This window comes from Brevibacillus sp. HB1.4B (assembly GCF_013284285.1).
GTDB classification, from domain to species: domain Bacteria; phylum Bacillota; class Bacilli; order Brevibacillales; family Brevibacillaceae; genus Brevibacillus; species Brevibacillus porteri.
The window spans coordinates 1-57,671 of sequence record NZ_JABSUT010000001.1 but is presented as its reverse complement, the minus strand read 5'-3'; the positions used below and the strand labels follow the sequence as shown (position 1 = coordinate 57,671).

The 57,671-nt window shown below is 46.7% G+C and carries 63 protein-coding genes and 2 other annotated features (1 of these 65 running past the window's edge); of the genes, 17 read left to right on the top strand and 46 right to left on the bottom strand.

The annotated features are described in order from the left end of the window. A protein-coding gene (locus HP398_RS00315) for a helix-turn-helix transcriptional regulator (protein WP_069844596.1) crosses the window boundary here: on the bottom strand, positions 1-246 show its start. 714 nt of this gene lie to the left of the window's left edge; only the first 246 of its 960 coding nucleotides appear in the window; its start codon is at positions 244-246; its stop codon lies beyond the left edge, outside the window. A gap of 143 nt (positions 247-389) precedes the next feature. Between HP398_RS00315 and modA the strand changes: the two genes are divergently transcribed. From modA to HP398_RS00300, 3 genes are read left to right on the top strand one after another with little or no spacing between them, the layout of a single operon-like run. Further along, a complete protein-coding gene (modA, locus tag HP398_RS00310; RefSeq protein ID WP_106833414.1) occupies positions 390-1,187 on the top strand; it encodes a molybdate ABC transporter substrate-binding protein in 798 nt (265 codons plus the stop codon). 35 nt (positions 1,188-1,222) lie between these two features. Continuing rightward, positions 1,223-1,909: a molybdate ABC transporter permease subunit gene (modB, locus tag HP398_RS00305; protein WP_017247962.1), complete on the top strand. Its 687-nt coding sequence runs from the start codon at positions 1,223-1,225 to the stop codon at positions 1,907-1,909. A gap of 16 nt (positions 1,910-1,925) precedes the next feature. Beyond that, positions 1,926-2,591 carry an ABC transporter ATP-binding protein gene (locus HP398_RS00300; RefSeq protein WP_173621535.1) on the top strand — a complete coding sequence of 222 codons (666 nt, stop codon included), beginning with the start codon at positions 1,926-1,928 and terminating at the stop codon, positions 2,589-2,591. A gap of 28 nt (positions 2,592-2,619) precedes the next feature. On the opposite strand, the gene HP398_RS00295 is transcribed toward HP398_RS00300, so the two are convergent. Then, complete coding sequence (locus HP398_RS00295; protein WP_017247960.1) at positions 2,620-3,384, bottom strand: LamB/YcsF family protein; 765 nt, start codon at positions 3,382-3,384, stop codon at positions 2,620-2,622. A 144-nt stretch (positions 3,385-3,528) separates the two neighbouring features. Further along, positions 3,529-3,873 (bottom strand): YlbG family protein, encoded by a 345-nt coding sequence (locus tag HP398_RS00290; RefSeq protein ID WP_007725782.1) that lies wholly within the window; start codon positions 3,871-3,873, stop codon positions 3,529-3,531. Positions 3,874-3,949: 76 nt separating this feature from the next. On the opposite strand from HP398_RS00290, the gene HP398_RS00285 reads away from it, so the two are divergent. Then, entirely contained in the window at positions 3,950-4,279 is a 330-nt protein-coding gene (locus HP398_RS00285) for a hypothetical protein (protein WP_017247959.1), read from the top strand. Position 4,280: 1 nt separating this feature from the next. Here the strand turns inward: HP398_RS00285 and HP398_RS00280 are convergent, their stop codons facing one another. Then, a complete protein-coding gene (locus HP398_RS00280; RefSeq protein WP_017247958.1) occupies positions 4,281-4,736 on the bottom strand; it encodes a YlbF/YmcA family competence regulator in 456 nt (151 codons plus the stop codon). A gap of 70 nt (positions 4,737-4,806) precedes the next feature. After that, a complete protein-coding gene (locus tag HP398_RS00275; protein ID WP_173621943.1) occupies positions 4,807-6,702 on the bottom strand; it encodes a hypothetical protein in 1,896 nt (631 codons plus the stop codon). 61 nt (positions 6,703-6,763) lie between these two features. On the opposite strand from HP398_RS00275, the gene HP398_RS00270 reads away from it, so the two are divergent. Beyond that, positions 6,764-7,204 (top strand): protease complex subunit PrcB family protein, encoded by a 441-nt coding sequence (locus HP398_RS00270; RefSeq protein WP_017247956.1) that lies wholly within the window; start codon positions 6,764-6,766, stop codon positions 7,202-7,204. Between the two features lie 89 nt (positions 7,205-7,293). Here HP398_RS00270 and HP398_RS00265 read toward each other — a convergent pair whose 3' ends face one another. Then, a complete protein-coding gene (locus HP398_RS00265) occupies positions 7,294-7,713 on the bottom strand; it encodes a thioredoxin domain-containing protein (protein ID WP_017247955.1) in 420 nt (139 codons plus the stop codon). A gap of 164 nt (positions 7,714-7,877) precedes the next feature. Between HP398_RS00265 and HP398_RS00260 the strand changes: the two genes are divergently transcribed. Next, positions 7,878-9,545, top strand: a complete 1,668-nt coding sequence (locus HP398_RS00260; protein WP_173621534.1) for a ribonuclease J — start codon at positions 7,878-7,880, stop codon at positions 9,543-9,545. A 94-nt stretch (positions 9,546-9,639) separates the two neighbouring features. Here HP398_RS00260 and HP398_RS00255 read toward each other — a convergent pair whose 3' ends face one another. The 22 genes from HP398_RS00255 to HP398_RS00150 form a co-directional block, all read right to left on the bottom strand. Further along, entirely contained in the window at positions 9,640-10,209 is a 570-nt protein-coding gene (locus HP398_RS00255) for a manganese catalase family protein (protein ID WP_017247953.1), read from the bottom strand. Between the two features lie 21 nt (positions 10,210-10,230). Continuing rightward, a complete protein-coding gene (locus HP398_RS00250) occupies positions 10,231-10,503 on the bottom strand; it encodes a spore coat protein CotJB (RefSeq protein ID WP_173621533.1) in 273 nt (90 codons plus the stop codon). Further along, positions 10,500-10,727, bottom strand: a complete 228-nt coding sequence (locus HP398_RS00245; protein ID WP_017247951.1) for a spore coat associated protein CotJA — start codon at positions 10,725-10,727, stop codon at positions 10,500-10,502. Before HP398_RS00245 ends, HP398_RS00250 begins: the two co-directional genes overlap by 4 nt. Beyond that, positions 10,658-10,858, bottom strand: coding sequence for a hypothetical protein (locus HP398_RS00240; RefSeq protein ID WP_173621513.1), 201 nt, complete (start codon positions 10,856-10,858; stop codon positions 10,658-10,660). The genes HP398_RS00245 and HP398_RS00240 overlap by 70 nt, the downstream gene beginning before the upstream one ends. Beyond that, on the bottom strand, positions 10,859-11,242 hold the full coding sequence (locus HP398_RS00235; protein ID WP_017247950.1) for a rhodanese-like domain-containing protein: 384 nt from the start codon (positions 11,240-11,242) through the stop codon (positions 10,859-10,861). Positions 11,243-11,280: 38 nt separating this feature from the next. Then, positions 11,281-12,030: a cytochrome c biogenesis CcdA family protein gene (locus HP398_RS00230; RefSeq protein WP_173621532.1), complete on the bottom strand. Its 750-nt coding sequence runs from the start codon at positions 12,028-12,030 to the stop codon at positions 11,281-11,283. A gap of 101 nt (positions 12,031-12,131) precedes the next feature. Further along, positions 12,132-13,004 carry a cupredoxin domain-containing protein gene (locus HP398_RS00225; protein WP_173621942.1) on the bottom strand — a complete coding sequence of 291 codons (873 nt, stop codon included), beginning with the start codon at positions 13,002-13,004 and terminating at the stop codon, positions 12,132-12,134. 122 nt (positions 13,005-13,126) lie between these two features. Next, positions 13,127-14,173 carry an ABC transporter ATP-binding protein gene (locus HP398_RS00220; RefSeq protein ID WP_173621531.1) on the bottom strand — a complete coding sequence of 349 codons (1,047 nt, stop codon included), beginning with the start codon at positions 14,171-14,173 and terminating at the stop codon, positions 13,127-13,129. A gap of 3 nt (positions 14,174-14,176) precedes the next feature. Continuing rightward, the gene (locus HP398_RS00215; protein WP_173621530.1) at positions 14,177-15,133 is read right to left on the bottom strand and encodes an ABC transporter ATP-binding protein; all 957 of its coding nucleotides are present in this window, start codon (positions 15,131-15,133) and stop codon (positions 14,177-14,179) included. Between the two features lie 6 nt (positions 15,134-15,139). Beyond that, positions 15,140-15,994: an ABC transporter permease gene (locus tag HP398_RS00210; protein ID WP_017247947.1), complete on the bottom strand. Its 855-nt coding sequence runs from the start codon at positions 15,992-15,994 to the stop codon at positions 15,140-15,142. Next, entirely contained in the window at positions 15,987-16,964 is a 978-nt protein-coding gene (locus tag HP398_RS00205) for an ABC transporter permease (protein WP_173621529.1), read from the bottom strand. The genes HP398_RS00210 and HP398_RS00205 overlap by 8 nt, the downstream gene beginning before the upstream one ends. A 93-nt stretch (positions 16,965-17,057) precedes the next feature. After that, positions 17,058-18,833: an ABC transporter substrate-binding protein gene (locus HP398_RS00200; RefSeq protein ID WP_173621528.1), complete on the bottom strand. Its 1,776-nt coding sequence runs from the start codon at positions 18,831-18,833 to the stop codon at positions 17,058-17,060. 14 nt (positions 18,834-18,847) lie between these two features. After that, positions 18,848-19,594 (bottom strand): PIG-L deacetylase family protein, encoded by a 747-nt coding sequence (locus HP398_RS00195; protein WP_017247944.1) that lies wholly within the window; start codon positions 19,592-19,594, stop codon positions 18,848-18,850. A gap of 128 nt (positions 19,595-19,722) precedes the next feature. Then, positions 19,723-20,046: a metal-sensitive transcriptional regulator gene (locus HP398_RS00190; RefSeq protein WP_017247943.1), complete on the bottom strand. Its 324-nt coding sequence runs from the start codon at positions 20,044-20,046 to the stop codon at positions 19,723-19,725. Between the two features lie 91 nt (positions 20,047-20,137). Continuing rightward, positions 20,138-20,764 carry an NAD(P)/FAD-dependent oxidoreductase gene (locus HP398_RS00185; RefSeq protein WP_173621527.1) on the bottom strand — a complete coding sequence of 209 codons (627 nt, stop codon included), beginning with the start codon at positions 20,762-20,764 and terminating at the stop codon, positions 20,138-20,140. A 102-nt stretch (positions 20,765-20,866) separates the two neighbouring features. Then, the gene (gene copZ, locus HP398_RS00180; protein ID WP_017247941.1) at positions 20,867-21,070 is read right to left on the bottom strand and encodes a copper chaperone CopZ; all 204 of its coding nucleotides are present in this window, start codon (positions 21,068-21,070) and stop codon (positions 20,867-20,869) included. 141 nt (positions 21,071-21,211) lie between these two features. Next, a complete protein-coding gene (locus HP398_RS00175) occupies positions 21,212-23,662 on the bottom strand; it encodes a bifunctional diguanylate cyclase/phosphodiesterase (protein ID WP_173621526.1) in 2,451 nt (816 codons plus the stop codon). A gap of 43 nt (positions 23,663-23,705) precedes the next feature. Then, entirely contained in the window at positions 23,706-26,153 is a 2,448-nt protein-coding gene (locus HP398_RS00170) for an EAL domain-containing protein (protein ID WP_173621525.1), read from the bottom strand. Between the two features lie 24 nt (positions 26,154-26,177). Then, positions 26,178-27,887: a methyl-accepting chemotaxis protein gene (locus tag HP398_RS00165; RefSeq protein ID WP_254475764.1), complete on the bottom strand. Its 1,710-nt coding sequence runs from the start codon at positions 27,885-27,887 to the stop codon at positions 26,178-26,180. Between the two features lie 221 nt (positions 27,888-28,108). Next, on the bottom strand, positions 28,109-28,819 hold the full coding sequence (locus HP398_RS00160) for a thermonuclease family protein (RefSeq protein ID WP_173621524.1): 711 nt from the start codon (positions 28,817-28,819) through the stop codon (positions 28,109-28,111). A gap of 381 nt (positions 28,820-29,200) precedes the next feature. After that, a complete protein-coding gene (locus tag HP398_RS00155) occupies positions 29,201-30,238 on the bottom strand; it encodes a MerR family transcriptional regulator (protein ID WP_173621523.1) in 1,038 nt (345 codons plus the stop codon). 114 nt (positions 30,239-30,352) lie between these two features. Next, positions 30,353-30,793, bottom strand: coding sequence for a CBS domain-containing protein (locus HP398_RS00150; RefSeq protein WP_017247935.1), 441 nt, complete (start codon positions 30,791-30,793; stop codon positions 30,353-30,355). 151 nt (positions 30,794-30,944) lie between these two features. Here HP398_RS00150 and HP398_RS00145 point away from each other — a divergent pair, with 151 nt between their 5' ends. Together HP398_RS00145 and ftsW are read left to right on the top strand one after the other, a co-directional pair. Then, the gene (locus HP398_RS00145) at positions 30,945-31,289 is read left to right on the top strand and encodes a YugN family protein (protein WP_017247934.1); all 345 of its coding nucleotides are present in this window, start codon (positions 30,945-30,947) and stop codon (positions 31,287-31,289) included. A gap of 67 nt (positions 31,290-31,356) precedes the next feature. Further along, entirely contained in the window at positions 31,357-32,526 is a 1,170-nt protein-coding gene (gene ftsW / locus HP398_RS00140; protein ID WP_017247933.1) for a putative lipid II flippase FtsW, read from the top strand. Between the two features lie 46 nt (positions 32,527-32,572). On the opposite strand, the gene HP398_RS00135 is transcribed toward ftsW, so the two are convergent. Next, a complete protein-coding gene (locus HP398_RS00135; protein WP_017247932.1) occupies positions 32,573-32,914 on the bottom strand; it encodes an Asp23/Gls24 family envelope stress response protein in 342 nt (113 codons plus the stop codon). 76 nt (positions 32,915-32,990) lie between these two features. Continuing rightward, entirely contained in the window at positions 32,991-34,619 is a 1,629-nt protein-coding gene (locus HP398_RS00130; protein ID WP_017247931.1) for a thiamine pyrophosphate-binding protein, read from the bottom strand. A gap of 150 nt (positions 34,620-34,769) precedes the next feature. On the opposite strand from HP398_RS00130, the gene sleB reads away from it, so the two are divergent. Continuing rightward, a complete protein-coding gene (sleB, locus tag HP398_RS00125) occupies positions 34,770-35,537 on the top strand; it encodes a spore cortex-lytic enzyme (protein ID WP_017247930.1) in 768 nt (255 codons plus the stop codon). Positions 35,538-35,598: 61 nt separating this feature from the next. Here the strand turns inward: sleB and HP398_RS00120 are convergent, their stop codons facing one another. Then, the gene (locus HP398_RS00120) at positions 35,599-35,859 is read right to left on the bottom strand and encodes a hypothetical protein (protein WP_017247929.1); all 261 of its coding nucleotides are present in this window, start codon (positions 35,857-35,859) and stop codon (positions 35,599-35,601) included. A 102-nt stretch (positions 35,860-35,961) separates the two neighbouring features. On the opposite strand from HP398_RS00120, the gene cax reads away from it, so the two are divergent. After that, positions 35,962-37,005 carry a calcium/proton exchanger gene (gene cax / locus HP398_RS00115; RefSeq protein WP_026043017.1) on the top strand — a complete coding sequence of 348 codons (1,044 nt, stop codon included), beginning with the start codon at positions 35,962-35,964 and terminating at the stop codon, positions 37,003-37,005. Between the two features lie 56 nt (positions 37,006-37,061). Here cax and HP398_RS00110 read toward each other — a convergent pair whose 3' ends face one another. The 5 genes from HP398_RS00110 to HP398_RS00090 all read right to left on the bottom strand — a co-directional run bounded on the left by HP398_RS00110 (position 37,062) and on the right by HP398_RS00090 (position 43,307). Next, positions 37,062-38,396, bottom strand: a complete 1,335-nt coding sequence (locus tag HP398_RS00110; RefSeq protein WP_017247926.1) for a sodium-dependent transporter — start codon at positions 38,394-38,396, stop codon at positions 37,062-37,064. A 63-nt stretch (positions 38,397-38,459) separates the two neighbouring features. Beyond that, positions 38,460-38,697: a binding site (T-box leader), on the bottom strand. 49 nt (positions 38,698-38,746) lie between these two features. Then, positions 38,747-38,986 (bottom strand) — a binding site (T-box leader). A gap of 108 nt (positions 38,987-39,094) precedes the next feature. Continuing rightward, the gene (locus tag HP398_RS00105; protein ID WP_007725848.1) at positions 39,095-39,376 is read right to left on the bottom strand and encodes an Fpa/YlaN family protein; all 282 of its coding nucleotides are present in this window, start codon (positions 39,374-39,376) and stop codon (positions 39,095-39,097) included. A 93-nt stretch (positions 39,377-39,469) separates the two neighbouring features. After that, positions 39,470-40,402, bottom strand: coding sequence for a glutaminase A (gene glsA, locus HP398_RS00100; RefSeq protein WP_017247925.1), 933 nt, complete (start codon positions 40,400-40,402; stop codon positions 39,470-39,472). A 78-nt stretch (positions 40,403-40,480) separates the two neighbouring features. Then, positions 40,481-41,650: a MalY/PatB family protein gene (locus tag HP398_RS00095; RefSeq protein ID WP_017247924.1), complete on the bottom strand. Its 1,170-nt coding sequence runs from the start codon at positions 41,648-41,650 to the stop codon at positions 40,481-40,483. A gap of 130 nt (positions 41,651-41,780) precedes the next feature. After that, positions 41,781-43,307: an AbgT family transporter gene (locus HP398_RS00090; RefSeq protein ID WP_017247923.1), complete on the bottom strand. Its 1,527-nt coding sequence runs from the start codon at positions 43,305-43,307 to the stop codon at positions 41,781-41,783. A 406-nt stretch (positions 43,308-43,713) separates the two neighbouring features. Here HP398_RS00090 and HP398_RS00085 point away from each other — a divergent pair, with 406 nt between their 5' ends. After that, positions 43,714-44,223: a molybdopterin-binding protein gene (locus tag HP398_RS00085; RefSeq protein WP_173621522.1), complete on the top strand. Its 510-nt coding sequence runs from the start codon at positions 43,714-43,716 to the stop codon at positions 44,221-44,223. A gap of 106 nt (positions 44,224-44,329) precedes the next feature. On the opposite strand, the gene sda is transcribed toward HP398_RS00085, so the two are convergent. Both sda and HP398_RS00075 read right to left on the bottom strand, forming a co-directional pair. Further along, the gene (gene sda, locus HP398_RS00080) at positions 44,330-44,467 is read right to left on the bottom strand and encodes a sporulation histidine kinase inhibitor Sda (RefSeq protein WP_007725857.1); all 138 of its coding nucleotides are present in this window, start codon (positions 44,465-44,467) and stop codon (positions 44,330-44,332) included. Between the two features lie 276 nt (positions 44,468-44,743). Then, complete coding sequence (locus HP398_RS00075; protein ID WP_017247921.1) at positions 44,744-45,955, bottom strand: ornithine--oxo-acid transaminase; 1,212 nt, start codon at positions 45,953-45,955, stop codon at positions 44,744-44,746. A gap of 196 nt (positions 45,956-46,151) precedes the next feature. On the opposite strand from HP398_RS00075, the gene HP398_RS00070 reads away from it, so the two are divergent. Then, entirely contained in the window at positions 46,152-47,570 is a 1,419-nt protein-coding gene (locus tag HP398_RS00070; protein WP_017247920.1) for a sigma-54 interaction domain-containing protein, read from the top strand. Between the two features lie 553 nt (positions 47,571-48,123). Then, entirely contained in the window at positions 48,124-49,512 is a 1,389-nt protein-coding gene (locus tag HP398_RS00065; protein ID WP_173621521.1) for an amino acid permease, read from the top strand. Between the two features lie 283 nt (positions 49,513-49,795). On the opposite strand, the gene HP398_RS00060 is transcribed toward HP398_RS00065, so the two are convergent. Then, entirely contained in the window at positions 49,796-51,013 is a 1,218-nt protein-coding gene (locus HP398_RS00060) for an MDR family MFS transporter (protein ID WP_173621520.1), read from the bottom strand. Positions 51,014-51,147: 134 nt separating this feature from the next. Here HP398_RS00060 and HP398_RS00055 point away from each other — a divergent pair, with 134 nt between their 5' ends. Further along, positions 51,148-52,029 (top strand): LysR family transcriptional regulator, encoded by an 882-nt coding sequence (locus HP398_RS00055; protein WP_017247917.1) that lies wholly within the window; start codon positions 51,148-51,150, stop codon positions 52,027-52,029. Positions 52,030-52,037: 8 nt separating this feature from the next. On the opposite strand, the gene HP398_RS00050 is transcribed toward HP398_RS00055, so the two are convergent. Continuing rightward, the gene (locus HP398_RS00050; RefSeq protein WP_173621519.1) at positions 52,038-52,706 is read right to left on the bottom strand and encodes a phosphatase PAP2 family protein; all 669 of its coding nucleotides are present in this window, start codon (positions 52,704-52,706) and stop codon (positions 52,038-52,040) included. Continuing rightward, on the bottom strand, positions 52,703-53,155 hold the full coding sequence (locus HP398_RS00045) for a YaiI/YqxD family protein (RefSeq protein WP_017247915.1): 453 nt from the start codon (positions 53,153-53,155) through the stop codon (positions 52,703-52,705). Before HP398_RS00045 ends, HP398_RS00050 begins: the two co-directional genes overlap by 4 nt. Positions 53,156-53,224: 69 nt before the next feature. Here HP398_RS00045 and HP398_RS00040 point away from each other — a divergent pair, with 69 nt between their 5' ends. Next, positions 53,225-53,551 carry a hypothetical protein gene (locus HP398_RS00040; protein WP_017247914.1) on the top strand — a complete coding sequence of 109 codons (327 nt, stop codon included), beginning with the start codon at positions 53,225-53,227 and terminating at the stop codon, positions 53,549-53,551. Between the two features lie 74 nt (positions 53,552-53,625). Here HP398_RS00040 and HP398_RS00035 read toward each other — a convergent pair whose 3' ends face one another. After that, positions 53,626-54,540: a S8 family peptidase gene (locus tag HP398_RS00035; RefSeq protein ID WP_173621518.1), complete on the bottom strand. Its 915-nt coding sequence runs from the start codon at positions 54,538-54,540 to the stop codon at positions 53,626-53,628. A 187-nt stretch (positions 54,541-54,727) separates the two neighbouring features. Between HP398_RS00035 and HP398_RS00030 the strand changes: the two genes are divergently transcribed. Beyond that, complete coding sequence (locus HP398_RS00030) at positions 54,728-55,000, top strand: stage VI sporulation protein F (RefSeq protein ID WP_017247912.1); 273 nt, start codon at positions 54,728-54,730, stop codon at positions 54,998-55,000. A gap of 112 nt (positions 55,001-55,112) precedes the next feature. Here the strand turns inward: HP398_RS00030 and HP398_RS00025 are convergent, their stop codons facing one another. The 4 genes from HP398_RS00025 to rnz form a co-directional block, all read right to left on the bottom strand. Next, complete coding sequence (locus HP398_RS00025; RefSeq protein WP_100169674.1) at positions 55,113-55,202, bottom strand: YjcZ family sporulation protein; 90 nt, start codon at positions 55,200-55,202, stop codon at positions 55,113-55,115. Between the two features lie 128 nt (positions 55,203-55,330). Next, positions 55,331-55,987, bottom strand: a complete 657-nt coding sequence (locus HP398_RS00020; protein WP_017247911.1) for a YczE/YyaS/YitT family protein — start codon at positions 55,985-55,987, stop codon at positions 55,331-55,333. A 27-nt stretch (positions 55,988-56,014) separates the two neighbouring features. Then, positions 56,015-56,239 (bottom strand): hypothetical protein, encoded by a 225-nt coding sequence (locus HP398_RS00015; protein WP_173621517.1) that lies wholly within the window; start codon positions 56,237-56,239, stop codon positions 56,015-56,017. Positions 56,240-56,282: 43 nt separating this feature from the next. After that, positions 56,283-57,239, bottom strand: coding sequence for a ribonuclease Z (rnz, locus tag HP398_RS00010; RefSeq protein WP_173621516.1), 957 nt, complete (start codon positions 57,237-57,239; stop codon positions 56,283-56,285). A gap of 126 nt (positions 57,240-57,365) precedes the next feature. On the opposite strand from rnz, the gene HP398_RS00005 reads away from it, so the two are divergent. Further along, a partial coding sequence (locus tag HP398_RS00005; protein ID WP_173621515.1) for an ABC transporter substrate-binding protein occupies positions 57,366-57,671 on the top strand: 306 nt, incomplete at its 3' end.

The window sequence follows — 57,671 nt, the reverse complement described above, 5'->3', positions numbered from 1 at the left end:
AGTCTGCTCATGTCGTGACGTCTGCTGAGCTTGTCCTGTCTGTGGGATGCTGACGGCTGAGGCTTGTCTGTATTCTCCCTTTGCCTTCGCCTTGTACGCTTCCAGATCGCTTTCGTCTACGCGCATTTGCCTCCCGACTCGATAAGCGGGCAGCTCTCCTTTTTTAATCAGATCGTAGACCGTCAGCTTAGAAATACGTAGAATTTTTGCTATCTCTTCGGTGGTATAAGAATTTTGTTGACTCATGTCCCGCCTCCGTTATCTCCTTTGCTCTATTTTCAAACAACTGTCGTAAAATCGCAATTGATTATTCATTACGAATCCATATAATCTAGTTATGTCCAGTTATAATTAATTATAACTAAATATAATTATGGAGGTCTTTTTTTATGAAGAAGCACTGGTTAGCCTTATTGACGGCATTTTGCTTGATGCTCACTGCTTGCTCGACAACACAAACAGCCCCACAAGCAAGTGAGCCAGCAAAAACCGAAGCAGCAAAGATAGAATTGATGATTTCTGCTGCTGCTAGCTTGACGGATGCCTTGAATGAGTTGAAAACGCAATATGAAACAGAACACCCGGGAACGACCCTCACCTTTAACTTCGGTGGCTCGGGAAAACTCGCCACACAAATTACGCAAGGCGCTCCGTCTGACGTATTCTTGTCGGCTAGTAAAAAAGACATGGACGGTCTAGAGGAACAGCAGCTGATCGCCAAAGACACTCGCCAAGACTTCACGAAAAACTCGCTTGTTCTCATCGCAGGTAACACAAGTGCTGTCGCAGTCTCTTCTTTTGAAGAGCTGAGCAACGCAACGATCAAGCACATTGCCGTCGGTGAGCCTGAGACAGTCCCTGCTGGACGATATGCGAAAGAAACATTGGATACGCTGAAAATGTGGGATTCTCTTTCGGCACAAATGGTATTTGGCAGCGATGTTCGCCAAGTCTTGACCTTCGTAGAATCCGGTAACGCAGAAGTCGGTATTGTCTATTCCAGTGATGCCGCCGCTTCGAAAAATGTAAAGGTATTGGCAACAGCCAAGCCTGAATGGCACAAACCGATCGTTTATCCAGGTGCGGTCGTCAGCGCATCGAAGAACCCAGATGCAGCAAAAGCTTTTCTTGCCTACTTGACAAGCGACAAAGGAAAAGCGATCTTACAGAAGTATGGGTTTCAATAAATAAACCAACCGAATCGAAATTGGAGGTGGCAAGCGTGATCGAAACGAATCTTACTCCTTTGATGCTTTCCCTTAAAGTAGCTGCGCTCTCCACCTCCTTTGTATTTGTCCTTGGGATGGTTTTTGCAAGGTGGATGACACAAAAGGATTTTTGGGGGAAGAATGTGCTGGAGTCCTTCTTTTTGCTTCCGCTTGTTCTCCCTCCCACTGTTGTTGGCTTCGGCTTGTTGATGCTTTTCGGAAAAAACGGCTTTCTCGGCCAGCTACTGCATGAATGGTTCAATATTACCGTCGTCTTTACGCTGACAGGAGCCGTCATTGCCTCGATTGTCGTTTCCTTTCCATTGATGTATCAGAGTGCAGTCGCTGCCTTTACAGGAGTAGATCAACGTTTAGAGAATGCAGCACGCACGATGGGCGCTTCCGAATGGCGATTATTCTGGACCGTTACCTTTCCGTTGGCTTGGCCTGGCCTGTTGGCTGGGTTTGTTCTTTCTTTTGCCCGTGGTTTAGGGGAGTTTGGTGCTACGCTGATGCTCGCAGGCTACATCCCTGGGAAAACCGATACGATTCCCGTCGCCATTTATTTTGCTGTTGAGGCTGGTCAAATGGATAAGGCATTGTTTTGGGTCATCATTATTGTTTCCTTAGGTATGGGTACGACTCTCTGGCTGAATTGGTGGAGTCGTCGAAACGTGCGCAGGTACGCCAATCAAAAGTAAGGCAGGTGAATGGTACATGCTCTTTGTCAACATACAGAAGCGTTTGCCTGATTTTATTTTGGATGTGTCCTTTTCGGTGCAGAAGGAAATTGTCGTGCTGTTCGGACCATCCGGCTCTGGCAAAACAACGATATTGAACAGTATTGCAGGTCTGGTTCATCCCGATACCGGCGTGATCCAATTAAACGAGAAAGTCTTTTATCGCGAAGGACAGAAGCCCCTTCCCGTACAAAAACGCAACATCGGGTATTTATTTCAAGATTATGCGCTGTTCCCTCACATGACAGTCGAGCAAAATGTTCGATACGGCTTGAAAAAAGAGCATGAGCTAAATTTGGCTCCATTGTTGTCCACAGTGGGAATCGATCATCTGCTGCAAAAATATCCTCACCAATTATCCGGAGGACAAAAACAACGGGTGGCACTCGTACGTGCACTTGCAACTGAACCAGACATTCTGCTCCTTGATGAGCCTTTATCTGCGCTGGATGCGGATACGCGTAAACAATGCCAGGATGAGTTGCTTCGCCTTCACGCTATGTGGAACATCCCGTTTCTACTAGTCACCCATGATCGTGAAGAAGCCGAGAAGCTCGCAGATGTCATTTTCCTGATTGATAACGGCACAATCAAAGAACGGAAACATGAAAAAAGCCATTCAGCAACGTCCATTTCCCGATAATGGGATGGCATTGCTGGATGGCTTTTTACTATCGAGCTGTGATTGGTTCAATTTTCACATCGTTTTGTTTTGCCCACTTATGTACTTCGACAAGGAATTGCAGTACGTCATGGCTCTCGTGATGGACACAAAGGGTATCGGCCGCCAAGTCAATGTGCTCGCCATTGACCGTCATTACTCTTTGTTTTAAAACGAGCTGACGTGTCTGCTCCATGCGTTCTTCCTTGCTGATCAGCACGCTTCCTTCCAACTCACGCGGTGCCAATCGACCATTCGGCAAATAAGCCCGCTCTGCAAATACTTCCTCTGCCACTTGAAGGCCGTGTTCCAAGCCTGCCTCTACTAGCTTACTGCCAGACAACGCATAGAGGATCAATTCCTCATCAATATCCGCAATGGCTTGGACAACCGCTTCGGCGAGCTCTGGGCGTTCAGCTGCTTCGTTATACAACGCGCCATGCAATTTCACATGGTGCAGCTCCCCACCGAGTGCTTTTGTAGTCCCAGCCAAGGCTGCAATTTGATACAGCACCAGCTCATATACTTCATTGACAGATAAGTTCATCGAACGACGTCCGAAGCCTTGAATATCTGCATATCCGGGATGTGCCCCGATTTTCACATCATGCTTGAGTGCAGCTTCGATTGTTCTGCAAATAATATGTGGATCTCCTGCATGCAATCCGCAAGCAATATTAACGGAGGTGATCCATTTCATAATCCCCAAATCCTCAGATTGTCGACCTCTGCTGAAGCCCTCTGCCATATCGCAGTTAATATCCAGATGAATCATGTATGCTCACCTTTCTTTCGCTAATCTATCTCTTGAAAACGCATTCATGCGCGTGGCTTCTCGTTTTCTTCCACTTTAGCATACCATGTACGCCCGTTTAACAAAAGCGAAAAAGCTGCCGAAAATTGGCAGCTTATGAACAACTTATGTCGAACCAACGGTTGCTTGGCTGCTTTCTTCTGTCTGTAAGGTCTCTGCTAGTGCCATTACCTGGTTCTTCTCTTGTTTATAATCGTATTCCTTTGCCTTATCCGGTCTGGCATTGTTGTACTCTACCGGGATCTCATGGCGATGGGAGCGTTCAATTTTTGTTACGAAGTGCAGCTTTTCCATAATGCGAATCGTTTCATCCAACAAATTGGCATCCACATACATCGAAACGTAATTTAAGCGTTTGGAGATGTAATGAATGGTGCCAAATTTGCGTAAATTTTTGGCGGCACGCGTGTTTTTCACCCACACGGCGACCCCCAGACGTCGCTCTCTCATGTTTTGCCGTCGGTCTCCTTCCCAATCGTGGTATACTTACTGGTGAAAGCTAATTACAGAAAGGAATCGTGGTCCTATGCTGGCTACGTTTTATCATCAATTCGAGGAAGCGCTTCACCGCGAAAAAATCGTGACCCATAGCAGTTGGCGAACATATGCAGGCCAGCTCTTTTTCTATGTATGCAGTACGCTCCCTGCTCCTTTGCTGACAAAGCAGCTCATGGAAACAGGAGAGCGCCTGACCACTGATACCAAATTAAAGCCAGAATGCATTTACGTGCGCTCTGATGACGCGCAGCATGTGTATCGCTTCCGCTTTCGCGTACCTGACGAGAAGCAGTTTTGCTGTGGCAATCTTTGTGAAGACTGTTTTCTGCTGCGCCAAAATGAATCGGGAACAGCGTGAATTACGATGGCTTTTTCACACTGCAGCCGCAGCTTCCACCTGTCCCGCAACCACTGCCCTGCGCCTCTAAAAATGGATTGTTACTCGGTACCTTTATCGTTTCCGAGACGGAATGAGCAATGGTTCTACTCACCTGATACAAGAGCTCATCCAGAGCATCCTCTGCTCGCTTGAATGCCTGTACGGAATCCCTCAGTTCAATGTTGCGCTTCAGTTCCCGTACTTCTTTGGATATATGATTGTAATCCGGGTGATACTTCCCGAACCGTTGCACATCTTCGTACTGTTCCTTCTTAGCCTCGAACACGACGAGCAGACGTTGCACTTCCTCATCTGCTTCCATTTGGCGTTTGGCCTCCAGATAATCTGAGACCTCGCGCGAGTGGTTAATCATCGTGGACAGCTCATGAGACTCCATGATCAACTGTGTCATATCCACAGCTTCCAATGTTTCCATAAAGCGAGACCTCCTTTCGCCGTAAAGTGAAAACCTTACGTCATTCCTGATTGTATCACGATGCACACCCTTAGTACAGATATTCGGGCACGACAATGCGCACTCGCTCAATGTTGTCGAGACGGTAGCACTGTTTGCCGCCCTGTCCGGCAATCGTAACCATCCAGTACCCCATTTCCAGGCGTACTTCTGTCGGCAGCCCTCGCAGCTTTTCTTTGCCGTTTTGCTGGATCTCGACTTCCAGCTTCAGTTCTATTGCGCGCTTAAACAAATCCCGCATGGACTGTGGATGATACGATTGGAAATGCTTCGTCCACATTTTTGGTAGTGCGGCGATTTGCTCATTTTGCTCAGGGAACGTGTTTTCAATAGCATAACCGTCCCAAGGCCGTTCAATGAGTAGCAGGCCTTTATTCCCCGCTTGACTATTTTGATGCGGCTGGAGCTCTTTGCTTGCGCTAGCAACATGTGACAGCACTTGCGGCTCATAACCGAAGTGACGTAGTAAACGGATTAGTTCTTTTTCCTGCGAGTGTGGAATTAAAAACGCATTCGGCGATATCACTTGGGTAAGAAATGGGTGAAAGTCAGGAATTTCGCGCCATTCCTCCAGAAATCCAGCATGTGCTGTCCGCACGAGGAAGTACGGCTCCATTTGAATCTGCCTTGCTGTTCTCGCCCATTGGCTCACAACCTCAATCAAGCTCTCAGGCAACGGATGAACACAGGAGGCGCGGAGCTTTTCGATGACTTGCTCCTCCGTCCCTCCTTGAGCCAAATACGATTGCAACAGCCTTGCTTGCAATTCACCCCGAATCAATTGCCCATCAAATTGGAGCTGGCAAAATCGGCTGATCTCCCATACATCCAGCAATGGAACAAGTGGAGGGATTGTAATGGCACCTGTGGGGTCCACAAACCAGCCTTCCTCCGACGATAATCGCGGCAAGCTGCTCCAACGCCAAAAAATCCCTCGCTCCTCGTCCATCCCGAGCTGAATCCATCCCAACCCTAACAGTACATGCATCCATTGCTCCACAATGAGCTCCTCTGCATTGTCGGGTAAAGGGAATCCTGCTTCGTTTAGCATGCGCAATTGCTCATGGATGGAACACCACTGCTCGACAGGAACCTGTCCCATCAATTGAATGAAAAATTCCCACCAGTCGCCATGCGGCAAAAATTGTTCCATGACGAGTTGGTACATCTCTTCCCAACGTACGAGCGGCAGTTGATGTAGCCATTGCTTCGTTCGATTGAGATCGAGTACGAGTTCTCGCTCTTCCCTATGCACCAAGCCCAGTCTGAGCGCAATATCAAGGACAACGGTCAAAGATAAGCCCTCTCTTTGTTCCTGATCGAGCGGCGGAATCACGATTCCTTTTACATGCTCGTCTGTAAACGAGAGCAGCGGCAGCATTTTTTGCGACATCCTGCGATGAATGCTTCCTTTTTGCGTTATAGGAATTTGGTTGTCTCGAATAAACAACAAAAGCCCAAAAAGATCCAGCTGTATCCCTCTGCCTGCTGATATATAATAAGGGAGCGTTTTTGAAAGAGAAACAAAAGCCTGAGAGGCTTCCGGCAGCATTTGATTCGTCAACTGTTCTCGAACCTCTTGTGGCATCAAATAGCCGATCTCACTCCACATTTTCCGTACAGTCAAGATCAGTCCAAGCCGTCGCAATTTCGTCAAGCCGACTGACAGATGTCTGTGCTCTTTTGCCGTTTCGCGTTCCCAAGCTCGTTTGCTAAAAAAACCTCTCGTCGCTTTGGTTACGAAAAGCCGGATAACGGCTCGTTCCAGCTCATCTGCCTGTTCCCATACTTGCCCAATAAAAGCGGGGTCCAACAATCTCGCTGTTAATTCTTGCTCTTCGGCAATCTGATATCGTTTGGTCTGTTCATGTAGAATCGCTTGTCGCGTTGATTCGGACAGGTATTCCAGCGAATCCTTCACACGCACGCCTGTCACCTCAGTTTATATGATGTTCGATTCATTACTTTTACCAATTGGAGGGATCTTGATGTTGCATGTATTTCCTAGTTTACTCTTAACAGCAACCTTGGCAGTAACGGGTACACAAGTCTTGTCACCTCAACATCCTACCGTATCTGAGCCTGTGGCGAAAGAGGCTGTACAAGCAGATGCTGCTTACGAGGCCGTTGCAGCTCCCTATCCGCCGGCTGTGCAGGAAGCTTTGAAGAAAGTTCGAAAAAATGGCGGACACACTATTGTTCGTGCCAATGGAAAATCTTATGTAGTCGTAGGTGCAGGACAGCGCCCTACAGGAGGATATCGTTTAGTGGCGGACCAAGTCAAGCGGACTGGCCCTCATGCCTTTGCCGTACACGTTCGGGTACAAGCACCAGCTCCAGGTTCGATGAAAACACAAGTCATCAGCTATCCGACGTTGGTGATTGCCCTGCCAGACCAGCAAGCAAAAGTCAGTGTGCATATGCGCTAGTCTATCCACGAAAAAAGCCGACAGTTCGAATGCCACAAGGCGTATCGAAGTCGGCTTTTTTCCTTTTCCCAACAGTTACCCTTGCTTATTCAGGGCTTTACCTCAATGGAAAAGCTCTCTGCAACACCATACGACTCGTGGTTATTATGAGCCAATTCTACCTTGACCTCATGCTTCCCAGCCGGGATATCCTTCATGACATAGCTAGGCTCAAATACTTTGGCGATCTTTTTGCCGTCGAGGTACAAATGAACATGACCTTCCCCGTGCTTGTTTTCTTTCCCCATGTTTTCGAGGGAAAAAGAGAAGTTCGTAACGGCCAATTTGAGTTGCAAATCATCTTTCTCAAGGGTATGCGTCACAGCGAGTGTCGGCGCTGCATGATGAGCGTGCGACTCGTCTGCTACCACTTCGGTTTGCGCTTGTTGGTTCGCGTACACAAACCATTCCACACCAGCCGCAATGGCAATCAAGAGAAACAAGCGGAAAAGAAATCGTTTGGTTTTCACCGGAGCTGCTCCCTTCCAATATGAGTCTTACCCCAGTGTGCCCGACTCCTGATTGGTTCATTCATCCATTTTTGCTGATTGATTTAACCTGCTATCCATACATACTCAGCATTCCAATAGGTAAAAGTAACCACAAGATGCTTTGGGGAGGTCAGTGACTGCGTATGAATGCATGGAATGGAACTCTTTCTATTTTTGCTTTAGGAGGAGTATATGAAATCGGCAAAAACATGTACGGGATTCAATGCGGGGATGAAATCGTCCTCATTGATTGTGGATCGAAGTTCCCGGATGAGAGTTATTTAGGAATTGATCTGATCATACCGGACATTAGTTATCTGCTTGAAAATCAGGAAAAAGTCCGAGCCTTGATTGTCACGCATGGTCATGAAGATCACATCGGGGGCATTCCCTATTTTTTAAGACAATTAAACGTCCCTGTTTACGGTACCCGCTTAACGTTAGGACTTATCGAATTGAAGCTGAAGGAGCATGATTTGCTTCATCAGTCCACCCTTATCTCCATCGATCGTCTCTCTACTATTTCATTAGGCTCGCTCACGATCAGCTTTTTTCAGACGAACCATAGCATTCCTGATTGCTTGGGTGTTGTATTTGAGACAAAAGCAGGCTCTATTGTGCATACGGGCGATTTTAAATTTGATTTAACGCCAGTGCATAAGCAATCCCCCGATTTGCACAGAATGGCCGAAATCGGTCAGAAAGGTGTATTAGCCTTGTTGTCGGAAAGTACCAATGCGGAGCGCCCAGGCTTCACTCCATCAGAAAAGAACGTGGGCGATCGTCTGTTAGAAGCATTCAGTAAGGCACGGCAGAAAATATTTGTCTCGACGTTCGCTTCCAATGTATACCGCCTGCAACAAGTCATTGATGCGGTAGAAGCGACGAATCGAAAGCTAGCTTTGCTTGGCCGAAGTATGGTCAATGTGGTCAAAATCGCATCGGAACAAGGCTATTTACATATACCAGAAGACATGTTGGTGGAAATAGAAGAAGTGAGCGAGCTCGATCCAGGCCGTGTCGCTGTCCTTTGCACGGGAAGCCAAGGCGAACCGATGGCAGCCTTATCCCGATTGTCGACCTCCGGGTATCGGCACGTTAAAGTAGAACGCGGCGATACCGTCATCCTCTCTTCTTCCCCCATTCCAGGAAACGAACGGAATGTAGCGCGCATCGTCGATAACTTGTTTATTATGGGCGCCAACGTAATTTATGGCTCTGGGACAGGCATGCATGTGTCCGGGCATGGCTTCCAAGAAGAGTTGAAGCTCATGCTCACTCTCATGAAGCCAAAATACTTCATCCCCATTCATGGTGAGTATCGGATGCTCCATCAACATCGTCTGTTGGCTGAATCCGTCGGCGTTGATTTCGAGTCCATTTTCATTGTAAATAACGGAGATGTCGTGGATATTCAGGATGGTGTAGCTGTACAGGAAAGAAAAATCCCTGCTGGAAATACCTTGGTAGATGGTTTGGGAATCGGTGATGTAGGAAATGGAATATTACGGGATCGCAAGCATCTTTCGGAAGATGGCATTCTCGTGATCGTTGTGACGCGCAGTAAAACCGACGGCAAGATTTTGTCGGGTCCTGACCTTATTTCCCGCGGTTTCATCTATGCCCCGGAATCAGAGGGTCTCTTGGAAGAAGCCACTCGCATTGCATCCGAGGTGATCACCAATTTGCAGGAAGCGAATGTGAGTCAGTGGAACCGCTTGAAGCAAGGAATGCGGGAATCGATTGGGAAATTCGTATATGCCAAAACAAAGCGCAGACCCATGATCCTGCCGATTATTATGGATGTGTGAGGGAAAAGCCTTCTCATCATAGTCGTTCCACCTGCCTTTGAACCGAAGCAGCCATAGAAACAAAAAGAGAGCCCACCAGCTCTCTTTTTTCCCCTCAAAATATCTTCTTCGAATCCCGCTCTTCCTTCAATATCTCTACAGCCTCGCGAAAACGCATAGAGTGAACGACTTCCCGTTCCCGCAAAAACTTCAAGCTGTCCTGCAAATCAACATCATCGGTCATGTCAATCAGCCATTGATACGTCGCGCGGGCTTTTTCTTCGGCCGCGATATCCTCATACAAATCCGCGATCGGATCGCCCTTGGCAGCTATATAGGCAGCCGTCCACGGCACGCCACTGGCATTGTTGTAAAAGAGCGCCCGATCATGATTGGCGTAATGGTCACCCAGTCCCGCTTCCTTCAACTCTTCGACAGTCGCGTCTTTGGTCAGCTTATACACCATCGTGGCAATCATTTCGAGATGCGCAAACTCTTCGGTAGCGATATCCGTTAATAATCCGACCACTTTATTTGGGATCGTATACCGTTGGTTCATATAGCGCAGAGCGGCTGCCAACTCTCCATCCGCCCCTCCGTATTGCTCAATCAAATACTTCGCCATTCTTACATCGCACTTACTGACACGAACCGGATACTGCAGTTTTTTTTCATAGATCCACATCGGTTTCGTTATCCCTCTCTTCTAAACTTGCCAAGGCCATGGATCATCATTCCACTGCCACGGATACCCTGAATAGCTGCGACCAAGATTTTGCAAAGGCCCGTACGATTTCTCATATTCGTTTGCCAAACCCCAGCGCTGCTCCGTTAAATCGTTATACTGCTGGAGCGCATTCTGATCGGTTGGATGCGTATCTAAATAAAGACTGAGCTCTACCAGTACAAAGTCGATCGCTTGCAGTTGTTCAAGCAATGCGTAATATTGTTCATCGCCAAATCTATTTTCAGCTGTCATGAGTGCTCCCTCCCCAAATGACTCAGTCTGGGATCATAGGGGCTAAAAAGTGCCGGCCATAACGTACCTAATCTCAACGCTTCCATCGGGCTGTATTGCGGCAAGTTCTCCGGCTGAAATGTCATGAACAGCTGAGGGGGTACCTGGTATGTCTTCACCCGAATCGGCGGACAAGGATCATAGGGACCAACGTACGGATAATAGTCGCGTGTTTGCGAATGCAATGCCAAAATCCTCCTCCAGCTTGCAATGTCTGTTCCTTCATGACTACACTATGCAGCCCACCCAGTAGGCGTGATTGATCCCACAAAACGAAGAAACCGCTCTCCTCCATATAAGGAAAGCGGTCCAGCATTTACGATTCCACCTGTCCAGTCCATTTCGCCATGCCGCCGTCAAGGTTCGCTACATCTTTGTAGCCATTTTCGAGCAGGAGGTTTCCGCTCTCCACTCCCATCCTTCCGGTATGACAGACGAAGACAACTTTCTTGTCTTTCGGGATACTCGAGTATTTCTCACTGATCTCTGCGAAAGGAATATTTATGGCATTGGGGACTCTTCCCTCTTCAAATAATTCGGGCTCGCGCAGATCCACAATCACCATCTCTTGTTCATCCGTCATCCATTGCGACAACTGTCCTGAATCAATGACTTGCAAAGATGGTTTGGTATTCCCAAATACGAGGGCTATAGTAGCGAGAACCACCAACAGAGCGCTCACTATCCATCTCTTTTTCATCCTATCCACCTCTTCGATTTCTATCTTGTCTTTCACCCTTACCAAAATGCCATAAAGTCCGAAATACCGAGCAGGATAAACACGATTCCAGCCAATTTTTGCGTGACCGTACCCCATTTCCTCGTTTTGTTCATGAGAGAAGGGCTATCACTTGCGACGGCAAGCAGCAGTAATACGATGAGCAATGGAAGCGCCGTGCCAAGTGCAAATACAGTGGGAATGATCGGGCCGAACGAGCTCGTGAACATCAAAGGCATCGTCAGTCCAAAATAGAGCCAAAACATCGTCGGACAAAACCCGAGGGAAAAGGCAACGCCAAGCCAAAAGGATTGTGTCTTTCCCTCAAATCGCTCCGAAAAACGCTTGATTTTTTCCTCAAATGATTGCGTATGTAGAAATGGCAGTCGAATCCATCCGATTAAGAACAATCCAATCAAAATAAACATCGGAGCTAGTAGCTTTCTCGCCCACTGAAACAAAGGAATCGCTTGTGTAGAGAGTTGTTCACCGAACGCAAATACGATTGCTCCCAAAGCGGAATACACGACTGCTTTGCCAAGGATGAACATCCAGACATGACTACGAAAGCCACCTCTGACGACGACATTCTTCCCGAACACAGTAAAAGCAGCCACATTCCCCGATAACTGGCACGGTGCAAATGCGCCAACGATCCCGAGCAACAACGCTCCAATCAACGGTGCTTGTTCGCCCATTCCGTAATACAAATCGGAAAAGGGCTTGCTGATCCATGCTCCATATTGATACAAGTACGAATACCAATCCATGCTTCTCCTCCGAGTGGGTCTTCCTTTTCGTTTATTTTACAGAAAGGTTGTGAGGAAACTATGAAGAAAAAAAGAAAGGCATGATTCGCCTCTCCTTTGCTTCATCCCGTCACTTGCAAGCGTCCTATCATGCCGCTTTCTTTGTGTCCAGGGATCGTACAATAAAATTCATAGGTTCCTTCCTCCAATGCCTTCCACACGGTTTCAACAGACTCTCCTGGTTTGGCGTGCAAATGAACCACACCTTCAGCCATTGCTCCATGATGATGTTCGCTGCTTGATTCTGAAATCGTAACGATTTTTCCATGAGACACAACCTCGATATCGTGCTCTACATTGCCATCATTTTGAAAGACAACTTTGATCTCCGTATCTTTTTTCACGGTAAATTGGTTCGGTTTATACGAAAAGTCGACGGCTGTGAGGGTGATTTCTGTCGCGCGATCGCCTGCATAAAGAGCCGGGGATGGAAACGGTAATGATTGAAACCAGAAGAAGACGGCAAGCAGCAACACAGCTGGAGTGCCTGGATGATGAAAAAAGGAGGACCACTTCGTTTCTTTTTTATTGAAATCAATCAGCTTGGCTACGAGCAGCATACATACCGTATAGAGCATGACGAAAACAAACAGGAGAGGCTCTACTTTTTCACTGGGAACCATCTCTCCTAGCATGGCGCCCATCATCCCGCCCATGACACCCGATAAAATTCCTTCTACAATACTCAGGATCGACAAAGGAACTCCTAGCAGAAAACCAGACAGTCCACCAGCCAGCATTCCCCACATGGTGGATACATAAAGGTCTCCCCTGTAAACATCGCCGAGGATCAACCCACCGATCAACCCAATCATCATACTGACAGACATCGTGCTCATCATGCCTTGCATATGATCGATTCCCTGCTTTCGTCGCCATATAAACCATGTAAAGCAAACATAAGCGAAACCGACATAGATCAGTACCTGATACACCGCGCTCAAGATACCACCCCCGAGTATATTCTCCACATTGTAAAGTATGTCCTACGTCAACAAAATAGGACAAAACGAACAAGAAAACCCTCTGACTACTGTCGAGAGGGCTCACACCTTTTCTAGTTCGCATACCGATTGGCAGCCTTTGCGCTCTCAAATTCCCCCTGATGATGGATACATGAAACATAGTGGTCGGATGAGATTCGCTCTAGCATAGGTTTCATATTCCGGCAGTGGTCAACCTGATGGGGGCAGCGGGCAAGAAAAGGACATCCTCGTTGGATTCCTTCATTCTGTACTTCCCCATCTACTATCAGCTCTTGCCTATGTTTGAGAAAATGATTGAGATCGGATACCACGGCTACGAGTGCGCGTGTGTAAGGGTGAGAGGGATGATACAGAACCTCATGGGTCGGTCCGATCTCGACGATATTCCCTTGATACATGACAGCTATCCGATCACACATGTAGGCAGCCGTCGACAGGTCATGGGTAATAAACAACATCGTCAGACCCATTTCTTCTTTCAATGATTTTAATAGCTGCAAAACGCCCATTCTGACCGACACATCCAACATGGAGGTCGGCTCATCAGCCGCAACGAACTTTGGTTTTAAAATGAGCGCTCGAGCGATTGCAATTCTTTGCCGCTGTCCCCCGCTTAGCTGATGCGGATAGCGCTGCAGAAAGCTTTCGGCAGGTCTTAGCTCGATATGGTTGAGAATTTGAAGCACTTGATCCCTCTTCTTTTCAAAGGTACTCGCTTTTTGATGGGCATGGAGCGGCTCCATTAAGATTTCAAGAATCGTCATTCCCGGATTCAATGAATCGTACGGGTCCTGAAAAATCATTTGCATCTCTTGCCGAATTCCCCTCACTGCCCGGTCTCCTAATCGGCACAAGTCTTGCCCATTAAAAAGAATTTGACCGGATGATTCTTTTGTAAGTCGCATAATCATTCGAGCAGTCGTTGTTTTCCCGCACCCACTCTCCCCGATGATCCCGAGAATCTCCCCCTTTTTGATAGAGAAATTCACATTGTTTACGGCATAGACCGTCGTCTTTTTGCTGCGAAAAAACGCTCCCTGCTTCTTTTCAAAGCGTTTGACCAAATTTTGCACCCTCACCAAATCATTATTGGATTGCGACTTTTGCGGATCGGTCATGTCTTACCCTCCTACAAAACAGGATACAAAATGCCCTTCATGCACTTCTCTTAATGGTGGAGACTCTACCTTGCATTTGTCTTGCACATGCTGGCATCTCGTATAAAATCTGCACCCTATTGGCGGGTTTATGAGCAGCGGCACTGTCCCCGGAATCGAACGACATTCTTTCTCGGGGTCATTTATATCGGGAGTGGCAGCGAGCAAACCTTGTGAGTACGGGTGCCTTGGGTTCGTAATCAATTGTTCCGTTGTCCCACATTCCACAATCTTGCCCGCATACATAATGGCTATCCTTTCACAGATAGCTGTCACCATCGGCAGGTCGTGAGAGATAAGGATAATGGATAAGTCCATAGATCGTTGCAGATCTTTCAATATCGCGATGACTTGCGCTTGGGTCAACACATCCAGTCCGGTCGTCGATTCATCTGAGATGACGACCTGCGGATTACAGGCTAGCGCCATCGCTATGGCTACACGCTGTTTCATTCCTCCGCTGAATTCATGTGGGTACGACTTGCGCCTCTGCTTCGGAATCCCGACCCTTTCCAATAGCTGTTCTGTTCGTCGGATCGCTTCACCCATCGTTATTTTTTCATGTAACAAAATCGCTTCCACGATTTGATCCCCGACCGTAAATACAGGATTCAAGGCATTCATCGCGCTTTGGGGAATAACAGAAATCGATTTCCATCTGAGCTTTTCGATCTGCTCTGCTGGCGCCTGCAACAAGTCGACTCCACCCAGCATGGCCTTCCCGCTTATGACCTTCCCCGGGTATTCGAGCAAGCCCAGAATGGACTGAATCACGGTGGACTTCCCGCAGCCAGACTCTCCAATCAGTCCGAGCATTTCCCCCTTTTCTAGGTGAAAGCTGACATTCTCAACCGCTTCTACTACACCATTTGCCGTAAAAAAGTGTGTGTGCAAATTTTCGACGACGAGAACTTTATTCATGGCTAGTCACCCTTTCCGCAGCCGGGGATTAAAGATTTGTTCCAGCGAGTAGCCAGCAAAAGCAAACCCGATGACCAACGCTGTAATTAACACACCCGGCGGCAAGATCCACCATAGCCATGCATCTGTCAGGAAAGCACTTCGCGCCTGTGCATAATACAGGGTCGTTCCCCAGCTTTTATTCAAAGGGTCGCCCAGCCCTAGAAAACTGAGGGAAGCCTCCAACAAGATGGCATTGCTTGCCGCCATGATGAATTGCGATAAGGCGATCGGTACGACTCCCGGCAAAATATGACGGAACATCACGGTAGGAACGCTGCTGCCAATTGATCGCGCGGCCTCCACGAACCCTTTCGTTTTTATCGTAAGGACCTGTGAGCGAACCACCCTAGCAGGAGATGCCCAGGTCAATACGGTAATGACGAAAATGAGATTCCAAAAGCTCGGACCGATAAACGCGGCGAGTAAAATCATCAATGGCAAAAAAGGCACAACGAGTACCAAATCTACCAGTCTCATGAAAGCAGAATCGATTTTTCCCCCGAAGTAACCGGCAACGATCCCCACAAGAGAACCAAGCAAAATAGAAAACAACGCAGCTAAAATACCGATCGTCAGCGAAATGCGCGAGCCGTATAGGAGCTCGCTAAAGATGTCTTGTCCAACGTCATTGGTTCCGAGCACATAATCTCCGCCTGGCGGAAGAAATGGCGTGGCTACACGTTCGTCTGGGTCAAAAGGTGCTAAGAGTGGTGCCCCTAGCGCAACAATGACAAATAGAAGAAGGATGATGGTACCAATCGCCCCAAGTCGGCTAGACTGAAAAATGGTCCAGTACTGCAGCCATTTGCCTTTATCCATTGTTCCTTCCCACCTTTGGATCGAGAATCGGGTATAAGATGTCCGCTAGGAAGTTGGCGATGACTACGCTCAGCGTAATGATAAGAAATGCAGCCTGTATCACCGGATAGTCCCTGCTTAAGACGGCCTCAAACATCAGCCTGCCGATGCCTGGGTAAGCAAAAACGGTTTCAATCACCGTTGCTCCTCCAAAAATATTACCGAGACTGAGCATGAATACCGTAGCTACCGGGAGTAACGCATTCCGCATGGCATGACGGTATTTGATCATTTTTTCTTTAACGCCTTTGGCTCTGGCCATCATAATGTAGTCCTCGCCCAGCACGTTCAGCATCGAATAGCGCATCGTCATATAGGTTGTCGTAACGGTGATCAATACGAGTGTCACTAGCGGTAAAACGAGATGATGGGCAATGTCAGTAACTCGATCTAAGCCAGTCAAATTGCTCCATGCCGTCTGTGCCCCAAAGATAGGAAACAGACCCCATTGTGCGGCGAAAATCGCTACCAGAATCATGCCCAGCCAGAAGGACGGCATCGCGCTTAAAAACATGAAAATCGTCAAGAGACTAACATCGCTTCTTTTCCCCCACTTCCAAGCAGATATCGTCCCAAAAATGACGCCTAACAAGGTGGAAATCGCTAAATTCAATCCAGTTAACAGTAGCGTCCACGGCAACCGCTCCGAAATCAACTGCGTTATTGGCATCTTTTGTTGGTAGGAATAACCGAAATCCATCGTCGCCATATTCCCCAAATAGATGAAGTATTGCTCCAAAAGTGATTGATTTAATCCGTGTGCCTCTAATATGGCCTCCTTCTCTTCCGTCGTCATAAGCATGATGTCTTCTCCAGCTATATACGCGAGGGGACTCCCTGGCATCAAACGAGGGAGGAGAAAGTTCAATGTCAGCATAATAAAAATAACAAAAATATATTGAGTGACCTTGCCTGTTAGAAATCGGGTCATGAGTACACCTCTTCTTTCGATAATCAACAGGATCAAATGGTTCCCCCGCAATAACCTGGTGGAGCATGACTGCAGGGGAAGCTGTCAACATGCTTACCGTTCGTTGTTCGTTTTTCTTCTACTGAGCAAGTACCATCCACCCGCTACGACGACGATCATGATGAGAATGGTCACGATCGAGGTCGTGCCTTTTCCTGTATTCGCATTCGCTTGTTCTTGCGTGCTTGCAGGTGTTGCTGCTGGCTGTTCCGTTGTCACAGCGGCTTTTTCGCCATTGGAAACAAAGGAGAGCTTGTTGATGATGCCTTTCCCATCCTGGAATACCCACCCATCGTATTTAGCGGGATTGTACGCACTAATTTCCTCTGCATAGTACAAGGGGACGATCGGATAATCTTTGGCTACCTGCTCTTGCATCTGATTGATAATCTGTTGGCGTTTTTCCGGTTCCAATGTCTCATCGAGCTGCTCAGCCAGCTTGTCAAACGCTGCACTTTTGAATCCGCCAATATTGGTTCCCCCTTTGCCAGCTAGATCGGAGTGGAACAAATCAATCAATCTGGCAGGGAACAGCTGCATCGTAGTCGACCAGCCAAACATCGTCATGTCATAATTCCGGCCTTTGGTGACATCATATTCGGGCCAGACAAGACTAATCACGGTATCGGGGTCCATCGGTCGAACTTTCATATCAATCCCGATGGTTTTCATCCATCCCGCAATGATTTCGGCAGATCGTATGCTAGAAGGATTGTTTGATTGGACCAGATTGACGAGTTCGAGCTTGTTGCCATCTGGCGCCTCTCGTAGGCCGTCATTGTCCGTGTCTTTATACCCTGCTTGTTCAAGAATGGATTTGGCTTGTTCGACATCGGTCTTATGTACGACTGCCTTGTTGTAAGAAGAAGTAGCTGGATGAATAAAGCCGGGACTTCCTTTTGTGCCAAAACCGAGCAATACCGTATCTACCAAGTATTGCGGATCGATAGCAAGACTTATCGCTTGGCGAAATTTTTGATCGGACATCGGGAACTTTTCAGCGTTGAATTGGAGAAACGTTGTAGCAAAACCGGGGCCTCTTTCCACTTTAATAGACGGATTGCTTTCAAACTCTTTGACGAGTTCCGGCTGGACTCTGCGACTGATGACATCCAGCTGCCCTGCCTTTAATGCTGTAAACATGGCGTTAGCTTCTGCGATGATGGGGATGACTAACGTATCGATTGCCGGTTTTCCTTTAAAGTACTGCGGGTTCGCTTTCAGCTTATAAAATTGATCCTTTTTGTAATCCTCTAAAATGAAAGGACCGCTCCCCAAGGAATTGTTAAAGTTATCAGGATCAGTCACAGAGCTCCAAATATGTTTCGGAAGAATCGGCAAATCAGCGAGAGGTTGAATGAAGAAATCTGGTTCAGGCTTCTCAAGCTCCATGATCACAGTGGTTGGGTCGGGTGTTTGAATGGTTTTCACGAGTGCAGCTGGGGTTGTAAAGCGGGATTTTTTATATTTCAACAGGTATTCGTAGGTGAATTTCACATCCTCTGAGGTCAAAGGCTTTCCATCCTGCCACAAGATTTGGTCATGCAAAATCATTTTGTATTGCTTGCCGTCTTCGGATACCGTGAATTCTTTAACCAGCCAAGGAATCGGTTTGTTGCCTTTATCGAGGATAAATAGCGGGTCGTAGAGAAGATTGACCAGCTCGAGTCCAGGAAAACCGGTATTGTATGTGTACAGATTCAAGGAGCGTTCATCCTGTGTGATCCCAAGCTTCACCTCCCTGTGATTCTCGGCACCAGCCGGAACAACGAACAATGTGGAAAACAGAGCGATGAGCAGCCATATGATCCCGACTCGATTATGCTTCATCCGACATCTCTCTCCTAGTAGTTAATCAGTTCTTTCAAATGGAAGTTCCCATCACGTTTATATGCTTCTGCTAATGCAAAATGACCATGCGTTGCCAAACCGTGATACACATGAATGGCTTGATCGAGTACCTTGTGCACGGCTCTTCCCTTTTCGTAGTCAGAGGGTAACGCGGTAAACCCAGGGACGATAGCCTCCATTGCCTTCGCATCGACTGCTTCTTCAAAATGTCGGCCACTGAACTCCATCTGACTGTGCAAGACATCCATCGCTCGATTTTTTTGTTCCCACACCGACGAAATATCAACGACACAGTTGGGATGATGCGGAGTCATGTAATAGATCGTCGGGATCGGGTGAGCTTCCAAGCCAGGCATTTCATCTAAAGCAAACTCCCGGCTGGCCAATGCGATACTTTCCAAAATCAAAATCATGGCTTGTCTACGGTCTGGGTCCAAGTCGTGAAAGGAATGCTCTGGGTCCTGCGTAATGATAATATCTGGCTTCACTTCTCGGATAATCCGTACAAGCTTTTTCTTGGACTCCGGACTGACATCTACATAACCGGATTGAAAACCGGGAAAATACATCTGAACCCCCAATACCGCTGCCGCCTCTGTAACCTGCGGGCGTGATTTTTCGCTAGACAGCATGATCGAGGCGTACGATTCCCCTCCATTGTTCACGTTAATGGCAAGAGCACCGCCACACTCCACCACTTCCATGCCGTACACACCTAACAGCAACATTTTCTTGCCCATTTTTTCATCTCCCTTATCATCCTGTTTGATTGATATTTTCTGTATTATGAAAATATTCTGACTTGATGATACTATACCCCACTAACCTATATTTCGCAATAATAAAAAAGCTTCATTTCTGAAGCTTTTTATTTCATCAGCTTATTCATCGTGGTTAACAGCTCGTCAATGACTGCGCTGTCCCCTTCTTGGATACGTTCAATCACACAGGATTTCATATGCCCTTCCAAAAGGATACGTCCCACTGAATTTAAGGCAGATTGTACCGCAGCAATTTGATTCAAGACATCATCACAGTAAGTATCCTTCTCCACCATGCCTTTAATCCCGCGAATCTGTCCCTCAATCCGATTGAGTCGTGCCTGCAAGTTTTGCTTGGTTTTTTCTGAATGATGACTGTTTCGATCAGATGTATGACAAGACTGTACAACGTTCAATTCTGCACTTGACAATGAGATTCCTCCTCTAATCATCCTAGCAAACATACGCTTCGATTATAATCTAAATTTTCAAAACGTAGCAAGTTCCATATTCACATATTCATCAGGAAGACAGCCCCAATTCTTTTCGGACATTTTCCAATCCATATCGCTCAACGAACTTGAAAAACTTCTCTCTCTTTTTCCCTTGCGTCTGATACAACGTAATCATGCTTTGGACGATGGAGGATAATTGTTCTTCCTTCACCTGCTCGACCAGGAGCTCGGCTGTTTTGGCCCCCATTGTTTTCGATTGACCTCCGACGTAGATTTCAAAGGTTTCTTTTCGCTTGACGATCCCAATATCTTTTACCAACGGCTCTCCACAGGCATTCGGGCAACCCGTATAACCGACTCTCATCGTAAAAGGAACGGCCATCCCTGCAATCGTATCATTCAAATTTCTTGCTGCCTCTAGCCCTTCAATCTCTGCTCCTTTGCAAAAAGAACAGACAGACAAATTCTTCACAACAGAGCCCGTTTCGTACACGCATAAGCCTTTTTCACGCAGCGCTTTTTTGGCATCGTCAGCCTTCTCTTCATTCATCTCGACAATAAGCTGCTGAAAGATTGAAAGTTCAATTTGTGCATCCTCGCCAACGATTTGACCGATCGCCACCATATCTGTTGGTGTAAACACAGAACCGCCGACACGAATTTCTGGACTTACGGCAAACTGTACACGCTTCAAAAGGCATTCCTCCTACACGATTTGAATTTGTAACATTCAGTCAACCGAAGACTTTATGAAAGGCTGCAATTTTATAATCACAGCCTTTCCCACAACCTTTGCTTAAACGACATCGTATCCTTGATCTTCAATGGTCTCTTTCACATTTTCCAGCGAAACAACGGATTCATCAAATGTCACGCTTACCTGATTGTCAGCAAGGCTTACCGTTGCTTTGCTAACCCCGTCTACTTTTTGAAGAGCACCTTCTATGGAGATGACGCAGTGATTGCAGGACATTCCTTGTACGTTCAAAGTGACATTCATTTTACATCCTCCTTTGTTTTTGGGAAGCTTTATTTGATTCTATTTTACAATACCCCTGTAGGGTATACAATACCCAATTTACATTTTCCTGCTGTGTACCTACAAAAAAGCTCCCCTCTATAAAAGACGGGGAGTTTTTCCTTACGCTTCTTGGCTGAGATGATTTCTGGTGGGAACAAAAAACACTTGCTCCACCTCCTTCGCGGATAATGGACGACTGTAATAGTACCCTTGTATTTCCTTGCAATGATTTTCTGTCAAAATATCTAACTGATCCTTCGTTTCAATGCCTTCTGCAATTACATCCAATTTCAGATGCTTCGCCATCGAAATAATAGTGGCCACAATGGCTTTATCGTTATCATTTCGAGACAGGTCTGTTATGAAGGAGCGGTCAATCTTTAGTTTGTGGATCGGGAACTTTTTCAAATAGCTCAAAGAGCTGTAACCGGTTCCAAAATCATCCAAGCTAATTCTCGTTCCAATTTTGTTTAACTCATGCAGGATACTGATCGATACTGCCGGGTCCATCATCATGCTCTCTGTGATTTCCAGTTCCAAAAAGTGTGGGCCAAGCTTAGTTTCCTCGAGGATATTTTTGATGTACTGGACTAGGTTCCGTTGGTGGAATTGATGGGAGGACAAATTGACGGAGACGGGTATCAACGGTCCCCCTCCATCATGCCACTGCTTCATTTGTCTGCACGCTTCGCGAAGCACCCACGTACCAATCTCATAGATCAGCCCTGTCTCTTCAGCAATAGGGATAAACACTCCTGGTGAAAGCATCCCTTTGGTCGGATGATTCCACCTGACGAGCGCCTCGACTCCGATCATGCGATTACTTTCCGCATGAAATTGAGGTTGGTAGTACACTACCAGCTCATTACGTTCAATTGCTTTTCTGAGATCACTTTCTATCTCAATATTTTCCAGCAATTGCACATCAAACTCGGGCGTATAGAACAGGTGACCATTTTTCCCCTGTTTTTTCACCTCGTACATGGCCGTATCCGCTTTTTTGAGCAGCGCGACAGCATCCGTTCCGTGGTCTGGGAATATCGCTGTTCCAATACTTGCTGATATGTAAAATTCACTGTCTTTTAGCGAGAATGGCTGTTTCAACGCTTCAATGATCTTATCCGCTAAACTCGCCGCTTCCCTACGGTCCGCTCGTGTTTTGCAGAGGATGGTAAATTCATCTCCACCCATACGAGCAATTGTTGCATGGTACCCTTCCGCACTCTTTACGATTCTGTCGCTGACCCCCTGCAAAAAGATATCGCCGTAGGAGTGACCCAAGGAATCATTGATCATTTTGAAACGATCGATGTCGAGAACCATGACAGCAAAGCTGGTTGAATCTTGGCTGCTTTTTTCAATAGATTGATGGAGGACTTGATTAAACTTTCTTCGATTTGGTAAGTCGGTCAGCTCATCGTGATAAGCCAAATACCTGATTTTTTCTTTCACGCGATTCTCTTCGGTAATATCCTTCACAATGATGTGATTCCCAACAACTTCTCCCTCAATTTCAACCGGGACATTGAGTACACTCAGCTCTACGCGATTTCCGTTCGGATGAAAGATGGCCGTCTCAAAATTATTACGATTGGACTGAAAAGACTGGGCAAAAGAATCTTTGGTGATGTCCCTTTTCTCCTCAACTATATGCATGCCAATCTTCGATACATGTTGATGGATGAATTCTTCCTCCCGTAGTCCACCAATCTTCGTGACAGCTGGGTTCATTTGGATAATACATCCACCTGTATCTAAGGAAATAATGCCGTACTCATTATTTTTATAAAGGGAACGATACCAGCTTTCACTTTCCTGAATGACCGTATCTTTTTGCAAGAGTCGTTTGTTAATAAACAAGCCGAACAATGTAATGCCCATCAGTAAAAAGGTGGCCAAGACAATGATATAGGCCAAGGTCTCCGGTTCGATCTGCGTTTCTATCTCGGTTGTCGGCACTTCCGTTACGTAGAAATGCGCTGCAACCATCCCGGTGTAATGCATACCCGCGATTGCAGCTCCCATAATGAGTGAGCTGCCCAATTTGTATAAATATGCGTATTTCGATTGATCACGGCGAAAGTAAAACAAGAGCCAAAGTGCCGCTGCCGAAGCAGTCGCTGCAATGATAATGGATAAAATAACGATCCACATATCGTATGTAATTTCGATAATCATCGCGGCCATTCCCACGTAGTGCATCCCAGATATTCCAGCAGCCATAAGAATTCCCGCAATAACTAGCTGTCTTGCATTGAGGTTGCTTTTCGTGACGGTAAACAAGGCTATGCTTGAGACAAAAATGGCAAGAATAACAGATAGGATGACATACTCCATGTCATAAAGAACCTTAATTGGGAGGGTAAGTGCCAGCATTCCGACAAAATGCATGGACCATATTCCGAGCCCCATCGTTGTGGCACCAAATATCAACCAGAGTAGCTGATGCTTCCCCTTACTTGTACTCACTCTGGCTGCCAGGTTGAGAGCAGAAAAAGAAGCTGCAACCGCGATTAAATAAGAGAGTATCACAAGGAAACTGTCGTACGTCCCATGTATCTGATGATCCAAGCTCCTTCACCGCCTTCCTTTTGTAAAATCTCGATGGTCTCACTTAAACCATGCTACCTGATTCACCATAACGATTTACCTGCAAGAAGGAATCGATTTCTTTCGTGGGCAGCGGTTTACTGTAGAAGTACCCTTGGACTTCATTGCACATTTGTTCCTTTAGAAAATCAACATGTTCTTGTGTTTCTACACCCTCTGCAATAACAGCAATTTTCATGTTGTGTGCCATATCGATGATCGTTTTAATAATCGCTTGATTCCGTGGATTCAAATTCCGGACAAAGGATTGGTCGATTTTTAGCCGATCAATCGGAAATTGACTTAGATAGCTCAATGAACTGTAGCCCGTCCCGAAATCATCGATACTGATGCTAATCCCGAGACCTTTCAAACGATTCAAAATCCGAATTGTATAGTCTACATTTAGCGCCATGCTTTCCGTGATTTCCAGCTCCAAGTATTGCGGAGATAAGCCCGTCTCTTCAAGGATCGAGGTAATCATCTCAATGAGATTGTTTTGCATAAATTGGCGTAAGGATATATTCACCGCAACCGCCAGCTGAGTAAAGCCTGTTTCCTGCCATACTTTTATCTGTTGGCATGCCGTTCGCATTACCCATTCTCCAAGCGGTACGATTAAGCCTGTTTCTTCTGCGATCGGGATAAATTGAATAGGTGGAATGAGACCAAGATCTGGATGTTCCCAACGAATCAACGCCTCCATACCGATAATCTGGCCCGTCTGTAAATGAATCTTCGGTTGGTAGTGCAGCGTAAATTGTTTCTCATCCAAAGCTTTTCGCAGCTCTCTTTCAAGCTGTAGCTTTTTGGCTAAAATCTGATGTAGCTCCTCCGAGAAAAATTGATAATTGTTTTTCCCTTGCTCTTTTGCCAAATACATGGCAGCGTCTGCATGCTTCAATAGCGCTTCAATATCGTCTCCATCTTCCGGATACATGCTGATGCCGATACTTGGTGTGATAAAGATTTCGATATGGTCTAACGTAATCGATTCGGACATGCTCGTGATGATTCGCTGCGCAATTTCACCAACTTCTTTGTGTGTGACACCTGTGAGAAAGATGGCGAACTCATCTCCGCCTAGTCGAGAAACAGAATCCCCTTTTCGCAAACACCCGATGAGACGATTGGCTACTGCTTGTAAAAGGACATCCCCTATGGAGTGACCCAGCGTATCATTGATGTTTTTAAATCGATCCAAATCGATGAACATGACGCCGATGTTCTCATCTTTTTGTTTTGCTTTGAGCATCGCCTCTGCCAGCTTTTCATGAAAAAGCGTTCGATTAGGCAGGTTGGTTAAGGAATCGTAATGGGCCATGTAGCGAATCGTCTCTTCCGCCTTTTTTCTCTCGGTGATGTCAATCATGGAGCCTACCATTTCCACGATCTCCCCATTTTCCTCAATAGGTGACAACGTAATGTAATAGTCATTTCCGGATAGTTTCAGTTCGAAGGTAACGGGCTCGCCAGCAAACGCTCTGCGAAAATAGCTTTCCATATGCTCTGCTACCTCATAAGGAAAGATTTCATACGACGTTTTTCTCAGCATCCTCTCAGACGTTAGCCCGAGCTCTTCCGCCATTTTCCCTTCACACAAGGTATAGGTGATGTTCCCTTTCGGATCTGTCACGATCTTGAACACACAGTTTTGCAAGTTTTGGACCGTCCTGCGAAAATCGTTCTGCAATGCTTCTGCCAAAGCTGCCTCTGCTTCAATGCGGTCGGTAATATCCGTACGGATCGAAACATATTGATACGGAACTCCCCGGTCGTCTAGAAATGGCACGATGGTCGTATTCATCCAGTATTCATTGCCGTCTTTGGCGCGATTCTTCACTTCGCCCTTCCAAACACGTCCTTGCTTGATCGTTTCCCACATCAATTTAAAAAACGACTTGGAATGATAGCGAGAGTTAATGACCCTATGTGTATTTCCAACTAATTCATCCACTTCGTATCTGGAGATTTCACAAAACTTGTCATTTACATAGGTAATGACGCCTTTGTCGTCTGTAATCGCTACAATCGAAGATTCATCCAGTGCATTTTTGATATCGTGCAAGTCCTTCATCGTCTTTGATAGAGACTCTTCCATCTGCTTGCGTTTCGTGATGTCCGTCCCGATTGCCACGTACTGATAAAGGAATCCACTGTCGTTCATGAATGGCACTAGCGTCATGCTAAGCCAATATTCCGTACCGTCCTTTGCCCGATTTTTCATCTCGCCTTTCCATACTTTTCCTCGGCTGATGGTCTCCCATAGAGATTTAAAATAGTCTTGCGGATGGAAACCGGAATCGACGATGTTATGGTTTTCTCCGATTAATTCCTCTCTACTAAACTTGGATATTTCGCAGAAGTTGTGATTGACGTAGGTGATGATTCCTTTTTCATCTGTGATCGAAATAACAGATGACTCTTCCAATGCAGATAATGCATACTTTACATCTCTGATTTGATTAAACACATGGCACCCCCGCCTGTTCTCGCCTTACAATTGAAACTTACGGATGGAATGCTGCAGCTCTTCTGCCATTTCGGCGAGTGTACTGGAAGCGGTTGTAATCTGTTCCATAGAAGCTGTTTGTTCTTGTACAGAAGCAACTACGCTTTGTGTGTTTTCCGCTGCCATCCTTGAAACATGCGCAATTCCCTCTATAAATTCCACTACGGAAACAGTTCCGTTATTGGCTTCATTGATTTGTCCTGACATTTCTTGTGTTCTTTTCGAGACTTCGTCTACTACACCCAAGATTTTGTAGAAGGCAACTCCAGCTTGTTCGATCATGATGACTCCTTCTTTAACAGCTACGTCCCCTTGACTCATGACGTGAATCGCCTTTTCCGTATCTCTTTGAATATCTCCGATGATGGAAGCGATCTGCGAAGCTGCTTGCGCGGATTGTTCTGCTAATTTGCGAACTTCATCTGCTACGACTGCGAATCCTCTTCCCTGTTCTCCCGCTCTCGCCGCTTCAATCGCTGCGTTTAACGCCAATAAATTCGTTTGACTCGCGATTTCCGTAATAATCGAAATGATGGAACCAACTTCTTTTGATTTTTCACCGAGCATATTGACCACTTCGGTAGAAGAGCTCACTCTTTGATTAATCTCATTCATTTGTTCGATTGATTTGGCAACCACTTCATTGCCTTCGGTTGCTGTTTTGTTCGCTTCAACGGATGAGCTGATCGCATGATCCATGCTCATTGATACTTGCTGCATGACTTGCGAGATGCTCACGGCAATCTGTGTGGCATTCTCCGCATCATTTACTTGCTGTTCAGCACCTGCTGCAATATCTTGGATCGATTGGGATACGTTCTCTGCTGTCTGGCGTGTTAATTCGGAGCTGGCTGTCAATTCCTCGGAGGAGGCGGCTACTTGTTGTGAATGGAAGGAGACTCGTTCTAATAAATCTTGCAGATTGTGCTTCATTTGGGAAAAATGGCGGGCTAGTTCACCGATTTCGTCGCGATTCTTGATTTGAATATCTGCTGAGGCCAAGTTCCCTGCAGCAATTTGTTCTGCTGCATGCGTGATCAGTAAAACGGGACGAGAAATGGCACGTCCAATCATGAGGGCAATACCTACTCCTGTGAGAAGAGCAAGTAAGCTAAGCAAGATAACAAGGAGCTTCGTAGATTGAATATTGCTATCCAGCTCGGCAATATCTTGTTCTAACAGTTTCTGTTCGAGAGCAACAAATTCTTGGGCTTTTTGTATAAACAATTCGCCGACTGGCGTACATTCATCTCTGACCAAGCGCGTGTACTCTTCTACTTTGTTTTGTTGCTTTAACGCTACAACCCGCTCAATAATTTCCTCGTGTTGGGCATGCAGCTCGTTCATCTCTGTTACAAGTTTTTCCCCTTCAGCATTCATACCCATTTTGGATAGTTCGGAAGTAAGCTCTTTATAACTGTCATTTGCCTTCGTATACCCCGCCAGATAACTGTCATCGCCTACAATGACGTATCCTCGTGCATACTTTTGTCGTTCACTGACACTTGCAATAATGTCCTTGGATAGCATCTCCTTGTTAATTCGGTCTTCTATCATTGTCCGATAACGAGAATCGATGGATGCAATCTGAGAATAACCAATGCCTGCGACTGCCGCTAAAAGTAATAACACTGCCAAAAATCCTAAAAAAAGCTTTTTCCTTACCGTCAACTTCATAATAGTTGTTTCCTCCATCGAAATTCTACGAATTATTCCTGCATTCTGTGAAATATGTAAGTTATTTAATAATCCCTTTCTCTTATGTAACGGCATTTTCTATAGGTCTTTTGAACTTTTTTATCATACAACATCGTTCTGTAACATTTATAGAATTCTTTTCGACAATGAAAAAGCCCCGACTGCCAAGGCGGACGAGGCTTGCATATCCATTTATGCGGCTACTTTTTCTTGCATGGCTATCGTTTTGGCGCCCGAAAACCTGCTTGCTGCGCTTCTTCCTCCGTCGCAAACCACACCTCCGCTTTTGTTTGCTCGTAGCTAGCGGAGCCTGAAACGTGATAGATTTTCTCGCCTTTGCTGTTGATATTGCCCTTGATGGTTTTGCCTTCAGGTGGCGCGGTGACAGCCGCCGTATTGTCCTTGGACTGTTTTTGGGGCTTGGCTTTTTCCTTAGGAGCCTCTGCCTGCTGCCCTTCTAAAGCCCACAGCCCGCGATTCTGCTCCCGTGCTTCCCGCTCCGCTGCCAGGAACAATTCTGCTTGAGCTACATTCGGTGGGATCGTCATGATCCGGGCGTAGCCATCACGAACGAGCTTTTCATTGACAAAGGTTCCATCTTCCAAATATACGTAAGCAAGCAAACGCTTGTACTTGTCATAAGGCTCGACATCGAACTTCAGCTTGACCTTTTTGCCAGTTAAAAGCTCCTTGGAGTAATTGCTCGCTTCTTTTCCATACAGTTCGACCGGATGGTTGGGTTTTACTGTCTCTGGGGTATCTACGCCAATCATACGGACTTTTTCCCCGCTGTCCAACTCGAATGTATCGCCATCAACCACTCGTTTGATCACAGCATCTATCTCGCCGTTAGCTTCTGGCTGACCGGACGCTCCACATGCCGATAGCAAAAGAACCAGTGCGAGCAGAAATACGGTTAATCGTTTCATAGACTTCCTTCTCCTCTTCTACGTTGCATTGTTTTCCAGCGTAGTGGATTTGCCAACCCAGGTCAATAGGATAGAAAAGCAGTCCGTTTTTTCCTAACGAAAAAAACGACCTTCACGCAAAGGTCGTTTTGTCTATACGTCCAGATTTTAGTCACGATCGGCGCTAAACAAGAACAACAGGACGACCACGACAATAATAATCCATATAAATTCCTCGTTTTCGCGATCAAAAAAACCGTCAAACAGACCCATGGCGGAGTCCTCCTTTCCTTCTCGCTACAGCCTATGCAAAAGTCTAGACGCGTGCCAGTAGTTGGAAGAGCCCAAAAGTAAAATGCGTGTTCAAAAGTCGACTTTTTGAAAAAACGTTTCGGGAATGAATTACTTACAAGTAGACAAGATCAAATGCGTATAGGTACCTAGCTGTTTTCCTTCATTCGTAAAACCAAGATTGGCAAGCTCCTGTAGCAATCGGGAGCGATCGGCATAACAGCGGTCCTGAATATCTGCTATCACTCTCGTATAACCTGCCTCCCTTAGGGTATCAAGATGAGCTTGTCTATGCGCCTGATCCTCAAACATTAAATCGGCAATGACCAACCGTCCCCCTGGTTTTAACACGCGGCGACATTCCGCCAAGGCAAGCTGCTTCTGATCATCCGTCAAATGGTGCAAGGCGTAACTCGTAGCCACAAAGTCAAACCGATTTTCTAAAAATGGAAATGCGAAAAAGGTTCCCAGCTTTGTCTCGACCTCTGGGTGTTTCGCTCTGCATTGCTTCAGCATTTGCGGAGATTGGTCGAACCCGCTCATCCTGGCTCCTTTTTTCACGAGACGCCCTGCGAGGTTTCCTGTACCCGTTCCGGCATCCAGACCGCACTCTCCTGATTTAACCGCAACAGTCGCAACAACCTCATCCAGCACGTTTTCGTATGATTCATGACCATTCCCGCCATGTACCCATTCGTCATAGCGGTCCGCCCATTCATTAAAATTCCATCGATCCACCCAGTTATCCCGTGTCTGCTTCAATCGCTTGTTCGCTTCTGCCAATGTAAACAGCTCGCCTGGATCAATCGATTCTCTACCCTTTATCCGTTCAATCATCGCTTCTGTCGTTTGGATGACTTTGCTCATTTCTACCCATCTTGTATACATAAACGAACGCTGCAGCTCTAAATAATGGAGAAGACTGCCTTCCTGATCTTTCATTTGAATCAGGAGCTCCCGAATGTCTTCTACCGCCATCCCGACCTCGCGCAGTGTCATGATGGTTTGCAGCCTCCAGACATCTTCCTCTGTGAACTGGCGATACCCGGACGCATCTGCTTTCGATGGCTTGATCAGCCCTTTTTCTTCATAATATCGAATCGCACGCGGAGTTATTTGCAAGCGATGGGCCATGTCTTTGATTTGCATGGAACTCTCTCCCTGTATCATTCTTTTTCTATCATAAACCTTGACGCAGCGTGAATGTACAGAACGAATGAAAAAAAGCTGCCGGATTCTTTCCGACAGCTCGTTTCTATCATATTAATGTGTCGCCGGCTCAGAAATTTGCTGGAGAGCGTCACTCGCCTCATCGTGGTGAACTTGACGAACAGCCATATCTGCCAACGCCACAATTCCGACCAGCTTGCCTTTCTCGACAACAGGCAATCGACGAATTTGATGCTGGGCCATGATCCTGGCCGCTTCATCGACAGTCGTTCCTGGTTGCCCAAGAATAATGTCCCGTGTCATGACCACCTCGGTGGCAGTCGATCCCTCATGCTTTTCAGCCAAACCGCGAATGACGATATCGCGGTCCGTAATGATCCCGATCACATCCTCTTTTTCATCCACAACCGGAATGACCCCTACATTCCAATCGCGCATTTTGCAAGCCACTTCATACACATTATCCTTAAGCGTCACAGTAGCGACATCTTTTGTCATAATTTCGCGCAATGTGCGATTTTCCAGCTTCGCCATTTCATTCTCCTCCTTTTGCTAATCAACGATTGTAGTTTGTCCTCTCCTCTATCGTTTCATGCGCAAGAAAGAGTATGATATATTGCGCTTCTTCCAAAAACAGACTATGATTAATAAGTGAATATCTCACCCATTTTTAGGAGGAAAAAGAATGGTCATTAAGGACACGGGAATTGGCACGAAAGAAGTCTTTTTCGCCGATCTGGAGCACTACATGAGCGAACTCGGCTTTGATCGCGGCGCTTGGGATTACAAGCATGCTACATACGATTATAAAATCCATGATAAAGGCAATGTCTTCTACCTGCGTATCGAAGCGAACGTATCAGAAGGCAAACTTGAGGATTCGCACTCCGTACTGAAGCTCGAAGATCCTTATATGGGCAAACATCTTTTCCCACACGGTCTGGATTACGATTACCCAATGCCAGACTCCGTTGTAAAAACAGCGAAATTGAAGCTGCAAATGCTGGGCGAAAAGCTGTCCTCACACTAAAAAATGAAATGGCACGGTGTACAGAGAGGAATCCCCTCTCTGTTTCACGTAGAGGGGGGGTATTTTTATGAAGACGAGGGGCGTACCTGACTTCTTGCTCCTGTTTTTGACCGCCCTACTTGTTGGGTTTGGCATAACCATGGTGCTCAGCTCCAGCTCTATTTTCGCATTGACCAGTTTTACAAGTGGCGGCTGTGATTATTGTGGCGGAGATGAGCTTTATTTCGTGAAACGTCAATCGGTTTTCTTGCTGGTCGGTGTCGTTGGGATGCTGGTGGCCATGAACATTCCCTTCTCCTTTTATAAGAGAAATTTCTTATTGATTGCGCTCGTCAGCTTCTTTTCTTTGCTCCTGGTTCTTATTCCAGGTATTGGTAAGCAAGTTAACGGAGCTCGATCGTGGTTTGAAATCGGTTCTGCAACCATTCAGCCTGCGGAGTTTGCCAAGCTTGGCCTTATTCTGTACTTGGCAGCGATCATCTCCAAAAAAGGAAACGGGATACAAAAGCTGAAATCCGGTTTGATGCCCCCACTGATGGTAACGGGGATGTTTTTTATGCTAATTGTAGTCCAACCCGACCTTGGTTCTGCCGCCATCTTGCTCGGATGCGCTTTGATTGTCATGATCTGCGGTGGGGCCAAAATCCGCCAATTGATCGGTCTCGGTGCACCGGCTGTGACTGTTGCCCTATTGGTATACATCACAGCAAAGCCCCATGCCTTAAATCGGATTTACTCTTATCTCAATCCGTGGAGTGATATGGACGGTACTGGCTACAACATCATTCAATCCTGGATTGCAATTGCACATGGCGGTCTGACTGGGACAGGCTTTGGAAAAAGCATTCAAAAGTATTTGTATCTGCCGGAGAGGCATACCGATTTTATTTTCTCGATCATGACAGAAGAGCTTGGTTTTATCGGCGCCTCTGTGTTCCTCTTGATCTATTTGCTTTTCCTGCTGCGCGGCATCCATATTTGTCTGCGCGTAAAAGACACCTTTGCCAGTCTGGCAGGAATCGGTGTTGTCAGCATGTTCGCCATTCAGGCGATCCTAAACATTGGCGGAGTAACGGGTTTGATTCCACTGACAGGTGTACCACTGCCGTTTATCAGTTATGGTGGTTCCTCTTTACTTGTATGTCTGCTCGCCACTGGCTTTTTGCTCAGTATATCGCGGGAAGTCAGTCGCCAGAAGGTAGAAGAGCAATTACAAAAACAGCCATATGCCATGTAAGAAACAAATATAAGGGATACCGGATGCGTCCAGTATCCCTTTTTTCTTACTCATTTCGAAGGAGTTCGATTGTTTCCACCCGTACATTCACGGCTTCCACATAAAGACCTGTCAATGTTTCCACCGCTTCTTTTACTTTTTCCTGTAGGACGTGACAGACGTGATGGATCTGCGCCCCATAACGGATGGATACACGCATGTCAATGGTGACTCTGTCTTCTATTACGGAAACGGTAATGCCTTTCGCGCCGCCATTCAGCTTTTTCGCCAAATCTTGATAGATTCCGCCTGAACGAACTGTGACTTCCAATACTTCTTCTACAGCAACCCCAGCAATGATCGCGATCACCTGATCTGCTACTCTGATTTCGCCAAGTCCATCAGCCATCAGGACGCCCTCCTCTTCGCCCGTTTCGTACTTCTCCCACTGGTTTTCATTTGCCTTTTCTTTCATTATAAACAAATCATGCTTGGGCTTGGAAGGAAATTTGTTTTTTTCTCTCCGTTAGTGTCGGAGATGTGCAATGAATGTCAACGAGTGTCAACTGATCTGCAGCAAGCGCCTCCCGCAATACCGACTCCAAGGTATGTACCTCTTTGACGACCTTGCCACTGATTCCGCAAGCATTCGCCAATTGTTGAAAATCTGGATTACGCAATTTCACTCCAAAAGGGATCAAGCCCGCCTGACTCATTTTGACCTCCTCCAATCCTAATGTCCCATTGTTCACCACGAGAATCACAATCGGAAGTTGGAGCTCGGCCGCTGTCATAAGTTCTGCCAGATTCATTTGCAATCCCCCGTCCCCAGCGACGCAGACGACCTGTTTCTCAGGATAGGTGAGCTTTGCAGCCACAGCCGCAGGCAACCCAAATCCCATCGTCCGCCACTTCCCTGAAAAGAGTGGGGTCTGTTTTTTCCCACGGAACGCACGATTAAACCAGATCGTGTGCTCACCCGTATCTAGGACGATAATCGCATCTTCATTGACCACTCCCCCAAGCGTATGCATCAAGGTTTGTGGTTTTACTTGCTCACTCGCTTGTTGAATGACTGCTTGCTCTGTCTCCCTGCCAAACTCTCCATGCCACCGCTTGATCTGTTCCTGCCACGCATCGTCCTGTCTGCGCGATTGCAATCGTCTCATCCAGATCGGCAGAACATCGTCCAATTCAGCCGTGACAGACTGGAGGTAGGGATGTGCATGTATCGATCCAGGCTGATGATCTACTTGAATGACGGACAGTTTCTTTGGCAAAAAAGCGCGAGGGAACCAGCTCGCTCCCAAAATCAGCAACAAATCTGCTTCCGCTAATGCATGTAACGTTGTTTCGCTGCCCCCTTCTCCCCATCCGCCGATCACCAGTGGATGAGATTCATCTACCGCCCCTTTTGCTCCGAGCGACAGCAACACGCCTGCCCCTAGCTGTTCCGCTAGCTTCACACACGAATCCGCCAACTTGCGGGCACCGATACCAAGCAGTATGAGAGGCTTTTGCGCTTTCGCAACCTGCTCGCAAGCGAGCTCGATCTCCATTCGATCAGGATAAATGGCATGTGGAATGCGTGGAAGTGCTGGAAGGACTGCATCTGAAGTCGATTGCGTAAAGACGTCCTTGCAAATGGAGAGATGTGTCACTCCTTTTTGCTGCATCGCTGTGACAAATGCTTTGTGCAAAACACTTTGGATGGCATCTGGATGCGTAATCGTCGTCGAATAAAAACTGATGGGCCGTATCATGTCTTCTTGTGAGATAAACTGCTTGTACGCGCCACCCAGCTTGTATGTCTCCACTTGACCTGTAATTGCAATGACAGGTGCGTGATCTGTATGCGCATCTGCAAGTCCATTCATCAAATTCACGAAACCCGGCCCCATTGTCGCGGTACAAACAGCCGGAATTCCCGTCAGTTTTGCTTCCGCACTTGCCATCATAGCCGCAGCAGATTCATGCTTGCAGGCAATATATTGAATGTCGGATTGCTTCGCGATCTGATCCAGCCAGGCAAAGATACCGTCACCTGCCACCCCGTATATTCGTTTTACTCCCCATCTGATCAATTGTTCCGTCAAAAATTGCGCGACCTGCATCAAAATCTTCCCCTTCCAGAACTAAAGTGGAAATACATTACTCGTAGTCTACGCATTCTCCAATATTTTACTAAGGCCAAAATGACGGAAGTTGGAGAACCTAACAATAATCAACTGATATTCAAATCCATACCCGAAGGAGGGTAAGAAATGAAACAGCCTGTCAAATGGCTGCTAGCTGTAGTAGTATTCGCACTTCTGGTTACGACTGCGGTTATGGTATCTCCGTTGCGCTCAGATGCATTCAGTAAGCAGATCGTCAAAGTAGGGGCAGAAGGCTCAGACGTGCGTGAAATGCAGTATCGTTTGAAGCACCTTGGATTTTATACGGGAAAAGTAGACGGCGTATTCGGGTGGCGTTCATATTGGGCGTTGCGTAACTTTCAGTATGAGTTTGGTATGACCGTAGATGGTGTCCTCGGCTCGCAAACGAAAGTAAAGCTGTACAACGCAACGAAAAATTATAAGCCTACTGCTTCTGATCTCGGGGTTCCACAAACCGCAACTCCAGCACCGTCGAAGCCTACTACGCCTTCTAAACCTACGTATCACGCAGCGGGAGTATCAGAGAACGACCTGCGCTTGATGGCGAATGCCGTGTACGGAGAATCGCGTGGAGAGCCTTATATTGGCCAAGTAGCAGTTGCTGCTGTTATTCTGAACCGGACGAAGAACGCATCCTTTCCCAATACACCAGCGGGCGTTATCTTCGAACCTCGTGCCTTTACAGCTGTTGCGGATGGTCAGATTTGGCTGGCACCGAACGAGCAGGCAAAAAAAGCAGTGAATGATGCGCTTAAAGGTTGGGACCCAACAGACGGTGCCATTTATTATTTCAACCCGGATACAGCTACATCCGGTTGGATTTGGAGCCGCCCTCAAATCAAAAAGATCGGCAGACACATTTTTTGCCGCTAGCATTCCATAAAAAACAGGCACAACAGTCGTAAGCTGCGTGCCTGTTTTCCTTTTTCGCGTTTCATTTCGAACGTTGTGATTGCATGTGCTGGGCCATTTTGACGAAACGCTCTTCCGGTTCTGTGGTCCCGCAAACTCCACATTGTATCATGTAGTTCTCACCTTTGTACGGCTGGTGAAACATATCGAGCTGTTCTTGATGGAGTTCCGCTACGACTTCGCCTGACTGTGGGTCCAGTCTAATATAGCGAGGGGTCTGCTCGATGACAGTGAACCTCATCCGATTCGATTTACATGTCGGGCACAACAAAGGCTGGGTCAAAAAAAACACCTCACTTTTCTTGTTCATGGTTAGTTTTGTCCAGAACAGGAACTCTATACCTATGAGGTTTTAGGGATGAGTAAAAACTACTGAGGTGATGATATGAACTTGAGACTCTTTTTCTCATTAGTAGGCGGAAGCATGCTGTTAGCTCTTTACGCCCACTATTTTTCTGGAAATGAAATGCTCCAATTCGTCACGTCTTCACTTGCCATCATTTTTTTGGCGGCTTGGCTCGGAAAATCGACAGAGAGCGTCGCCCATTATGCTGGGGACCGAATCGGCGGCTTTCTTAACGCTACCTTCGGAAATGCCGCAGAACTCATTATTGCTTTTTTCCTGGTGAAAGAAGGCTTATTCGATATGGTCAAGGCCTCTATCACGGGTGCAATCATCGGAAATATGCTGTTGGTTCTTGGCTTGAGCACGTTTCTGGGCGGTCTAAAATACAAAGAACAAACCTTTAATAGCAGACTGGCAAGTCACAATGCTTCCCTGATGACACTCGCGATCGTCGCTTTGTTCATACCGGCAGTCTTCATGTTCGATCTGCCTATGATCAAGGTGGAGATCATCAGCATCGTCATCGCCAGCCTGCTCATCATTGCCTACATTTTGTGGCTTATCTTCTCGATGATTACCCACAGCGATTTTTTATCGGATATCGAGCCGCAAGAAAGTGATGCGGTATGGTCAAAGGGTGTCTCTCTCTTAATGCTTGCTGTCTCCACTTTTTTCGTGGCCGTTGTCTCGGAATGGCTGGTAGAGGGTGTACAGCATGTCTCCGAATCGTTAGGGTGGTCGGAGTTATTCGTCGGTGCTTTTGTCATTGCGATCATCGGGAATGCCGCAGAGCACAGCGCTGCCTTGCTTTTGGCACTAAAAGGTCGCATCGGTGCAGCAGTCGAGATCGCGATCGGCTCCAGCCTGCAGATTGCCTTGTTCGTAGCCCCTACTCTCGTCATCATCAGTCTTTTGCTAGGAAATCCTATGGACATTGTGTTCACTACCTTTGAATTGGCTGCGATCGGAGTTGCTACCTTTATTACGATTTCCATCACACGGGATGGCGCTACGAACTGGTTTGAAGGTGTACTTCTGTTGACGGTGTATATTATTTTGGGTACGGTCTTTTTCTTCGCGTAGGGCGCAGGAATAAAACAAAGGCTCCGCCATCCTCTGTGGCGAAGCCTTTCGTTGTTTTACCAGATACCCAGCATTTGCAGGAAAACTGCCAGAATCGCGATAGGTGCTACATATTTAATCAGGAGAAGCCAAATGATAAACAAGCGTTTGCCCAGAGAAGTATGCGCCCCCAGCTCGTTTATCAAGGTCTCGCGCTTCATTTTCAAAGGAACGAAGATCGAAATGAGCAGCGCTCCAAGCGGCATCAAGATATTGCTGACCAAAAAGTCCATCGCATCGAAGATAGACTTGCCGAACAGCGTAACCTCGCTCCATACGCCGAATGACAAAGCCGATGGTACACCGACGATAAAAATCAACAGACCAATCACCCAGGCGAGACGTTTGCGTTTCTTTTCGTCTCCTTTTGCAAGAGAAGCAACGATAATTTCTAGCATGGAAAAAGCCGAAGTCAATGTAGCGAAAAGGAAAAGCGCCAAAAAGATTAACAGAAAAATGCTACCGAAGGCAATTTGTTCAAACACGGAAGGCAGTACGATAAACAGTAATCCCGGCCCCGCTGTTGGTTCTACTCCAAGGGAGAAGACTGCTGGGAAAATCGCCAAACCGGCAAACAGCGATACGAGCAGATTCAAACTGACAATCGATCCAGCAGAACGAACCAGACTTTCGTTTTTGGCAAGATACGAGCTGTACGTAACCATGACGGACACCCCGACGCTCAGCGCGAAAAAGGATTGACCCAATGCGTACAGGATCGATTCAGCACTCAGCTTGGAAAAATCAGGACGCAGAAAGAAGGAAACCCCATCCATCGCCCCATCCAACGTCAAGGAACGAACCATCAATACCATAAATAAAAGGAACAAACCAGGCATCATGTACTTGTTAGCGGACTCAATTCCACTCTGTACGCCTCTCGCTACTACCCACGCAGTAATGAGCATGAAAACCAGCTGGGCGACTACTGCACTAACAGGATCACCGATGACGTCACCAAACACTTTGTCATAAGCTGGCCCTTGCAATTGACCAGTAAACCCGCGAAGAAGATAACTAAGAATCCAACCTCCCACCACACTGTAAAAGGACAAGAGCAAGAAGCAAGTGATCACACCAAGGCGACCGATCCAATGCCAGAGTGAGCCAGGCGCAATGGTTTTATACGCACTGATCGCCTCTTTTTGTGTACTGCGTCCGATTGTGAATTCTCCTAGCAACAACGGAAGACCAATTACTAGCGTAAAGATGATGAATAGCAGAAAGAACGCTCCACCACCGCTCGTTCCAACCATATAAGGAAATTTCCAAATGGCCCCCAGTCCAATCGCCGAGCCTGCCGCTGCCAAGATGAAGCCGAGCCTGCTCGTCCATTGTTCGGCTTGTTTCATAGTTTTCACCCTCCAAAGATATTCTTTTTATGCTCAAAAATGGATACAAAAAAACCCGCCCCAAAAAGGGACGAGTTACTTATTTCTCGCGGTACCACCCTACTTAGACATCCCCTATTGGCGATGCCTCGCTTCGTCATTGATAACGGGTATGACCCGGACTCTCCTACTGGCGGCGCCTGCGTTCAGAGGTCAGCTCAAGAGTGAATTCAACGGGGCTTACATCAGGCTGCTCTCAGTCTATGGCAGCCTTCCCTGTCATGCAGCAGGTCCGTTTACTAGTCTCTTTCCTCGCTTGTTTCTATGATTCGGTTGTTGGGCGTCTTGCGAAAATAAAAAAACCCGTCCAAAAAAGGGACGAGTTATTCGCGGTACCACCCTGATTAAGTGCACGGGATACAGATTCCCTACGCACTTCTCTCCATCATTGATAACGGGAATGACCCGATTCCTCCTACTAGGCAAATGCCATTGAGAGGGCTGCTCAGGAGGGAATTCTACGGGGCGCGCTTCAAAGCTGCTTTCAGTCTAAGGCAGCTTCTCCCTGACAAGCGGTGATTCCGCATACTAGTCTCCGTCATTGCATTTCAAAATTAATAAAAAATTATAGAGTTTAATTTAATATAAATATACGAAATAGGCAAGTGTTTTTTCTTTCAACAAAATGAAAAGCGAGGATAATCGCCGCTCTCCTCGCCTTACTTTTGATTAAACAGTTCATGAAGATGGGCCAATTTACGTTCCAATGACCCCATAATTTCTCGACCAATGTCTTCGCTAATCAGTCCTAAGCGGACCGCGTACTCTACTTCACGAGAAAGCCCGAACATTTGGGTATCCAGCACTTCTTCATACAGTGGGCACTGTGGCATGGTCAGGTTTTCCATCTGTACGTCGATCAGCTTGTAAATTTTGTCGGCGTCTGCTTGAAGCAACGCTAGCGCTTTTTGTTCCAGATCGGGAACCTTAATTTCTGTCAAAACCTATCCCTCCGTTTGCCTCCATCCTTATCATACATAGTACGCGATTCTGGGCCATTTGAAAAGGGGAGAAGACAGATCAACTGCAAGAAGCTAAAAGATACCAAGCTTCCACTCTTTTGAAAGCAGCTCCAACAGCTTGACACCGGCTACCGAATTTCCTTTTTCATCCAGGGCTGGACCGAACACGCCAATCCCCATTCGCTGTGGCACTGTTGCCATAATACCGCCGGCAACCCCACTTTTCGCGGGGATTCCTACGTCAATCGCAAACTCACCAGAGGCATTGTACATCCCACAAGTCACCATGAAAGTCTTGCAGATTCGCGCTACTTCTTCTGGAATCACTCTCTCACCTGTATTCACGAGAATTCCGTCTGCTGCAAGCACCATTCCTAGTGTCGCTACTTCCTTCGCTGTCACTTCTATCGAGCAATGGCGAAAATACAGATCAAGCGTCTCTTCTACATCCGTTTCCAGAATGCCGCTGTCCTTTAGAAACCAAGCGAGGGCACGATTGCGATCAGCCGTTTTCTTTTCAGAACAATAAACAGCTTGATTAATAGAAAGATGAGGATTCCCCGTCATTTTCCGCATCAAAGCCATCACAGCATCTAGCCGCTCGTCCACGTTGGCACCGCGAATCATGCCCGCAACCGCAATGGCTCCTGCATTGATCATCGGGTTCAGTGGTTTATGGGATTCGGTTGTCTCCAGCTTAATAATCGAATTAAACGGGTCTCCAGTTGGTTCTTTCCCCACATGCCGAAACACGTATTCCTTTCCGTTCTGGCATAAGGCGACGATCAGAGAGAAAATCTTGGAGATACTTTGCATCGAGAAAGGGACATCTGCATCCCCAGTAGAAAGGATCGTCCCATCGGGCAAGCATACAGCCACTCCCAATTGATGTGAATTGACTTTTGCCAATTCAGGGATGTAAGATGCTACACTCCCCTTGTTTGTATACGCAAGTGACTGGTTGCGTACTTGCTCCAATTGTTCGGACGCTTGTTTCAAATCCATCGAAAAACCCCTCAGTCTATTACGTCGATGTATATAGATTCGATTGTAGATTTCTACATGAGACATGTCAAATTATCCCTACGTCTGCACGGCGTGCTCCAATCGTTCCATCGCTTCGACTAGAATCGATCTCGGGCAAGCAAAATTGATTCGCATGAACCCTGCACCATCCTGTCCAAACGTTGTACCATCGTGCAAACCGAGCTTTGCATCCTCACGAATGAGCTTGTTCAACTCCGCCTGACTATGTCCTAGCTGTCTAAAATCCATCCACCCCAAGTATGTCGCTTCCGGAAGTGCCATGGATACCCCAGGAATACGAGTCGATAAAAACTCATGCACATAGGCTGCATTCTTACGTAAGTAGATCAACAGTTCTTCCAGCCATGCTTCTCCATGTTGGTAGGCAGCAATCGTTGCTTCCATTCCAAATAGATTCAGATTCTCGTAGCCCATTTTGGATGCCGTGATGGAAAAGTTCCGCAATAATTGCTGATTTTCTGTCATCAAATAGGAAGTATACAGACCAGCCAAATTAAACGTTTTGGCGGCTGATAGGAAGGTCACACTCTGGTTGGCCAATTCCGGTGCCAGCGAATAGTAAGGCGTATGAACATTTGGCTCATAGACCAAATCCGAATGAATCTCATCGGCAACCACAATCACGCCATTTTCTACACACAATCTTCCCAAGCGCTCCAGCTCTTCTCTGGTCCATACTCGTCCAATCGGATTATGGGGTGTGCAGAGTAGCATGAGCTTCACCCGCGGGTCGCTCAGCTTTTGTGTGAGGTCATCCCAATTCATTTCATAACGCCCGTCACGCTCCAAGAGTGGGCTGGTAACGACGTGACGTCCGCGATTTTCGACTGCATGATAAAAAGGGTGGTACACAGGCGTCTGGATCAAAACACCATCTCCCGGGGCTGTAAAAGCTTCTACGGCTACGTGTATGCCAGGAACGACTCCAGGTATACCTGTCATCCAGCTCACTTCTACCTCTACACCAAATCGCTTGTGAATCCACTCTTTCAAGCTCTGAAAAAGGGCATTTGACTTCAACGTGTATCCGTATATCGGGTGACTCGCGCGTTTGATCAGTGCCTCTGTGATTTCAGGAGCGCAAGCAAAATCCATATCCGCCACCCAGAGCGGAAGCATTCCTTCACCGTTCACTTTTGGATTCTGAATCTCCCATTTGACACTATCTGTCCCTCTGCGTTCGATGCGCTGATCAAAATCGTACACTTTCGTTTCCTCCCTTATTCCCTTCACATGCATACACACAGCATAAACCGTCTTTTTCCAATTGTCCAAGCTTCAGGTGTACGAAAAAAAGAGCCGCCCAGTGAGCGACTCTCTTCTTACTATCAATAGATTAACGAGCGTATACGCCAGGACCAAATGGGAGGTCAAGGTAGTACCATAATGTCAATTGCAAGATCCAAACGACCAGGAAAACGATTGCAAATGGAGTCATGGTAGAGAAAATCGTTCCCATTCCCGCATTCTTATTATACTTCTGATAGAACGCCAGGAAGAGCGGGATGTACGGATTCACAGGTGAGATCGTATTGGTTGCAGAGTCCGCAATCCGATAAGCGGCCTGGATAAATGCCGGGTTGTAATCCAACAGCATCAGCATTGGCATGAATACAGGTGCAAGGATCGCCCACAGTGCTGAACCACTCGTGATAAACAAGCTACAGATACCAGTGAAGAGTGTAAAGGCAATAATGATCGGCAAGCCAGTCAAGCCCATGTTTGTCATGAATTCTGCACCATTGACAGCCATCAAAATACCAATGTTGCTCCAGTTAAAGAACGCGATAAACTGTGCTGCTGTAAACGCTAACACAATAAAGCCAGACATATCCTTGATTGCTTCGGACATGTAATGCGGAATGTCCTTCGATGTTTTAATCAATCCCATTGCTCTACCATACACAAACGATACGGTCACGAAGAACAACAGGATGATGGGAATAATCCCTTTCAAAAACGGTGATGTCAAGAATTCACCTGTCTTTGGATCGCGCAACAGTGAACCTTCTGGAACGACCAACAATGCTACAATCACCACGAAAATCAGCGCTGCGATACCCGCTTTGCGCAGTGCTTTGTTTTCTTGCGGAGTTACTGCTTCGAATTGTACGTTTCGATCGCCGTGATACGTGCCAAGACGTGGTTCGATAATTTTATCGGTAATCCATCCTCCAAAGAAAGCGAGGATAACAACGGAAGCTGACATGAAGAACCAGTTATCTACTGGCGTAACCATTGCATTCGGATCAATCGTTTTCGCTACTTCCGTACTGATCCCTGCCAAGAGAGCATCTGTACCGGCAATGAAAAAGTTCGCTGTAAAACCGGAGGATACACCAGCCATACCAGCTGCAAAACCTGCAATCGGGTGGCGCCCCATTGCCAAGAACACAAGACCGCCAAGCGGAGGAATAATAACCATGGCTGCATCAGAAGCAAGATTTCCTAAAATACCGACAAAGACAATTGCATAACTGACAACCGATGCCGGAATACCTGCCATCATTTTGCGTAGAACTGTCGTCAAAAGACCGATTTTTTCTGCCAGTCCAATTCCAAGCGTCATCGCCAGAACGAGACCAAGTGCTGGAAATTCAATAAAGTTTTTCAGCATACTTGTTAAAATCCAATGAATACCTTCGACGCTAAGCAAACTCTTAACGGCAACCTCTTCGCCTTTTGCAGGATGCATAACCGAAAAGTCCATGGCTGCGAGAATTGCAGAGACTACCATCAATACACCACACAAAATAATGAACAATACAAATGGATGCGGGAGCTTATTCCCTACCGTTTCAATCCATTTTAGGATACCTTTTTGCTTCATCAGATCTACTTGCACATTCGTGCCTTTCGCCATAGTTTCGCCCCCCTGATTCGTTTGAATTCCCTGAATGTTCTTGCGGATTTGCGACCATCCTCGGGATGAATGATGTGGTCTTCCTTCTCTAGCGCTCATCGCCGTTGATGGTTCAGCGGGAGAAAGACGAAGTGAGCTTCCCTTATTTCGTGAAAGCCTTTCCAAGAATCGAAAGGCTTGTACACAATGCCTTTTATCTGACTCCAACTTTTAAGTAGAGTTCAAATATAGCAGGCAAAGTTCACTCTCACATAATAACTTGCTAATATGATTATATAATCTATAAAATCCATGTCAATAATTTTTAGACTATTTTATGAAATTTTCGCTTTTTGGATAATTGCTGTCATTTGCGAGTCTATAGTAATATAGAGATTGATTACGAATGATCACGGAGGAATGACGTATGTCTGATGTTATCGTGTTCAAAGGGGCCATTGCTTTCCCTATTACATTGGATCCAACCGTTTGGGTTTTTGATGAACGCAAATTCGATCTGAAAACATACGCGGGCGAAGATGATAGCTCGCTGGTTACACAAGCAAAGTATTTGGCTGGCACGGGGACGCAGTGGGATAAGGAATTGCGCGAAGGGGCTACGCTTCCTTCCGAACGAAAAAGCTTAGCCGAAGAACGCAAAGTGCTCGAAGGCGAGTACGGAATTCGTCTCGATCCCTTCATTACAAACGCTGAGCCCCTACCAGAGGTGACTCATGTCCGTCTTCACCGCGAGGATCAGGAAGCGATCGTTCTTCCACTTGCAGAGGCAAGAAGAGCCATCCTCCAATTCTCCAAAGACGGCAAGCCTATTAAAGAGGATGGTCCTGTGTACTTTTATTTGCCGGAAGTGTTGCTGGCAAATGAAGCGCCAATCAAAGGAATTATCGCTTTGGAGTTTATTACGGAGCAAGCGTAAGACAAGCCACTTAAGATAATCCTCTCTTGGATAACAAAAGCCATCCTCCTTCGAAAAAAAGAGGATGGCTTTTGCCATATGTTACGTATGTGTGATGATTTTGCTCTTAGGCGCTGAACTGCGTGATACGGATATTCCGATGCTGTAGTTCTTCGCGAAGCAATTCGATAAAAGCTGCATCTAGTTGAAGGTCGACAGCGCGATGATATACTTCTATCAACATTTGGTCACTTAAGTATTTCACCTTTGCTCACCTCCATCGCTAATATGAGCCCATTGTAACAGAAGCCTTTGTATCGAACAACCGTTCGGATATCCACAAGCAATGTGGACATCTTGTTGGTAACATGTGGGCAAGTTGTGTGTAACTTATAAATATCCAAGCATTTCCTTTGTGGATGTTTTTTTCCATTTATCCACAGCCAGTCGAAATTTGTCGAACGAATGATGTGACTATTCTGTCATAATCACCCCTCAAGAAAAAAAGCCACCCTGTACAGGATGGCTTTTTTCGTTGCTATTATGCGTTTGCCGCTTCTGTCACGTGCAGAACTTGCTTGATGCGATCAATTGCCCAATCCAGGTCTTCTTTGCTGATGACGAGTGGCGGTGCAAAGCGAATGGTTGTCTCATGTGTTTCTTTGCACAGGAGTCCCAGTTCTTTTAGTTTTTCGCAATATGGACGAGCCGCTGTTGTCAGCTCCAAACCAATGAACAGACCGCGACCGCGAATTTCCTTGATGATCGGGTTGTTGATTTCTTTCAATTTCTCCATGAAGTATGCGCCCATTTCCAGGGAGCGCTGTACAAGACCTTCGTCAGCCAGTACATCCATAGCTGCGATGGCAACTGCGCATCCGAGTGGATTTCCGCCAAAGGTAGAACCGTGAGAGCCTGGTTCAAATACGCTCAAGATTTCTTTATCTGCTGCTACTGCGGAAATCGGGAACACGCCACCACCAAGAGCTTTCCCCATGATGTACATGTCTGGTACTACATTTTCCCAATCGCTGGCAAACATTTTACCTGTGCGCCCGAAGCCTGTTTGGATCTCGTCGCTGACCAAGAGTACATTGTTTGCTTTACATACCTCTTGTGCCTGCTTCAAGAAGCCCTCTTGCGGAATGATGATCCCTGCTTCGCCTTGGATCGGCTCCAGCATGAATGCTGCTGTATTGGGTGTAATCGCTTGCTTAAGCGCTTCGATATCGCCATAAGGAATGATTTTGAACCCAGGAGTGAATGGTCCGAAGCCACGTCTGTATTCTTCTGCAGAAGAGAAGGAAGTTACTGTGACAGTACGACCATGGAAGTTGCCTTCACATACGATGATTTCTGCTTGGTTCTCTGGTACTTTTTTCACGTCATAAGCCCAGCGACGAACCGCTTTGAGTGCTGTCTCTACTGCTTCTGCACCAGTATTCATTGGCAGGATCATTTCTTTTCTTGTCACCGCAGAGAGCTTTTCGTAGAATTCACCCAGTTGGTCATTGTAAAAAGCACGGGAAGTGAGCGTTACTTTATCTGCTTGATCTTTCAGAGCTTGGATGATACGTGGATGACGATGCCCTTGGTTCAGCGCAGAATATGCACTCAGCATATCCAGATATTTATTGCCTTCCGGATCGTGTACCCATACGCCTTCTGCTTTGGAAATAACGATCGGTAGCGGATGATAGTTGTGCGCACCAAATTTTTCTGTTTGTTCAATAACCACGTTTGTTTTACTCATGTCGTTAGCCTCCTTCAAGATCACTTGCTAAAATTATCTAGCAAGAACGATGCCAAACAGGAAAACCCCACAAAGTCGATCCAATCCGATCAAGCGAGCAAAAAAATTTTGCACCACACATCCATATTCTTTTGCAGTGCATAATGTTTTTGCACTCATTCCCTTTATGCTATGATACCTTCATAAGGAAAGGCTGGTGACCACGGTGTCGTCTTCTAGGCAAAATTCTTCAGCTGACACTCTCTTGCGCATTTATGAACATATTTTGGACAGAATGAATGAAGGTGTACATGTCATCGATTCGGACGGGACAACGATTGTCTACAATTCCAAAATGACCGAGCTGGAATCGATGACCAGACAAAACGTTTTGCACAAACCTTTGGCAGAGGTTTTTCAGTTCCCGTCTGGACAGGAAAGTACCTTGCTCACATGCTTGCGTACCGGAAATAGCATTCGCAATACACGACAAACGTATTTCAATGACAAGCAAAAAGAAATTTCAACCATCAACCATACGTACCCCATCATTGAAAATGGCAAGATCATCGGCGCAATGGAAATCGCAAATGATGTTACCAAAATGGAACGATTGATCAGAGAAAACTTGCTGCAAAAAAACGGGTCACGCTACACATTCGAGCACATTATCGGGAGAAGCGGTCCTATTCTCGATGTCATAGAGAATGCCAAACGCGCAGCACGCACCTCCTCATCCGTATTGGTCGTGGGTGAAACGGGTGCCGGGAAAGAGCTGTTCGTGCAAAGCATTCATAATGCCAGTCTGCGTGCTTCTGGTCCCCTTATTTCACAAAACTGCGCTGCGCTTCCGGATAGCCTTATCGAAGGGCTTTTGTTTGGAACGGCTCGTGGAGCATTTACTGGCGCAGTGGAGCGACCTGGATTGTTTGAGCAAGCAGAAGGCGGAACCCTTTTTCTCGACGAAATCAACTCGCTTAGTATGCCACTACAGGCAAAATTGTTGCGTGCTCTGCAAGAGAAGTCGATTAGACGTATTGGTGACACAAAGGATCGATCGATCGATGTACGAATCATTGCAGCAATTAATGAAGATCCTGTTGAGGCAATCGCCCATTCGCATTTGCGAAAAGACTTGTACTATCGCCTCGGAGTCGTCACGTTATTTCTCCCCCCGCTTCGGGAACGCAAGGAAGATATTCCGATGCTGGTCAGCCATTTTATTGAGAAATACAATGAGCTGTTCCAAATGGAGGTAAGAGGCATCAGTGACGAGGTTCTGCAATTTTTTATCCAGCATGATTGGCCTGGCAATGTGCGTGAGCTTCAACACTTGATTGAGGGGGCCATGAATCTGATGATTGACGAATCAACCATCCGCTATGAACACTTACCCTTACACTTTTTGCGTCGTACGCCAGCCGCTTCCGTAACAATCGAGCAACCCTCCCCTCACACGTTGCCTTTTGTGGACGAAGGAAAGCCATTGAAGGAAACCATGCAAGAGTTTGAAACAGCATATATTCACCATGTTGTGGAACGCTATAACGGAAATATTTCACGAGCAGCCAAGGAATTGCAAATTAGTCGTCAAAGCTTGCAGTATCGTTTGCGTAAGCTGGGGATTAAGGGATAAGGCATACTAATAAAAACGACGTTCTGGTTTGAGTCAACATGGTGGAGAGAAGAAAAAGCACAGTTCTCTTCGACTCTGACACGCCCGCAAGGGTGATTCACTGTTCGTCTACACTTCAAAAAGGGGCCCGTCGAGCCAAAGCCACCCTACGGGCGGACGTTTCTCAAGAAGAAGTGTTCGACAAGCGTGGACCCCTTTTTGAAGTTCCGACTGAGTTGGCTTTGTCAAGGTCTACGAGCCCTGCGCTTTTTCTTCTCACCAGTTTTATTGGTTAATCGTTACCTTCTAAAAGCATGCAAGTTCATCTCTTTAGATGTTTTCTTTCAGTCCAATTTTCCCCTTATCTTTTTTAATAAACGCCAAGATATTTGGCGTTTTTTTAATTATTTTGCATCAACTGCCGAATCATTTTGCACATTTTGGTAGTATATACCTCAAAAATATTATTTTCATAAATTATTTCTTTTGGTATCATTCTTGCAGAGCATATATCGCTATCGCGCCTGAAAACGCATACATCCATTGAACATACTCGCGTGAAGGAGAGGGTTATATGTCCACAAGCAACATGGAGCAGCACAATCAATTGAAACGCACGATGAACAGCAGACACCTCTTTATGATTTCTCTTGGCGGCGTAATCGGAACCGGGTTATTTCTCGGATCAGGTTATACAATTAGTCAGGCAGGACCAGTTGGTGCCATTCTCTCCTATTTAGTCGGCGGCTTTATCATGTACCTGACTATGCTATGTCTGGGTGAGCTGACAGTTGCCATGCCTGTGGCCGGTTCGTTCCAAACATATATGACCCGCTTTGTTAGCCCAGCACTTGGGTTTGGTGTAGGTTGGTTGTATTGGCTTGGTTGGGCCGTGACCGTTGCTTTAGAGTTGTTGTCATCAGGATTGCTGATGCAACGTTGGTTCCCTGACTCACCTGTTTGGATGTGGTGCGCGATCTTCGGTGTAGTGCTCTTCTTATTAAATGCTTTATCTGCTCGAGCGTTCGGTGAATCTGAGTTCTGGTTTTCCAGCATTAAAGTAAGCGCTATCATCTTGTTCATCATCTTGGGTGGAGCGGCGATGTTTGGTTTCATCGACCTGAAAAACAGTCAGCCTGCGCCAATGCTCTCCAACTTTACAGAAAGCCCGCTTCTCCCCTTTGGAATCACAGGCTTGCTGATGACGATGATCACCGTGAACTTCTCCTTCCAAGGTACCGAGCTGATCGGGATTGCCGCTGGAGAAAGTGAGGACCCAGAGAAGACGATTCCGAAGGCCATTCGTACGACGGTTTGGCGCACACTCGTTTTCTTCATTCTGGCGATTGCCATCGTGGCAGGGATGATTCCACACCAACAGGCGGGTGTGATTGAAAGTCCGTTTGTCGTCGTTTTTGACAGTATTGGGATTCCTTATGCGGCTGACATTATGAACTTCGTTGTCCTGACAGCACTTCTATCTGTAGCCAACTCTGGTTTGTACGCAGCAACTCGTATGCTTTACTCCCTGTCCAAAGAAGGAATGGCTTCGAAAAAGCTTGGGGCCGTAAATGGAAAAGGGATTCCGATGAACGCTTTGTTGATTACGTTTGCCATTGCACTCTTGTCTCTTCTGTCCGGTATTTTTGCAGAAGATACGGTTTTCATGGTGCTGTTGTCTATCGCTGGTCTCGGCGCACAGGTGGGGTGGATCTCCATCTCTGCTTCGCAGCTCGCTTTCCGTCGCCATTACCTGAAAAATGGAGGCAAGCTGGAGGATCTGAAGTTCCGTACCCCTTTGTATCCGATACTGCCTTTGATTTCCTTGATCTTGAACTTGCTCGTTCTCGTAAGCTTGGCATTCGATCCAGAACAGCGCATCGCCTTGTACTGCGGAGTTCCGTTTATGATCATTGCGATATGCGTGTATCAATTCCATTTTAAAAAGAAAATCGAAGCATAATCACAAAAAGAAAAGCTTGCAGCCCCCTCTTTCAAGAAGGGACTGCAAGCTTTTCATGTTTTATATGCGATGCGATAGGCTTGGCAATACTACAATGAGATTCGGACAATTTCCGTAACGACTACCATGGCAAAGACTGCAAATCCAAGGGAACTCGTTACCAGCAACATGCGCTTAAGCTTTTTCATATCTTCCATAAAATTCCCTCACTTTCTTGCGCCAATCATCTCTATCGTTATATACGTATGAACGATGGAAAATGTTTCATTTCGCCCAAAAATATTTACGATCGAGCTATTTTCTTAAGATCATTCCCGATTTGTCCGGTTTGTTGTTCCATGCGATATAGCATCCAGGCCACCCAAAACCCGATGACCAAACAAATGGTCCATGGCAGCCACGGCGTTTGCAAGCGCAGCCCTACATCGTACACCCATCCTCCTGCTATTTGTCCGAACGAACCCCCGATGGCAATCGAATACCCGTTGAAGCCGTAATAGGCGCCAACCAAGTCCTTGGGAGCAAAACGAGGAACGACATCCACCAGATTCGGAACAGCAATCATGGTACCCAGTGCAAAAAGGAACACATCCAAAAGAATGAGCCACAATGAATCGGCAAACGTGAACAAAAATAGTCCCACACTCATAAACAACGTTCCGATGCCAATCAAGGTAAGCCTGTGCTGATAACCCTCCAGCAATTGTGTCACTTTCATTTGAAATAAGATCACAAACAGCGAGAGAGCAGAAAGCACGATCCCTACATTCACCTTGCTATGCGTAACATTTTCAACAAACAGCGGAATCGTTAAAAACACCTGCATATTTAAGTAATAATACCCCATCAAAATAAAGGTATATCGTACAAACAGCTTGTCCTTCACTACCGTGGACATACTTTCCCATATGCTATGCCGTGTATTAGTGGCGCGAATTGGTGGGAATAAAAAGAAGATCACGATTGTATTCACTCCGAAAACGGCTCCTGCAAACAACGAAATGTACGTAAAATCAATAGCCGAGAGTGCTGTCCCCACGATTTGGGAACCGACTACCGCAATATTTCCAAGCACATTGCGAAGGGAGAATACTTCTTTTCGAATGGCCTCAGGTGTAATAATCGCATAGGCAGCAGAGCAAGCAGGCTCAAACAACGCCCCACCCAATCCGGAAAGAATCGCGGCAACAAAAAAGTGCCAGGTCTCGGTACAAAAAGCGAACATCGCAAAACCAACGGCACGTACGCCCAATCCGAGGAACATCGCCCCTTTGTATCCGAAGGCATCCGCGATCACACCGCCTAAAAAAGCAAGACCTTGCTGGGAAAACTGTCTGACACTCAGGACAATCCCTGCCATCGCCAGTGTCCAGCCGATACTGCCCGTCAAATACAAAGTGAGGTACGGGATTAATGCATAAAAACCCATATTCATCATAAAAGATGTGCTTAACAAGAGCTTCACTGAAAAGGGCGTTTCTCGCCACCATTCCCACTTCATCCCAATACCCCTCGCTCTCCCGATAGCCCACATGAAATAAGGATATCCCCAGCTTAGCGAACAGGGTATAATTTGGGAAACGAACATTTTTGTATATGGTAATCAAATATTTAGATAAGAGGGATTCCAACTGTATGGACTTCGAACAATTACGCGCTTTCTACACATTGGCCCAAACAAAAAATTTCACCAAGGCTGCGGAAATGCTCCACTTAGTCCAGTCTACGGTGACAATGCGAATCAAGCAACTGGAAGAAAAAGTTGGCAAACCTCTTTTCATTCGTGATAAAAGAAGTGTTGAGATTACCCAAGCGGGCTTAACCCTTTTACCGTATGCAGAGAGAATCCTCAAACTGTCCCATGAAGCCCTAAATGAAGTCGCTTCACTCCAGCCTTATGAAGACTATTTATCGATCGGCAGCTTAAACGCGATCTGGACTTCCACCCTCGAGCCAATCTTGAAAGAATACCACTATCGGTATCCACAAATTGCGATCAGCACCAAGACAGGGCACTCGTCCGATGTCATCCAGTATTTGCTGGACAACGTGATTCAAATCGGAATCGTGTACGTTCCCCCATCCTTGCCCAACTTTGACGTTATACCAACGTGGGATGATGAAATTGTCTTGGTTTGCTGTCCAGAGAGCCCCATTGCCGCATCTACACACGTCGATTCGCGCGAGCTGCGCAATCTGCCGCTGCTGTACATGAATTGGGGCCCTCCTTTTAACGAATGGATTAGACAGACATTGCCGCGTAATTACGTACCCAAGCTGACAGTAGACAAAGCGGAGCTCGCTATCGATCTGATCAAAGAAGGTCTCGGCGTGAGCTTGTTGACGCGCTCTACCGTCAAAGCAGAGCTTGCGGCAGGTACCTTGAAGGAACTGATCATAACAGGCAATAAACCTCCCAAACGATCGGCGTACATCGTCTTGCCAAAGGACAAAAAAAATAAACCCAGCGTAGAAAAATGGCTGAGTTTAATGAGTGAATTAGGGTATTCCACCTAGCTTGCTGATTACCTGGACTGCGGTATGGGGTCGACGACCGTGCTTCGTCTCCCCATCCATTCTTCATAGCCAAGACGAAGGAGAAAGTACCAGCACATCGACAGGAAAAAGCCGGTAAGCACATCGCTCAAATAATGAACCCCCAAGTACACACGGCTGAACGCGAGCAATGCCACGAAAATAAAAACCGCAGGCTGCACGAGCGACGACCATCTTTTCTCCGCAAACCACTGGGCAATCCAAAACGCGACCATGCAATAAAAGGCTGGTCCAATCATCGCATGACCACTCGGAAACGAAAAGGACTCCGGCAGCTCAATCAGATTGACGCCACTCGGTCTAGGCCTCTCAAAGAACCGCTTTAAGAGCTCATTCGCTACTTCACTGGCACCGAGGGAAATGAGAACAAACATTGCCTCCACACGATATTTCTTTATGTATAGGACAACGAACATGATCACCGCTACAGGTACAAGGAACATGCCGCCGCCAAGATTGGTTACCAATCGGAAAAAAGCAGTCCCAACATCCGAGCGAATCGACTCTGCAAATGCGATGGCAGCTTGATCCATACCTGCCACTTTCCCTGCTACGTAGAGGGCAAACATGCTTGTGGCAAGTACCGCAAATGTAAGTGCTCCGCGTACATATCCATTTTTTCTAGTTGTCTGATTCATTGTTGATCTCCTCTTTCCATCAAAAAACGCAAGGACTCAGCAAATCGTTGATCGTCTTCACGCGTGCGAGCAGCAGGCCCCTTTGTACGACCTCCCCCTCGCCGATATCTCGCTTTTTCATTTCGTTCTTCCAAATGAAACGTAATCCGTTCTGGGTCAAAAACCATCCCGTGGGGTGTCAGGGCATGGGCTCTCTTTCCTAGAATAAGCGCTGCCAGACCAATATCCTGCGTCACCACGACATCCCCTGAACTCGTTTCGTTCGCCAGCTTCATATCTACGGCTTGTGGGCCGGCATCTACCGTTACATGATTGGCGTTGCCGATTTGATGATTATAACTGGCAAAGGTCAAACAAATCCAGTCGAGCTCCTTGCACAATGCTTGGGCAGTTAAGAGTGCCTGGCGCGGACAAGCATCCGCATCGATAAGAACACGTCCTTTTGACATAGTTGCTCCTTTCGTGTGTATTTCTCTCCCCGTACCGATTCATTTTTGGTATGATGGAAGTGGAGAGGAGTGAGTTCACCTTTGCGCTATCAATTTATCCATGATGAACGGCTAGGTATACGACTTCCCGTGCTGCATCTGGAATGGGAAGATTATTCGAAAGTAGAAAGAGCGGATATGTTGCTGGAATGGGAAGAAATCCGCGCGACCATTCCGGATAAAATACACCGGGTAGAGAAGGTCATTATCGAGAAAACCAAACTAATGTCCGAAGAAGAAAATTTCGTTAGATCTTGCGAATTGAACAGCGAGATCCACGAATTGGCCAGTGTTATTAATGATCTTAATATATGGTTCCGTGTCCAGCAAGACCATGACTCCAAAACCCATCAATAATTCGTTTATAAAAAGCAACAGCTCCTTGGCTTCTTTTTTAGCCTCGGAGCTGTTTTTTCGTAGGAACGCTATGCTTATTTTCGCTTGCGACCAATTTCTAACGCCTTCAGCCCTGCTACATGCGGGGCAGCCATCGAAGTGCCATTCAGCTTTTTAAACTGATTTCCCGGCCACGTAGATAAAATATCAACCCCGGGTGCCTTCATATTTACGCCCTTGCCTCTCGCACTGAACGTTGCCAATTTTCCCGTTTGATCAATCGCACTAACCCCTAAGACACCATCGTACCGCGCAGGATACTCCACTTCTCCCCCTCCGTTGCCTGCAGAAGCTACCAGTACGATTCCTTGCTGATAGGCCCGACCAACTGCTCTCGCCATTGCTTCGCTATATTGGGGCATGCCAAAGCTCATGTTGATAACATCCATCTTATTGGCAATTGACCATTGCAGAGCCTGCAAAATGGTCGACAAAGATGATTGACCCTCATGATCAAAAGCACGGACGTCATACAAATGGGCCTCTGGAGAAACTCCGACAATTCCTCTTTGGTTCATCTCGGCTACGATGATCCCTGCGACATGCGTCCCGTGTCCATTTTGTTTGCCGCGCACTAGCTGGATGCCACCCTTTATTTGGCCCTTCAAATCAAAATGATCGCGGGAGATTCCCGTATCGATGACAGCGACCTTGACGCCTGCTCCTCGCCCCTTTCGCCACAATCTCTGTGCCCCCACATATCGCACTCCCCACGGGATTTCATCCTCTCCTTCCGCATGGACGCTTACGGTAATGTTCTCTTCCACCATCGCTTTATACCTTCGAAAAAGCTCCTCATGCTGCTCAAATATCTTTTCTTTGACACACAAGCAAGAAAGGTCATCATAGCATCGCCATGGAAGTCTCTCGGTTTTGGTCAGAACCTTGGTTTTCAAATCTGACAGAATCTCGGTAAACGGCGTATCCCGATGAAAGCTGACAATTTTCAACCCACTAGCCTCCTGTCATGCATCGTTCTGACTCATCCTATGTCACGGCTCCCTCTGTGGGTTTGGGCCATTGCACAACGTTGACCAAAATAGGCGAATAGCCGCGTGAATCTGTCCAAGCGAACTCCCTTGCTTTTCCATATAACTGCATAGGGCAGGCGTATTCCTTTGAAAGGAGCGAAGCATCATGGCAAAAGCAAAAGGAAAAGTAAGGGCAAAGGTCAAGCAAAAAGCGAAGGGCAGTCCACGTGACTTACTGAAATCCATCAACAAGAAAAGTAAGAAAAAATGGACGATGGGCGATGTACGATCACTGGCCAGAGACTTCTCCATGAAAGACTTGAAGGATGACAAGAAATTAAGCGAACTGATTAAAAAAGTCAGCAAGGCGGTCGGAGTCAAATTATCCGATCAGCAAATGTCCAGCGTGAAAAAACAGGTGCATGATCGCCTCGGATAAGAAATGCCGCCCTTTGGCTTCGCCCCTCTTTGGCGAAGCCTTTTTTTGCAAAACAAAAGAGAGAGCGAAAAATCGCTCTCCCTCCTGGCGAAGCTAATGACCAGTGTTTTCGTTAGTCGCAAGAGCAAGCAACGATAACGAGCAGTACGAACAACACCAGTATTAAAGCAAAGTCGTCAAATCCTCCGTTGAACAGACTCATTCGCTTTCCCTCCTTTGCCAGCAACTAGTCATACTGTATGTGCGAATGCTTAAAGATGATTGGACCATCGCCTATACAAGACTGTTTTTCCTGGTTTTTTACACAGTTACTGGCAAATGGAAAGGAGATTAGCTCGCTTGTCTTTCAATTGGCTCTGGCAGTCCATACTGCTTTTTCATGACTTGACGCCAAAACGGAATCGTACGTTGAATCATCGGTCCCGTTAACAGTGCAATCAGTATCGTGCCGATTGACACAGGTCCACCCAACGCAGCACCTGCAAGCAGTACGGTAACTTCTATGATGAGTCGGACTCGCTGGATACTCCAGCCTAGACGCTCGTTCATCGCCAGCATAAAGCTGTCGCGCGGTCCTGCCCCAAGAGAAGGAGATAAATACATCCCGATCCCGACAGTCAAAACAACAACACCTGCGAGAAACATCAAAAGCCTCGCCCAGATAGATTCCAGCTCAGGAATAAAATCTAACCATAAGATAAGATCGAGAAAAACGCCAAAACAAATCATATTTAAGAACATTCCAAAATTAGGCTTCATTTTTGCCACGAAATAAGTGGCGAAAATGACAACGACTCCTACGATCTGAGACCACAGGCCAATCGTTAATCCAAATGTTTTTTGCAGGCCGATATGAAAGGTTTCCCAAGGTGCTACGCCGAGGTTTGCTTTAATGGCCAGTACCGTACCGAATGCACCGACGAACAAACCTAGTACGAACATCAAGTAGCGAACTGTGATCGACCTGTTGAACCCTCTGCCAGACACGTCTCTTTCATCTCCTGACGATGTGGTTTACTTCCAGCCTGCAATGACTTCGTAAAAAAGTCCGTCCTTACGGTAATACGCTTCGGATTTGGAGAAGTTCAGGTAGGTCTGTGCCTCTGCAAGCTGCTCTCCCGTCAAAATGACCTGACGTTGCTTGTTCACATCGTCTCGATATTCGACAACGAGGCTGACTTCTTCCGACTGACAGTGTTGAATGAGTTCTTCTAGTGTAGCAAAGGTAATCCGCTTCATGCTCCCCCACCTCCTCCATCGCGATCATTCATTATAGCAGGGATTATGGCTTTCTCCCATCGTTTCTCTCTCGTTTTATAGAAATGCTGCCAAGATCATCAGCCAATTGGGTCGCCGAAAAAATTTGCTGCGCTTCTGCCAACAGATCCTCCATCGAAAAATCCCCGTCTTCATCTTCATAACGTGGGCTAAAGTGAGTCAGACACAGTTCTTTCACGCCCGCGTCTTTGGCAATTTGAGCTGCCTCACGTGCTGTGGAATGCCCGCTTCTGGTTGCCAGCTCCTTGTCGTGATGGGCGTAGGTCGCTTCGTGGACGAGCAAATCCGCCCCTTTTGCCAGTTCCACAACCGCTTGGCTCGGCTCCGTATCTCCACTGAAGACGATTTTGCGTCCTGGCTGCGGCTCTCCAACGAAGTCCTTTCCGTCCAGAACACGACCATCCTCGAGTGTGACCTGTTCTCCTCTTTTCAAGGCTCCAAATAACGGCCCTGACGGCACCCCGGCCTGCTTTGCCAGCTCTACTTGAAACGCTCCTGTCTTTTCCTTTTCCATCACAGCATAAGCAAACGAAGGCACGCGATGTTTCGCCATTCGACAGCTCACCACGATTTCTTCGTCCTCGTAGATTACGCCCTCACTGACGATTTTTATTTCCAAGGGATATTGCAAATGAACCGGACTTGCCTCCATGATCGCTCGAAAATATCGGTCGAGCCCTGGTGGTCCGTACAGCTCTAACGGAGTCGGTTCGGTATTACGCAAAGACCGGCTCGCAAGCAATCCGATCAGTCCGTACAGATGATCCCCATGTAGATGGGTGATAAAGATTTTATCCAACTGACTAATTTTCATCGGTGCTCGCAGTAGCTGGTGCTGAGTCCCCTCTCCGCAGTCAAACAACCACCACTTGCCTGCCTGTAAAAATCGCAAGCCGATCCCACTCACATTTCTTCGCGTAGTAGGTGCACCTGATCCGGTGCCTAAAAATGTAACGATCACGCTATGTCCATCTCCTTTGTGGCCTTCCCTCATCATGTGCCTGTCTCTATCTCTAGGCATTCACCCTTTTTTGTCTGGGCGCATAGCCTACAACATACAAAGCCTAGCAAGGAGGGACTCCTAATCATGAAACGCTTTTTGGCGCTGGGGCTGGCCGCTTTTCTCGCTATGACGGCCGTCTTGACTGGCTGCTCCAGCACTCCCGAAAAAATAAGAATTGGTGAAGTGACTCGTTCTTTGTTTTACGCCCCGCAATATGTCGCACTTGAAAAAGGATTTTTCAAGGAAGAAGGTCTGGAAGTAGAGCTCTCAACCATACCTGGCGGAGATAAAGTGATGGCAGCTCTGTTATCTGGCGGCATCGAAGTCGCGCTCGTCGGCTCCGAGACCAGCATCTACGTCTCTCAGCAAGGAGCTGCTGATCCAGTTGTC

Bases quoted from the DNA above. Each gene is read 5' to 3' on its own strand.
- HP398_RS00130 (WP_017247931.1), bottom strand. From the start codon at position 34,619: ATGCAGGTCGCGCAATTTTTGACGGAACAATTGATCAGATGGGGAGTA.
- HP398_RS00285 (WP_017247959.1), top strand. From the start codon at position 3,950: ATGCTGGCTACGTTTTATCATCAATTCGAGGAAGCGCTTCACCGCGAA.
- HP398_RS00050 (WP_173621519.1), bottom strand. From the start codon at position 52,706: ATGAATCAGACAACTAGAAAAAATGGATATGTACGCGGAGCACTTACA.
- HP398_RS00215 (WP_173621530.1), bottom strand. From the start codon at position 15,133: ATGAATAAAGTTCTCGTCGTCGAAAATTTGCACACACACTTTTTTACG.
- HP398_RS00250 (WP_173621533.1), bottom strand. From the start codon at position 10,503: ATGACAGCTGAAAATAGATTTGGCGATGAACAATATTACGCATTGCTT.
- sleB (WP_017247930.1), top strand. From the start codon at position 34,770: ATGAAACAGCCTGTCAAATGGCTGCTAGCTGTAGTAGTATTCGCACTT.
- copZ (WP_017247941.1), bottom strand. From the start codon at position 21,070: ATGAATGTCACTTTGAACGTACAAGGAATGTCCTGCAATCACTGCGTC.
- HP398_RS00145 (WP_017247934.1), top strand. From the start codon at position 30,945: ATGGTCATTAAGGACACGGGAATTGGCACGAAAGAAGTCTTTTTCGCC.
- HP398_RS00230 (WP_173621532.1), bottom strand. From the start codon at position 12,030: ATGGATTGGTATTCGTACTTGTATCAATATGGAGCATGGATCAGCAAG.
- HP398_RS00260 (WP_173621534.1), top strand. From the start codon at position 7,878: ATGAATGCATGGAATGGAACTCTTTCTATTTTTGCTTTAGGAGGAGTA.
- modA (WP_106833414.1), top strand. From the start codon at position 390: ATGAAGAAGCACTGGTTAGCCTTATTGACGGCATTTTGCTTGATGCTC.
- HP398_RS00205 (WP_173621529.1), bottom strand. From the start codon at position 16,964: ATGACCCGATTTCTAACAGGCAAGGTCACTCAATATATTTTTGTTATT.
- HP398_RS00045 (WP_017247915.1), bottom strand. From the start codon at position 53,155: ATGTCAAAAGGACGTGTTCTTATCGATGCGGATGCTTGTCCGCGCCAG.
- HP398_RS00220 (WP_173621531.1), bottom strand. From the start codon at position 14,173: ATGACCGATCCGCAAAAGTCGCAATCCAATAATGATTTGGTGAGGGTG.
- glsA (WP_017247925.1), bottom strand. From the start codon at position 40,402: ATGGATTTGAAACAAGCGTCCGAACAATTGGAGCAAGTACGCAACCAG.
- HP398_RS00235 (WP_017247950.1), bottom strand. From the start codon at position 11,242: ATGAAAAAGAGATGGATAGTGAGCGCTCTGTTGGTGGTTCTCGCTACT.
- HP398_RS00165 (WP_254475764.1), bottom strand. From the start codon at position 27,887: ATGGAGGAAACAACTATTATGAAGTTGACGGTAAGGAAAAAGCTTTTT.
- HP398_RS00135 (WP_017247932.1), bottom strand. From the start codon at position 32,914: ATGGCTGATGGACTTGGCGAAATCAGAGTAGCAGATCAGGTGATCGCG.
- HP398_RS00030 (WP_017247912.1), top strand. From the start codon at position 54,728: ATGGCAAAAGCAAAAGGAAAAGTAAGGGCAAAGGTCAAGCAAAAAGCG.
- HP398_RS00060 (WP_173621520.1), bottom strand. From the start codon at position 51,013: ATGAAGTGGGAATGGTGGCGAGAAACGCCCTTTTCAGTGAAGCTCTTG.
- HP398_RS00300 (WP_173621535.1), top strand. From the start codon at position 1,926: ATGCTCTTTGTCAACATACAGAAGCGTTTGCCTGATTTTATTTTGGAT.
- HP398_RS00110 (WP_017247926.1), bottom strand. From the start codon at position 38,396: ATGAAACAAGCCGAACAATGGACGAGCAGGCTCGGCTTCATCTTGGCA.
- HP398_RS00290 (WP_007725782.1), bottom strand. From the start codon at position 3,873: ATGAGAGAGCGACGTCTGGGGGTCGCCGTGTGGGTGAAAAACACGCGT.
- HP398_RS00200 (WP_173621528.1), bottom strand. From the start codon at position 18,833: ATGAAGCATAATCGAGTCGGGATCATATGGCTGCTCATCGCTCTGTTT.
- HP398_RS00195 (WP_017247944.1), bottom strand. From the start codon at position 19,594: ATGGGCAAGAAAATGTTGCTGTTAGGTGTGTACGGCATGGAAGTGGTG.
- cax (WP_026043017.1), top strand. From the start codon at position 35,962: ATGAACTTGAGACTCTTTTTCTCATTAGTAGGCGGAAGCATGCTGTTA.
- HP398_RS00150 (WP_017247935.1), bottom strand. From the start codon at position 30,793: ATGGCGAAGCTGGAAAATCGCACATTGCGCGAAATTATGACAAAAGAT.
- HP398_RS00065 (WP_173621521.1), top strand. From the start codon at position 48,124: ATGTCCACAAGCAACATGGAGCAGCACAATCAATTGAAACGCACGATG.
- HP398_RS00075 (WP_017247921.1), bottom strand. From the start codon at position 45,955: ATGAGTAAAACAAACGTGGTTATTGAACAAACAGAAAAATTTGGTGCG.
- HP398_RS00280 (WP_017247958.1), bottom strand. From the start codon at position 4,736: ATGGAAACATTGGAAGCTGTGGATATGACACAGTTGATCATGGAGTCT.
- HP398_RS00210 (WP_017247947.1), bottom strand. From the start codon at position 15,994: ATGGATAAAGGCAAATGGCTGCAGTACTGGACCATTTTTCAGTCTAGC.
- HP398_RS00025 (WP_100169674.1), bottom strand. From the start codon at position 55,202: ATGAGTCTGTTCAACGGAGGATTTGACGACTTTGCTTTAATACTGGTG.
- HP398_RS00090 (WP_017247923.1), bottom strand. From the start codon at position 43,307: ATGGCGAAAGGCACGAATGTGCAAGTAGATCTGATGAAGCAAAAAGGT.
- HP398_RS00160 (WP_173621524.1), bottom strand. From the start codon at position 28,819: ATGAAACGATTAACCGTATTTCTGCTCGCACTGGTTCTTTTGCTATCG.
- HP398_RS00295 (WP_017247960.1), bottom strand. From the start codon at position 3,384: ATGATTCATCTGGATATTAACTGCGATATGGCAGAGGGCTTCAGCAGA.
- HP398_RS00155 (WP_173621523.1), bottom strand. From the start codon at position 30,238: ATGCAAATCAAAGACATGGCCCATCGCTTGCAAATAACTCCGCGTGCG.
- HP398_RS00270 (WP_017247956.1), top strand. From the start codon at position 6,764: ATGTTGCATGTATTTCCTAGTTTACTCTTAACAGCAACCTTGGCAGTA.
- HP398_RS00055 (WP_017247917.1), top strand. From the start codon at position 51,148: ATGGACTTCGAACAATTACGCGCTTTCTACACATTGGCCCAAACAAAA.
- HP398_RS00085 (WP_173621522.1), top strand. From the start codon at position 43,714: ATGTCTGATGTTATCGTGTTCAAAGGGGCCATTGCTTTCCCTATTACA.
- ftsW (WP_017247933.1), top strand. From the start codon at position 31,357: ATGAAGACGAGGGGCGTACCTGACTTCTTGCTCCTGTTTTTGACCGCC.
- HP398_RS00255 (WP_017247953.1), bottom strand. From the start codon at position 10,209: ATGTGGATCTATGAAAAAAAACTGCAGTATCCGGTTCGTGTCAGTAAG.
- HP398_RS00240 (WP_173621513.1), bottom strand. From the start codon at position 10,858: ATGCTGGACCGCTTTCCTTATATGGAGGAGAGCGGTTTCTTCGTTTTG.
- HP398_RS00015 (WP_173621517.1), bottom strand. From the start codon at position 56,239: ATGAAGCGGATTACCTTTGCTACACTAGAAGAACTCATTCAACACTGT.